This is a genomic window from Streptomyces sp. NPDC058674, assembly GCF_042716505.1.
Classification (GTDB): domain Bacteria; phylum Actinomycetota; class Actinomycetes; order Streptomycetales; family Streptomycetaceae; genus Streptomyces.
Map to the genome: position 1 here is coordinate 1 of NZ_JBHXSC010000057.1, position 46,613 is coordinate 46,613.

At 74.3% G+C, this 46,613-nt stretch carries 40 protein-coding genes, 1 tRNA gene and 1 pseudogene; 15 read left to right on the top strand and 27 right to left on the bottom strand.

What is annotated here, in order from left to right; genetic code table 11:
* Nucleotides 1–24: 24 nt before the first annotated feature.
* The 5 genes from ACFWU6_RS25105 to treZ all read right to left on the bottom strand — a co-directional run bounded on the left by ACFWU6_RS25105 (nt 25) and on the right by treZ (nt 6,166).
* The gene (locus tag ACFWU6_RS25105) at nt 25–696 is read right to left on the bottom strand and encodes a hypothetical protein (protein WP_383983169.1); all 672 of its coding nucleotides are present in this window, start codon (nt 694–696) and stop codon (nt 25–27) included.
* 88 nt (nt 697–784) lie between these two features.
* Nucleotides 785–2,818, bottom strand: a complete 2,034-nt coding sequence (locus tag ACFWU6_RS25110) for an RICIN domain-containing protein (protein WP_383983198.1) — start codon at nt 2,816–2,818, stop codon at nt 785–787.
* A 574-nt stretch (nt 2,819–3,392) separates the two neighbouring features.
* Nucleotides 3,393–3,465 (bottom strand) — tRNA-His (locus tag ACFWU6_RS25115).
* A gap of 215 nt (nt 3,466–3,680) precedes the next feature.
* On the bottom strand, nt 3,681–4,190 hold the full coding sequence (locus ACFWU6_RS25120) for a hypothetical protein (RefSeq protein WP_383983171.1): 510 nt from the start codon (nt 4,188–4,190) through the stop codon (nt 3,681–3,683).
* A gap of 227 nt (nt 4,191–4,417) precedes the next feature.
* A complete protein-coding gene (gene treZ, locus ACFWU6_RS25125; protein ID WP_383800273.1) occupies nt 4,418–6,166 on the bottom strand; it encodes a malto-oligosyltrehalose trehalohydrolase in 1,749 nt (582 codons plus the stop codon).
* Between the two features lie 110 nt (nt 6,167–6,276).
* Here treZ and ACFWU6_RS25130 point away from each other — a divergent pair, with 110 nt between their 5' ends.
* Nucleotides 6,277–6,840, top strand: a complete 564-nt coding sequence (locus tag ACFWU6_RS25130) for an FHA domain-containing protein (RefSeq protein ID WP_383983173.1) — start codon at nt 6,277–6,279, stop codon at nt 6,838–6,840.
* 53 nt (nt 6,841–6,893) lie between these two features.
* Nucleotides 6,894–7,073 carry a hypothetical protein gene (locus tag ACFWU6_RS25135; protein ID WP_383983175.1) on the top strand — a complete coding sequence of 60 codons (180 nt, stop codon included), beginning with the start codon at nt 6,894–6,896 and terminating at the stop codon, nt 7,071–7,073.
* Here ACFWU6_RS25135 and ACFWU6_RS25140 read toward each other — a convergent pair.
* Together ACFWU6_RS25140 and treY are read right to left on the bottom strand one after the other, a co-directional pair.
* The gene (locus tag ACFWU6_RS25140) at nt 7,070–8,359 is read right to left on the bottom strand and encodes a M14 family zinc carboxypeptidase (protein WP_383983177.1); all 1,290 of its coding nucleotides are present in this window, start codon (nt 8,357–8,359) and stop codon (nt 7,070–7,072) included. The genes ACFWU6_RS25135 and ACFWU6_RS25140 overlap by 4 nt on opposite strands.
* 214 nt (nt 8,360–8,573) lie before the next feature.
* A complete protein-coding gene (treY, locus tag ACFWU6_RS25145; RefSeq protein WP_383983179.1) occupies nt 8,574–10,841 on the bottom strand; it encodes a malto-oligosyltrehalose synthase in 2,268 nt (755 codons plus the stop codon).
* A gap of 82 nt (nt 10,842–10,923) precedes the next feature.
* Between treY and ACFWU6_RS25150 the strand changes: the two genes are divergently transcribed.
* Nucleotides 10,924–12,207: an MFS transporter gene (locus ACFWU6_RS25150; protein ID WP_383983181.1), complete on the top strand. Its 1,284-nt coding sequence runs from the start codon at nt 10,924–10,926 to the stop codon at nt 12,205–12,207.
* Here the strand turns inward: ACFWU6_RS25150 and glgX are convergent.
* Nucleotides 12,192–14,306, bottom strand: coding sequence for a glycogen debranching protein GlgX (gene glgX, locus ACFWU6_RS25155; RefSeq protein WP_383800255.1), 2,115 nt, complete (start codon nt 14,304–14,306; stop codon nt 12,192–12,194). The two genes, ACFWU6_RS25150 and glgX, sit on opposite strands and share 16 nt — an antisense overlap.
* A 284-nt stretch (nt 14,307–14,590) precedes the next feature.
* Here glgX and ACFWU6_RS25160 point away from each other — a divergent pair, with 284 nt between their 5' ends.
* Nucleotides 14,591–15,856, top strand: a complete 1,266-nt coding sequence (locus ACFWU6_RS25160; RefSeq protein WP_383800252.1) for an SAV2148 family HEPN domain-containing protein — start codon at nt 14,591–14,593, stop codon at nt 15,854–15,856.
* 185 nt (nt 15,857–16,041) lie between these two features.
* Nucleotides 16,042–16,797, top strand: coding sequence for a 3'-5' exonuclease (locus ACFWU6_RS25165; RefSeq protein WP_383800249.1), 756 nt, complete (start codon nt 16,042–16,044; stop codon nt 16,795–16,797).
* 99 nt (nt 16,798–16,896) lie between these two features.
* On the opposite strand, the gene ACFWU6_RS25170 is transcribed toward ACFWU6_RS25165, so the two are convergent.
* Nucleotides 16,897–17,748, bottom strand: a complete 852-nt coding sequence (locus tag ACFWU6_RS25170) for a phosphotransferase enzyme family protein (protein ID WP_383800393.1) — start codon at nt 17,746–17,748, stop codon at nt 16,897–16,899.
* A gap of 151 nt (nt 17,749–17,899) precedes the next feature.
* Here ACFWU6_RS25170 and ACFWU6_RS25175 point away from each other — a divergent pair, with 151 nt between their 5' ends.
* From ACFWU6_RS25175 to ACFWU6_RS25200, 6 genes and pseudogenes are all read left to right on the top strand, one after another.
* On the top strand, nt 17,900–18,841 hold the full coding sequence (locus ACFWU6_RS25175; RefSeq protein ID WP_383983182.1) for a carbohydrate ABC transporter permease: 942 nt from the start codon (nt 17,900–17,902) through the stop codon (nt 18,839–18,841).
* Nucleotides 18,841–19,863 carry a carbohydrate ABC transporter permease gene (locus ACFWU6_RS25180; RefSeq protein WP_383983184.1) on the top strand — a complete coding sequence of 341 codons (1,023 nt, stop codon included), beginning with the start codon at nt 18,841–18,843 and terminating at the stop codon, nt 19,861–19,863. The genes ACFWU6_RS25175 and ACFWU6_RS25180 overlap by 1 nt, the downstream gene beginning before the upstream one ends.
* Complete coding sequence (locus tag ACFWU6_RS25185) at nt 19,863–21,170, top strand: ABC transporter substrate-binding protein (protein WP_383983186.1); 1,308 nt, start codon at nt 19,863–19,865, stop codon at nt 21,168–21,170. Before ACFWU6_RS25180 ends, ACFWU6_RS25185 begins: the two co-directional genes overlap by 1 nt.
* Nucleotides 21,171–21,226: 56 nt before the next feature.
* Nucleotides 21,227–22,464: pseudogene (gene mgt, locus ACFWU6_RS25190) on the top strand (macrolide-inactivating glycosyltransferase).
* 76 nt (nt 22,465–22,540) lie between these two features.
* The gene (locus ACFWU6_RS25195; RefSeq protein ID WP_383800237.1) at nt 22,541–23,101 is read left to right on the top strand and encodes a DUF1697 domain-containing protein; all 561 of its coding nucleotides are present in this window, start codon (nt 22,541–22,543) and stop codon (nt 23,099–23,101) included.
* Nucleotides 23,102–23,154: 53 nt separating this feature from the next.
* A complete protein-coding gene (locus ACFWU6_RS25200; RefSeq protein WP_383983188.1) occupies nt 23,155–24,156 on the top strand; it encodes a ketopantoate reductase family protein in 1,002 nt (333 codons plus the stop codon).
* 109 nt (nt 24,157–24,265) lie between these two features.
* Here the strand turns inward: ACFWU6_RS25200 and ACFWU6_RS25205 are convergent, their stop codons facing one another.
* The 14 genes from ACFWU6_RS25205 to ACFWU6_RS25270 form a co-directional block, all read right to left on the bottom strand.
* Complete coding sequence (locus tag ACFWU6_RS25205) at nt 24,266–25,030, bottom strand: sirohydrochlorin chelatase (RefSeq protein ID WP_383811219.1); 765 nt, start codon at nt 25,028–25,030, stop codon at nt 24,266–24,268.
* A 7-nt stretch (nt 25,031–25,037) separates the two neighbouring features.
* The gene (locus ACFWU6_RS25210) at nt 25,038–25,940 is read right to left on the bottom strand and encodes an ABC transporter permease (RefSeq protein ID WP_383811216.1); all 903 of its coding nucleotides are present in this window, start codon (nt 25,938–25,940) and stop codon (nt 25,038–25,040) included.
* Nucleotides 25,927–26,748, bottom strand: a complete 822-nt coding sequence (locus tag ACFWU6_RS25215; RefSeq protein ID WP_383811213.1) for an ABC transporter ATP-binding protein — start codon at nt 26,746–26,748, stop codon at nt 25,927–25,929. Before ACFWU6_RS25215 ends, ACFWU6_RS25210 begins: the two co-directional genes overlap by 14 nt.
* Before the next feature lie 35 nt (nt 26,749–26,783).
* On the bottom strand, nt 26,784–27,932 hold the full coding sequence (locus tag ACFWU6_RS25220; protein WP_383811210.1) for an ABC transporter substrate-binding protein: 1,149 nt from the start codon (nt 27,930–27,932) through the stop codon (nt 26,784–26,786).
* A gap of 215 nt (nt 27,933–28,147) precedes the next feature.
* Nucleotides 28,148–29,497 (bottom strand): sulfate adenylyltransferase subunit 1, encoded by a 1,350-nt coding sequence (locus ACFWU6_RS25225; protein ID WP_383983189.1) that lies wholly within the window; start codon nt 29,495–29,497, stop codon nt 28,148–28,150.
* Nucleotides 29,498–29,499: 2 nt separating this feature from the next.
* Nucleotides 29,500–30,441 (bottom strand): sulfate adenylyltransferase subunit CysD, encoded by a 942-nt coding sequence (cysD, locus tag ACFWU6_RS25230; protein ID WP_383811204.1) that lies wholly within the window; start codon nt 30,439–30,441, stop codon nt 29,500–29,502.
* Nucleotides 30,438–30,983 carry an adenylyl-sulfate kinase gene (gene cysC, locus ACFWU6_RS25235; protein ID WP_383811201.1) on the bottom strand — a complete coding sequence of 182 codons (546 nt, stop codon included), beginning with the start codon at nt 30,981–30,983 and terminating at the stop codon, nt 30,438–30,440. Before cysC ends, cysD begins: the two co-directional genes overlap by 4 nt.
* Nucleotides 30,984–31,026: 43 nt before the next feature.
* The gene (locus ACFWU6_RS25240; RefSeq protein ID WP_383983191.1) at nt 31,027–31,728 is read right to left on the bottom strand and encodes a phosphoadenylyl-sulfate reductase; all 702 of its coding nucleotides are present in this window, start codon (nt 31,726–31,728) and stop codon (nt 31,027–31,029) included.
* Nucleotides 31,725–31,904: a hypothetical protein gene (locus ACFWU6_RS25245; RefSeq protein ID WP_383811197.1), complete on the bottom strand. Its 180-nt coding sequence runs from the start codon at nt 31,902–31,904 to the stop codon at nt 31,725–31,727. The genes ACFWU6_RS25240 and ACFWU6_RS25245 overlap by 4 nt, the downstream gene beginning before the upstream one ends.
* Nucleotides 31,901–33,610, bottom strand: coding sequence for a nitrite/sulfite reductase (locus tag ACFWU6_RS25250; RefSeq protein WP_383811194.1), 1,710 nt, complete (start codon nt 33,608–33,610; stop codon nt 31,901–31,903). Before ACFWU6_RS25250 ends, ACFWU6_RS25245 begins: the two co-directional genes overlap by 4 nt.
* Nucleotides 33,611–33,837: 227 nt before the next feature.
* Nucleotides 33,838–33,921, bottom strand: coding sequence for a putative leader peptide (locus ACFWU6_RS25255; RefSeq protein WP_312847410.1), 84 nt, complete (start codon nt 33,919–33,921; stop codon nt 33,838–33,840).
* 164 nt (nt 33,922–34,085) lie between these two features.
* Nucleotides 34,086–34,649 carry a GNAT family N-acetyltransferase gene (locus ACFWU6_RS25260; RefSeq protein ID WP_383804869.1) on the bottom strand — a complete coding sequence of 188 codons (564 nt, stop codon included), beginning with the start codon at nt 34,647–34,649 and terminating at the stop codon, nt 34,086–34,088.
* Between the two features lie 5 nt (nt 34,650–34,654).
* Nucleotides 34,655–35,917, bottom strand: a complete 1,263-nt coding sequence (locus tag ACFWU6_RS25265; protein WP_383983200.1) for a GAF domain-containing protein — start codon at nt 35,915–35,917, stop codon at nt 34,655–34,657.
* Nucleotides 35,918–36,272: 355 nt separating this feature from the next.
* On the bottom strand, nt 36,273–37,916 hold the full coding sequence (locus ACFWU6_RS25270; RefSeq protein WP_383804867.1) for an acyl-CoA dehydrogenase family protein: 1,644 nt from the start codon (nt 37,914–37,916) through the stop codon (nt 36,273–36,275).
* Between the two features lie 17 nt (nt 37,917–37,933).
* On the opposite strand from ACFWU6_RS25270, the gene ACFWU6_RS25275 reads away from it, so the two are divergent.
* Nucleotides 37,934–39,049 carry a YihY/virulence factor BrkB family protein gene (locus ACFWU6_RS25275; RefSeq protein ID WP_383804865.1) on the top strand — a complete coding sequence of 372 codons (1,116 nt, stop codon included), beginning with the start codon at nt 37,934–37,936 and terminating at the stop codon, nt 39,047–39,049.
* A gap of 83 nt (nt 39,050–39,132) precedes the next feature.
* Entirely contained in the window at nt 39,133–39,870 is a 738-nt protein-coding gene (locus ACFWU6_RS25280; protein WP_383983193.1) for a helix-turn-helix domain-containing protein, read from the top strand.
* Here the strand turns inward: ACFWU6_RS25280 and ACFWU6_RS25285 are convergent.
* Entirely contained in the window at nt 39,867–40,289 is a 423-nt protein-coding gene (locus ACFWU6_RS25285; RefSeq protein ID WP_383983195.1) for a VOC family protein, read from the bottom strand. The genes ACFWU6_RS25280 and ACFWU6_RS25285 overlap by 4 nt on opposite strands.
* A 390-nt stretch (nt 40,290–40,679) precedes the next feature.
* On the opposite strand from ACFWU6_RS25285, the gene rsgA reads away from it, so the two are divergent.
* On the top strand, nt 40,680–41,786 hold the full coding sequence (rsgA, locus tag ACFWU6_RS25290) for a ribosome small subunit-dependent GTPase A (RefSeq protein WP_383804859.1): 1,107 nt from the start codon (nt 40,680–40,682) through the stop codon (nt 41,784–41,786).
* A 52-nt stretch (nt 41,787–41,838) separates the two neighbouring features.
* Here the strand turns inward: rsgA and ACFWU6_RS25295 are convergent, their stop codons facing one another.
* From ACFWU6_RS25295 to ACFWU6_RS25305, 3 genes are all read right to left on the bottom strand, one after another.
* Entirely contained in the window at nt 41,839–42,996 is a 1,158-nt protein-coding gene (locus tag ACFWU6_RS25295; RefSeq protein ID WP_383983197.1) for a cation diffusion facilitator family transporter, read from the bottom strand.
* A 309-nt stretch (nt 42,997–43,305) separates the two neighbouring features.
* Entirely contained in the window at nt 43,306–43,791 is a 486-nt protein-coding gene (locus ACFWU6_RS25300) for a DUF456 domain-containing protein (protein ID WP_383804855.1), read from the bottom strand.
* A gap of 24 nt (nt 43,792–43,815) precedes the next feature.
* The gene (locus tag ACFWU6_RS25305) at nt 43,816–44,793 is read right to left on the bottom strand and encodes a helix-turn-helix domain-containing protein (protein ID WP_383804872.1); all 978 of its coding nucleotides are present in this window, start codon (nt 44,791–44,793) and stop codon (nt 43,816–43,818) included.
* A gap of 264 nt (nt 44,794–45,057) precedes the next feature.
* On the opposite strand from ACFWU6_RS25305, the gene ACFWU6_RS25310 reads away from it, so the two are divergent.
* Nucleotides 45,058–45,651 (top strand): hypothetical protein, encoded by a 594-nt coding sequence (locus ACFWU6_RS25310; RefSeq protein ID WP_383804853.1) that lies wholly within the window; start codon nt 45,058–45,060, stop codon nt 45,649–45,651.
* The last annotated feature ends 962 nt before the right edge of the window (nt 45,652–46,613 follow it).

Sequence of the window (46,613 nt, forward strand, 5' to 3'; positions counted from 1 at the left end):
CTAGTGCTGTGACCGGTCACCGCACTAGCGCATGCGGCGGGCGCGGCGGCGGCGCAGCAGGACGCCGGCCGCCGCACCGGTCAGGGCGGTCACCGCGACGCCGGCCGTGGTCCACCACAGGGCGGGGCCGGAGGTGGTGGCCGAATCCTGCTCGGGCTCCGAAGCGGCGGGCGCGGGAGCGGCCGCGGCCGTGGCCGGCGCCGGCGCCGGAGCCGACACGGACGCGGCGGGCGCGGCCACGGGAGGGACGGCGGCCGTGCCGCCGGTGGCCGGCGCAGGATCCACCACGGGGACGCCGAATTCGAGCTCGCCGTGGCCCAGGGCGGGGAAGCCCACGTCCACGCTGACCTTCCAGGCGCCCGGCGGCAGGGCTTCGGCGGTGGTCCACCCGGAGGGCGGCGCGAGGGGGTCGCGGATCAGGCGCCAGGGTCCGAGGGACCGGGGGGCGCCGTCGGCGCTGACCGCGTTCACGGTGGCGGCGACCGCCTCGTCGACGGCGTCGCCGTCGTTCTCCCAGGTGACGTCGGCCGTGACGCGGCCCTCGCGCTGCCCGGTGACGACCACCTTGACGGTGTCGCCGTGGGCCAGGGCGGTGGCGGGCGCCAGCAAGAGGAGGCCCAGGGCGGCCAGGAGGCTCAGTGCGGCCGGGTGGCTCAGTGCGGCCGGGAGGGCCGGGAAAGCGGTTCGTGTGCGCATCGTTGCGGTGCTCCGGGTGGGGAGGAGGGGCCGGCGGACGGCCTTCAGGGGAGGCCGTCCGCCGGGGTGGGAGGGGCGGTTCAGGCCGTCAGCCGGCCTTCTGGACGGTCCACAGCTGCGCCGCACCGCCGTCCGCGCGCTGGAGTTCGAGCAGCCAGCTCCCGTAGTAGGGGCGGCGGCTCACGGTCAGGGCGAAGCCGCCCCCCGCATCCGTGACGACCACCGCGCCACCGCGGGACGTCGTCTTCCAGGCCTGCGCCGCGCCGTTGCCGCATTGCTGCTGGGCGATCCACATGCCCGCCGTCGGGTTCCCGCCCGGCTGGAGGCACTTGCCGGACGCCGCCGAGCGGATGCGGACCAGGCCGTTGCCCGCGTCGTCGAAGTACCACTGCTGCTGCGCGTACCCGTTGGCGCGCGATCCGACGAGCACGGTGCCGTCGGCGGTGCGGCCGCCCCACAGTTCGGCGGCCATGCCGGAGCTGCCGTTGCCGAGCGTGTACCGGCTGCCGGGGGTCGTCGCGCCACCGCCCGCCTTGGGTGTCTTGAACGCCGCCGCCCTGCCGGGCCCGCTGTCACGCCCGGAGCCGTCGCGGACCGACACGGTCACCGAGTACGAGGTGTCCGGCTGGAGGTTGTAGACGCGCAGCACCGGAGCCTGGACCCACGTCAGGTGCTTGCCGTTGATGAGCACCTGGTACCAGGCGGCGCCCTCGACCTTGGGCCAGCTGACGACCGCCGAGGTGGACTGGATCTGGGCGGCCGTCACGGCCGGCCCGCCACCGGGCTTCTTGGTCGGCGTCGGCGAGGGCTTCTTCGTCGGGCTCGGGGTCGGGCTCGGGTTCGGCCCGGGGTCGGTGCCGCCCCCGCCGCCGCCCTTGGCCTTCATCAGGAACTGGTTGTCCGCGATGTTCCAGTGCGTGGACAGGTAGCTGCCGGCCTTGGGACTGGTGTGGAAGTAGTCGTCGTGGTTGCAGTCCAGGATGTTCTCGGCGGCCTGGTTGGTGCAGACGTTGCGCATCTTCGGGTAGTTCGGCGAGTCCGAGTAGCACATGACGTCGAACTCGTCGGTGCAGTGCGCGCCCAGGCTGGTGTTGGGCGCGCTGTTGTTCACCGCGCCCAGGTTGTGCCCGAGTTCGTGCGCGGCGGTGTGCCCGCCCCAGCAGCCGGAGTCCGTACGGCCGTAGGAGGGGCCGAAGTTGCTCAGGTTGGCCTGACCGGGCCGCTCGTCGCCGTTGAAGGTGCCGATGCCGCAGTAGACCTGCGTGTCCGCGAAGATCATGTACTTGCGGTCCCGGCGGTCCAGGCCCTTAGCGGCCAGGGCCGCGTTGGTCGCGCTGAACTCGGACAGCGCCGAGTCCGGGAGCTCGATGTTGAGCACCGTCGGCGTGCAGTCGGCCGCCGTCACGTAGCGGATGTGGCGCACTCCGCCGGTCTCCTGGGCGCTCGCCGAGTAGATCAGGTCGGCGTCGGCGGCCCACTTGCGGAACGAGGCGGCGTACTGGGAGAAGCGGTCCTTGCCGGGGCCGTGCACGTACACGACCTGGACGCGGTTGCCGGTGCTGCCGTCGCCGTCGCACTGGACGGTCTGGCCGGCCGGACCGGCGGCGACCGCCTTCTCGCCGGCCGAGGGTGCTGCGGCGGGAGCGGGGGCGGCCGCGACGGCCTTGGCGGAGCCGGCGTCGGCGGCGGGCGCGTCCTGAGGACGCCCGCCGCCCTCGGTGGTGGCCGGGTCCTCGGCCGCGGGGCGGGCGGGATCTGCAGCCGCCGCCGTGACGGCGACGGCCGGGGGTATCTCCTTCTTGATGTCGACGCCCTTGGGCGGGGCGTCGGGCCCGTGGGTGCACAGGCCTGCGCCGGTGCGGTAGACGCCGACGCACCGGTCGCCCTTCGGGGCCGCCTGGAGGCCGTCGTACACCATGCCGCGGGCGTGCTCGTTGGCGGGCGCGCCCGCGATCGGGGCCGGCTCCTCGTCCCGGGCGGCCGCCGCGGCCGGTACGGCCACCGCCGCGTCGGCCCCCGCGGCCTGCGCGGTGGAGGCCGCCTGGGCGCCGTCCCCGATCCCGGAGTAGGCGATACCGGCGGCGATCACCGCCGCCGTGGCGGTGGCGGCGGTCAGCAGCACCAACCGCCGGGGTCTGCGCCGGTGTTCCGCCCGTCTGCGATTCCCTGTCATGCGCACCTCAAATCCTGATCGGAGTGACTGGGTCCGCGGAAGCCTGCCAGACGGATGCGCCGGAGAATTCGGACAAACGGGAGGGCGCCCCAGGAAATCATTCCGTTACCTATGAGGCGGATTTGACGAACACTCAATTACCGTAAGGGAAAGGTAAGTTGAGGACGAGTGGCGGTAATGGTCCAGGCCTTCAAGGTGACGTCGTTATTGAATCGAAATAATCAGGGAGGGTCTATTGACGGGAATTCAGTCAGGTATTCACCTAATTACTACCTGTCGAATTCCCTTCGTCACGACCCGTGAGGGAGCGGGCCGTGCGGCCCCGGCGGGCGCCGCTCGCGGGACGATCCTCGGTGCGACCGCGCCCCGGCCGGATGATCTCCGTCGCCGGTTCTGCCGTTCGGCCTGCGTGCCGAGTGGGACATCGGGGTCCCCGTCGCGGGGTGGGGGAGGGGAGGGCGGGCGCGCAGAAAACCCGTGAGGGGTACGAGGCGGACCTCGTACCCCTCACGGGTTTCAACAGGGTGAGTGACGGGACTTGAACCCGCGGCCACCTGGACCACAACCAGGTGCTCTACCAACTGAGCTACACCCACCACGAAGGGTGGCGGACCACCCGTTCGATGTGCATGCACAGCATAGCCGATCGGCCGGGTGGTTCCGCGACGCCTTATCCCGCCGCCGGGCCCTCCGCCCCGGCCCGGCCCGCCGCCCCCGCGGGGGCGGCCACCGCCTCGACGGACGGAGCCCTCTCCGGAAGTCGTGGACGTCGTGGAGGGGGCGCCCGCCCGGCGCGCCTCGCGGTGCGGGGTCAGCAGCCGCCGCAGTTGTAGAAGGTCACGTCCCAGTGGTTGCCCTCGTCCGCGTAGACGTTGCCGGCGCCGGACCTCCACTGCGGGGCGCCGTCACCGCGGACACCGATGTAGGTGAACGTGTTCTTCACGTAGGTGGTGACGCAGGTGCTCTTGCCGAAGTCGAGCTTGTAGCCGTTCCAGTGCGAGTAGGTACCGTCGGCGTGGCCGGTCTCCGTGCCGCCGGTGATGTTCAGGGCGCAGCCGCTGGCGCTCCTGAGCGTCTGGGCGCCCTGTGCGGTGGCGAGGTTGAGCTGGTCGAAGGACGTGCAGGTCGGGTTGTTGCGGTTGGAGCAGCCGCCGGACGAGGACCAGGTGATGCCGGAGCTGCGGAACATCGAGGTCGCGGTGGAATGGCTGATCTTGGTGGCCGCGTGCGCGGCGGTGGCGCCGCCGATGACGCCTACTCCGGGGGCGACCAGTGCGCCCAGGACGAGGCCGAGCGAGGTGAGGACCGAGCGGAGTCTCATGGGGTTGCCTCCTGCTGATGGCCGTGACAGGGGGGACGGCAGTGCGGGGTGTGCCCGGCGTATGGACCGGCAAGGAGGATGGTGGCCCAGGTCTACGCGCGTCCGCCAGAGGGCGGAGGCGCCTTTCTGCCCGCCCCGTCCTCGACGGCACCGGCCGCGTCCTCGACGGCACCACGCACGAGCCGCAGACCGCCGCCCGCGCAGACCGCCGCCCGCGCGGTCCGCCGTCACGGCCCGAGGACGACCGCCGACTCGCCCGGTACGTGCACCCGGCCGTCCGCCCCGGGCTCCTCCAGCGGCTCCCACGCGGCCAGCACCCGCACGCCGTTGCGCCCCAGGGCGATCGTCGCCGGATCCGGGGAGAGGTTCACGACGACCCGCACGTCGCCCCGCCGGAAGGTCAGCCAGCGGCGCTCCTCGTCGTGGGCGACCCGGACCGCCGCGAGGTCCGGGTCCCGCAGGTCCGGATGGGTGCGGCGGAGCGCGACCAGGGTCCGGTACCAGGCCAGCAGGCGGGCGTGGCCGCCCTGGCCGGGCTCCGTCCAGTCCAGGCAGGAGCGGTCCCGGGTGGCCGGGTCCTGGGGGTCGGGGATCTCCTCGGCCTTCCAGCCGTGCGCGGCGAACTCCCGGCGCCGGCCCGTCCGTACGGCCTCGGCGAGCTCCGGGTCGGGATGGTCGGTGAAGTACTGCCAGGGGGTGCCCGCGCCCCACTCCTCGCCCATGAACAGCATCGGTACGAACGGCCCGGTCAGCGCCACCGTCGCGGCGCACGCCAGCAGCCCGGGGGAGAGGGTGGCGGCGAGCCGGTCGCCGAGGGCCCGGTTGCCGATCTGGTCGTGGGTCTGGGTGTAGCCGACGAAGCGGTGGGCCGGGGTGCGGCGGCGGTCCACCGGGCGGCCGTGGGCACGGCCCCGGAAGGAGGACCAGGTGCCGTCGTGGAAGAACGCCCGCGTCATCGTCTTGGCGAGGGCGGCCAGCGGCGCCTCGGCGAAGTCGGCGTAGTACGCCTGGGACTCGCCGGTCAGCGCACAGTGCAGGGCGTGGTGGAAGTCGTCGTTCCACTGGGCGTGCAGACCCAGCCCGCCGCCGGCGCGCGGAGCCGTGGTGCGCGGATCGCACCGGTCGGACTCGGCGATCAGGAACAGCGGCCGGCCGGTCTCCGCGGCCAGCTCGTCCACGGCCGCGGCCAGTTCCTCCAGGAAGGTCAGCGCCCGCTCGTCGGCCAGCGCGTGCACGGCGTCCAGGCGCAGCCCGTCGATCCCGTAGTCGCGCAGCCAGGCCAGCGCACTGCCGAGGAGGTACGCGCGCACCTCGTCGGAGCCGGGCGCGTCCAGGTTCACCGCCGCGCCCCAGGGGGTGTGGTGGGTGTCGGTGAAGTACGGGGCGAAGGCGGGGAGGTGGTTCCCGGACGGGCCGAGGTGGTTGTGGACCACGTCCAGCACCACGCCGAGGCCGGCCTCACGGGCGGCCGCCGTGAAGCGGGCCAGCCCGGCCGGACCGCCGTACGGCTCGTGCACCGACCAGGGGGCGACCCCGTCGTACCCCCAGCCGTGCCGGCCGGGGAAGGAGCAGACCGGCATCAGCTCCACGTGCGTGACGCCGAGGGAGGTGAGGTGTCCCAGCCGGGCGGCGGCCGCGTCGAAGGTGCCCTCGGGGGTGAAGGTGCCGATGTGCAGCTCGTACAGGACGGCGTCCTGGAGCGGGATCCGCGGGTGCGGGGCGCCCCGCGGCGCGAGCGCTTCGAAGTCGACCACCGCCGACAGGCCGTCGGGCCCGTCGGGCAGCCGCCGCCCGCGGGGGTCGGGCCGGGGGAGGGGGTCGTCGCCCAGGAGGAACCCGTACCTGCTCCCGTCGGAGGCCGGGGCCTGCGCCACCCACCAGCCGTTTCGGCCCCGATCCGGTGCCATGTCGTACGTCGCGTCGTCGAGTCGCAAGGCGACATGACCTGTCAGTGGTGCCCACACCTCGAACTGCACGGACGGTCCCCTCGTCTCCGGCGGTGTCCAGCATGCGTATCCTGCCCATCATTCCGGGCCCGGCGGGGGAGTTCTGGACACTCCGGCCCCGACGGGCCGACAATCACCCTGTGACGTCCAGTTTCGAGTTCCCCGCCTTTCCCGCGCCGCGGCTCTCCGACGCCGAGCGCGACCGGGCGCTGGGCCAGCTCAGGGAGGGCGCCGCCCTCGGCAAGCTGTCCCATGACACCTTCCTGCGGCGGATGGAACTGGCCCTGGTCGCCAGGCGCTCCGAGGACCTCGCCGTGCTCACCGCCGACCTGGAGGGCCGGAGCGCCGCCGAAGGTGCCTGGACCCGCCGGTTGTTCGGGTGGGTGGGCCGGGTTTCCGCGGTGGGTGTCGGCGTCCGGCGCGCCTGGGCGGCGGAGAGACTGCCCGCGCTGCTGCTGCCGCACCCGAGCACGGGGGTCCTGCTGATAGGCCGCGATCCGCGCAGCGGCCTGCGGCTGACCCACGAGACCGTCTCGCGGGCGCATGCGGAGCTCGCGCTGCGGGACGGGCTGTGGGTGCTCAAGGACCTCGGGTCCACCAACGGGACCACCGTGAACGGGCACCGGGTGACGGGTTCGGCGGTGGTGCGGGAGGGGGACCAGATCGGCTTCGGGAAGATGACCTTCCGGCTGTCGGCGAACTGACGAGAGGCCCCCGGGGGTGCGCGGTGAGGGCCCCGGCGCGCAGGATGGCGGGCGTGGAACACACGCCGTCCGTGCGCCGAGCGCGCCCCGAGGACTTCCCCCGTCTGGTCGAGCTCGTCCACGAGCACGACTACGACCGGCTCGGCGCCACCGGGGCCCCCAGGCGCCGGTACTCCTGGACGCCCTCCGGCCCCGGCGCCCCGACCCCGGAACCGGCGCCGGCGCCGGGCTAGCCGGAGCGTGCCGCGAGCCGTTCGTACGTGGCCAGGACGGTACGGGACTGGTGCTCGACCTGGGTGGCCACCGGAACCCAGCGGGCCTGGAACCGGGCCGCGAACTCCTCGCACCAGCCCGTGACGAGGCGGTCCAGCCCCGGCGCGGCCTCGTCGCCCCGCGCGCGCAGCACCCGCAGCAGCATCGCGGCGGCCCGCAGGGACAGCCGCCGCCCGAAGGCGTCGATGCTGGCGACGTACGCCGCCGAGGCCTCCGCGGGAGCCCCCTCCCCGGTCCAGTCGAGGGCGATCCGGGGGATCAGCGCGAGCGTCCAGTCCACCGCGCGCAGCAGCGCCGCCGCGTCCGGGTCCCCGTACGGCGGCGGCCCCGGCCGTATCCCGTCCCGCACCCGGGACACCAGCGCGGTGTCCCGGGTGAGGCGTCCTGCGAGCACCCGCAGGGCGCCGCGCGGGTCGGGGTGCGGGGCCGGGTCGCCCACCAGGTCCGAGGCCCACATGGGGACCTCGACGATCGCGGTGGTGCCCGCGTACCGGTGGGCGTGGTACCAGGTGCTGAGCCGGGTCTCCTCCGGGTGGAAGGTCCCGGCCGCCTCCGTGCCGGGAGCCGGGATCACGAAGATCCCGGGGCCCGGGGACGGCCAGCCGGACGCGTCCGAGGCTCCGTTCTCCACCGGGATGTGCAGCTCGGCGGCCGATTTGGCGAACGGCTCGGCGAGCCCGGGTATGTCGCGGGTCAGCTGCACCCAGGAGCCGCCGAGGTCCGTGGCGTGCAGGGAGACCTGGAGGACGGGCCGCAGCTCGTCGATCAGGGCGGTCAGGGCCAGCGTCTCGGGCGGCAGCCGGTCCGGGGGCAGTAAGGACGGCGCCCACTCGGGCTGTTCGGGGCCGGGCGGCCGGAAGAAGTTCCGGTGGTAGTCGAGCAGCGAGTACGGGCGGGGCGTGCGGTGCAGCTCCGCGCCGTCCGGGTCGGCGCAGAGCAGGAAGTGCCAGCCGCAACCGGCCCGCGGCGCCGGATCGCGGAGCAGCCGCCGGGCGAGCGACAGCACGGTCGCGCCCCCGACGGGCTCGTTGGCGTGCGCGCCCGCGACGACCAGGACGTTGCGACCGGCGCCGGCCCCGGCGCCGGTGCCGCAGGAGTCGACGGACAGCACCCAGAGGGGCTGCCCGGCCCGGGAGGCGCCGACCTGGCGGAGCCGGACCGGGCCGGGGTTCTCGTCCACCAGCACGCGGGCGGCCAGGGCGAGTTCGTGCGGTGTGGGGTAGTGCATGTCACGGAGGAGGGTCACAAGGGATGCCATGCCCGCCCGGCACGCCCCCTACTGCTCCGGGCGCCTCCCGACTTCACCGAATCTCCCGAGAATCCCCTGGCCACGCCCCCTTCCCCGGCCGAGCCGCCGGTCCTCGCACACCCGTCCGGGGCGCGCGGCCACCCGCCCGGCGCGCGCGGCGCGGGACCGGTCCGGGGGCGCCGCCCCCCGACCGGCGCCCGCCGCCGCCGGGCTACTCCTGGCGGACCAGCAGCGCCACGGGCCAGGCGGACAGCAGCTCCTCCAGGGGCGCCTTCCCGGCGTACGGCCCCCCGTACGAGCCCTCCCGCACGGGCAGCGGCACCCACCGGCCCGGCGGCAGCGGGAGCACGGTGCCCCGCCAGCCCCCCGCCCCGTCCAGCCGGTGCGCGAGCCGGGTGGCCACCGCGACCAGGCCCGGGGAGCGGGCGAAGGCCAGGCAGTGCTCCGCCGCCGGGCCCCGGGCGGTCAGCGGGGCATACCCGGCGAAGAGCCCGGGCCGGGCCCGGCGCAGCCGCAGCACGGCAGCCGTGAGCGCGAGCTTCTCCTGCGCCGGGCCGTCCGGCGCCGCCCCCGCGTCCAGGCGGGCCAGGTCCCCGCGGGGGAAGCGGGCCGGACGCCGGTTGTCGGGGTCGACCAGGGCCCGGTACTCGGTCTCGGCGCCCTGGTAGACCTCCGGGACCCCGGGCATCGCCAGGTGCAGCAGCGCCGTGCCCAGGAGGTTGGCCCGGACCGCCCCCGCGAGCTCCGGCGGGAGCTCGCCGCCGGTACGGGCGTAGTCCGGGACGGTCGCCTCGTACGCCTCCTCCCGCTCCGTCCAGCTGGTGTGCAGGCCGGCCTCGCGGACCGCCTTGAGCAGGGCCTCCTCCAGGCGGGCCGGGGCCTCGGGGGCGTCCCCCAGGCCGAGCGCGGTCTGCCGGGCCACCCAGGCCAGCTGCGGATCGGGACCCGCGGGGCGGCCCATGGCCCGCGGCGCCTGCGACAGGACGGCGATCCGGGCCCGGACGTCCGCGCTGCGCTTGGTGTCGTGCGTGGACAGTACGGTCCCGGACCCGGGCCAGTCCCGGGCCAGCGCGGCGCAGTACGCGTGGAACTCCTCGACGGACACGGCGGGCTCTCCCGGTTCCCCGCCGACCTCGGTGGCCGACAGCAGCGGGGCGTACCGGTAGAAGGCGCGGTCCTCCAGGGACTTGGCGCGCAGCGCCGCCGAGGTCTGGGCGAAGCGGGCGGCGAAGGCGCGATCGTGCAGCAGCAGCTCCCGTACGGCGGACACCGCGCCCGCGCCGGCCGCCGCGGCCGCCCGCTCCACCGCCCCGGGGTCGGGCTCGGGTGCCTCGGGGTAGGGCCGGTAGACCGGGTAGGCGACGAGCAGCTCCCGCACCGCGGCGCCGAGATCCGGACCGGCCATGCGCTCCAGGGCGGCCAGCTCGGCGGCCAGGTCCCCGGTCAGCACCTGCCGTGCGCAGGCCTCGGCTTCCTGCTCCCACGGGGGCGTTCCGGTGAAGTCCCGGTACTGCCGGGCCAGTTCCGCGGTGCCCGCCGGATCGACGAAGACGCCGTCCACCCGGTGCAGCGCGTCGTACCCGGTGGTTCCCGCCACCGGCCACCCGGACGGCAGCCGCTCCCGGCGGGCCAGGATCTTCTCCACCACCACCCAGCAGCGGGGGCCCACGGCCTCGCGCAGCCGCCGCAGGTACCTCCCCGGGTCCGCCAGCCCGTCCACGTGGTCGATCCGGAGCCCCTCCACCACCCCGTCCCGTACCAGCTCCAGCACCTTGGCGTGGGTGGCCGCGAACACCTCGGGATCTTCCACCCGGACCCCGATCAGCTCCGCGATGGTGAAGAAGCGGCGGTAGTTGAGCGAGGTGCGGGCCTCCCGCCACGAGGCCGGCCGGTACCACTGCGCGGCCAGCAGCTCCGGCAGCTCCAGCCCTGCGGTGTCCTTGCGCAGCGGGAACTCCTGCTCCCCGTGGCGCAGCACGTCCCCGTCGACCCTGAGGTCGCACTCCCCGGCCGGTCCGGGGAGCACCGGCAGCAGCACCTGACCGCCGCCCGCCTCCCAGTCGATGTCGAACCAGCGGGCGAAGGGGGAGTCCGGGCCGTCCCGCAGCACCTCCCACAGCGGCCGGTTCAGCCGCAGCGGCGTCGGCACCGCCATGTGGTTCGGCACGATGTCCAGGACCAGGCCGAGTCCGTGCGCCCGCGCGGTCGCGGCAAGGGCGCGCAGACCCGCCTCGCCGCCCAGTTCGGCCCGCACCCGGGAGTGGTCGGTGACGTCGTACCCGTGGGCCGAGCCCGGGACCGCCTCCAGCACGGGGGAGAGGTGCAGGTGCGACACGCCGAGGGAGGCGAGGTACGGCACGGCGGCCGCGGCCGCGTCGAAGGGGAACTCGGGACGGAGCTGGAGGCGGTAGGTCGACGCGGGGGCGGAGGACGGCGGAACGTCAGGTTCCGGTGGGATGCGTGACGGCTGCTGGCTCATGAGAACGTACGTACCCAGCCTGCCGGATTCCGTGCCATCACCCCATGCATCCGGGTGACTGCACCGCGTTAATGTCGCTCGAGTGGTTGGAACCGTCAACACCTATCGACACGTCATCGCCCTGACCGGGCCCCTCCTCCCGTTCGTCTCGTTCCTCGCCCGACTGCCCGTCGCGATGTCCCAGTTCGGCAGCGTCCTGCTGGTCGCCCAGACCAGCGGATCGATCGCCACCGCCGCCGTCGTGGGCGGCAGCCTATCCTGCGGACAGGTGCTCGCCGGGCCCCTCCTGGGCCGGCTCGCCGACCGCCGCGGACAGCGGGTCGTCGTCCTGTCCGCCGCCGCGGTCAACGCCGTCGCGACCGCCGCGCTCGTGGCGGGCGCCCTCGGCCACCTCGCCACCGCCCCGCTCGCGGCCATCGGGGCCGTCGCCGGCGCCTCCGTGCCGCTGATCGGGCCGCTCGCCCGCACCCGCGCCGTGGCCCTGGCGCGCCGCGCGGAGTCCGAGGAGAGCGTCGTGGGCGCCGTTCACTCGCTCGAAGGCACCCTGGACGAGGTCTCCTTCGTCCTCGGCCCGGCCCTCGTCGGACTCGCCTCGATCGTCGCGCACCCCGCCATCGCCCTCGGCGGGGCCGCCGTCCTCGTCGCCGTCTTCGGAACCGCCTACGCGCTGCACCCGACCGCCGCCGTCACGGCCGGGGGCCCCGCGCGGCCGCCCACCGCGAAGGCGGACCGGGTCCGCCAACCGCGGGTGGTCCACGCCGTCCGCGGCTCCCTCGCCCTCCAGGGGGCCATGTTCGGCGCCTGCCAGGCCGGGATCGCCGCCCTCACCCTCCGGCTGGGCGTACCCGAGCAGGCCGCCGTCGTGTACGCCGCCATGGGCGTCGTCAGCGCCGCCGTCGGCATCTCGCTCGGCGCGCTCCCGGACCGCTTCGGGCTGCGGCTGCGGTGGCGGGTGGCCACGGCCGCCGCCCTCGTGCTCTCCGTACCGCTGCTCCTCACCGAGACGCTGTGGCCGCTGTACCTGGTCGTCACCGTCCTCGGGGCCGCCTACGCCCCGCACCTGATCACCGCGTTCGCCCTCACGGAACGGGTCGTGGAACCGGCCCGGCTCACCGAGTCGACGGCCTTCGCCGCCAGCTCCCTCGTCGCCGGGCAGGCGCTCGCCCTCCCGCTCGCCGGACGGCTCGCCGAGTCGTACGGGCCCTCCGCGGCCTTTGCCATGGTCGTCGGGGCGGCCGCGCTGTGCCTGGCCCTCGCCCTCACGACCCGGGTGCCCTCCGGCCGGGTCCACGACGGCGCCCCCGCCCCGGCCCGGCAGTCGGGCTCCCCGGCCGTCGGGGGGCCCACCGCCTACGCGGGCCGCTGAAGGACCACCAGCGACCGCCCCGCCAGCGCCACCCGGTCCCCCGCCGCGAACCGCGGCCCGGTACCGGGTGGCAGCACGTCCGCCCGCGCCGTGTCCACGACCAGGAGCCACTGAGCGCCGTGCCCCACCGGGACGGTGAAGTCCTGCGGCTCGGCACCGGCGTTGAACATCAGCAGGAACGAATCGTCGGTGATCCGCTCGCCGCGGGTCCCCGGCTCGGAGATGGCCTCCCCGTTGAGGAACACGGTCAGCGCCTTCGCGTGCTGGGCCTGCCAGTCCCGGGCCTTCATCTCCTCGCCGTACGGGGTGAACCAGGCGATGTCGGAGAGCTCGTCGTGGGTTCCCTCCACCGGCCGGCCGTGGAAGAAGCGCCGCCGCCGGAAGACGGGGTGGTCGCGCCGCAGCCAGACCATCTGCCGGGTGAACTCCAGCAGCGGCGGCGCCGGTTCGTCCGGATCGGGCCACTTCACCCAGGCCAGCTCGTTGTCCTGGCAGTACGCGTTGTTGTTGCCGCCCTGCGTCCGGGCGAACTCGTCGCCGTGGCTGAGCATCGGCACGCCCTGCGACAGCATCAGCGTCGCGATGAAGTTGCGCATCTGGCGCTCGCGCAGCTCCTGGACCTCGCGGTCCTCCGTCGGCCCCTCCACCCCGCAGTTCCAGGACCGGTTGTGGGTCTCCCCGTCCCGGTTGCCCTCGAGGTTGGCCTCGTTGTGCTTCTCGTTGTAGGAGACCAGGTCGTTCAGGGTGAAGCCGTCGTGGCAGGTGGTGAAGTTGATGGAGGCCAGCGGGCGCCGGCCGTCGTCCTGGTAGAGGTCCGAGGAGCCGGTCAGCCGCCCGGCGAACTCCGCCAGCGTGCGCGGCTGACCGCGCCACAGGTCCCGCACGGTATCGCGGTACTTGCCGTTCCACTCGGTCCACAGCGGCGGGAAGTTGCCCACCTGGTAGCCGCCCTCGCCCAGGTCCCAGGGCTCCGCGATCAGCTTCACCTGGCTGACCACCGGGTCCTGCTGCACCAGGTCGAAGAAGGAGGAGAGCCGGTCCACCTCGTGGAACTGCCGGGCCAGCGTCGCCGCGAGGTCGAAGCGGAAGCCGTCCACGTGCATCTCGGTCACCCAGTACCGCAGCGAGTCCATGATCAGCTGGAGCACGTGGGGGGAGCGCATCAGCAGCGAGTTCCCGGTGCCGGTGGTGTCCGTGTAGTGGCGGGGGTCGTCGCCCAGCCGGTAGTACGAGGCGTTGTCGAGCCCGCGGAAGGAGAGCGTAGGCCCCAGGTGGTTGCCCTCGGCGGTGTGGTTGTAGACCACGTCGAGGATCACCTCGATCCCGGCCTCGTGCAGGGCCCGGACCGCCGACTTGAACTCGAGCACCTGCTGGCCGCGGTCGCCCGAGGCGTAGCCGTTGTGCGGGGCGAAGAAGCCGATGGTGTTGTAGCCCCAGTAGTTCCTCATCTTGTCGTTGGCGAGCCGGTGGTCGTGGACGAACTGGTGGACCGGCATCAGCTCCAGCGCCGTCACCCCGAGCTTGGTGAGGTGCCCGATGACGGCCGGGTGGGCGAGCGCGCCGTAGGTGCCGCGCAGCTCCTCCGGGAGGTCGGGATGGCTCATGGTCAGACCCTTGACGTGGGCCTCGTACAGCACGGTGTGGTGGTACTGGTGCCGCGGCGGCCGGTCGTCGGCCCAGTCGAAGTACGGGTTGACCACCACCGAGCTCATGGTGTGCGGGGCGGAGTCCAGGTCGTTGCGCGAGTCGGGACGGCCGAAATGGTAGCCGTACACCTGTTCGCCCCAGGTGATGTCGCCCGCGATGGCCCGCGCGTACGGGTCCAGCAGCAGCTTCGCCGCGTTGCAGCGCAGCCCCCGCTCGGGCTCGTAGGGGCCGTGCACCCGGAACCCGTAGCGCTGGCCCGGCATGATGCCGGGCAGGTACGCGTGCCGGACGAAGGCGTCCGTCTCGCGCAGCTCCACGGCGGTCTCCGAGCCGTCGTCGTGGAGGAGGCACAGCTCGATGCGCTGGGCGACCTCGGAATAGACCGCGAAGTTGGTGCCGGCGCCGTCGTAAGTGGCGCCCAGGGGATACGCCTGTCCAGGCCAGACCTGCATAGATAACGACTCTTCCCGCGTTGTCGGAGGATGTCCCGGCTGATCCGACTGGACCACGTCACTGCCAGATCTTCCCCGAAAGAGAGATCCCACGCGTGGACTTGGGTTGGTCCTACCGGGTGACCCGTAGAGCTGACAGTCGGTTCGGCGGACGGTGCGGACATCGGACAATGGGTCAACGGGCGGCCCGTGTACGGACCATCGGGCTGCATCGGGCCGCACGCGCGGAGTACCCTTCCGTGATCACTGGAGACGGGCGTCCAGACGCAGAAGGCGGTGCACGGGTGAGCTCGGGAGGTCTGGAGCTGCCCCCTGGTGACAGCGGTCACGAGGGTGGCCCGGCGGACGCCGCGGCAGGCGGCGCGGCCGGCGTTCCGGCCGGGGCGGTCTCCCTGGCGGGCGGACCGGCGGAAGCCGGCGGCGTCCGGGCCGGAGCCGGGCTGGACTGGGGCGCGGACGCCTGGAGCGAGGTCCGTACGCGGGCACAGCGGGCGGGTCGTGCCTACATCTGGCTGAACCTCATCGAGCAGCGGCTGCGCGCGGTGGTGGGCGCGGTGCTGCGGCCGGTCTACGACCCGGTGCACGGCGGGGACGACTGGGTGGTCGCCGCCGCGGGACCCGCGGGGCAGGAGTGGGTGCAGCGGGCCGTCGCCGTGCGCGAGGTCAGCCGGCGCAAGGGCTACCTCCTGGACTCGGCCGACGACAACGTGCTGAGCTTCCTGACCCTGCCCCAGCTCCGCGAGCTGATGGTCCAGCACTGGCCCTGCTTCGAGCCGTACTTCGACGACCGGCGCGAGATCGAGCTGGCCCTGGACGAGCTGGAGGTCACGCGGAACGTGGTCTCCCGCAACCGGGCGCTGTCGCGCGCGGTGCTGGAGCAGGCGGAGCGGGCCTCGGCGCGGCTGCTGGAGGTCCTGGGCGGCGGCGCGGGCAGCCCCTCGGCGGACCGCCTGCCGATCGACGCCGTCGAGCACCTGGTGGGCGACCGGTACGCCGACGTCATCTCGGTCCATCCGGACCGGGTGCGGCTCCAGCGGCAGCTCCCGGCGGAGGACCTCTTCGGCGGCGCGCGGCGCCTCGACGCCATCGGCATAGGCCTCAACCTGCTCGTCCAGAACTTCTCGGGCCGAAGACTCGTCCGGCTCAGCGAGTCGGGCTGCCGGGTGCGGCTGGTGTTCCTCAACCCGGCGAGCAGCGCGGTCAAGCGGCGCGAGCGCGAGCTGGGGCTGCGCAAGGGCGAGCTGAGCCGTTCGGTGGAGATGAACATCCTGCACGTGCGCCGGGTCAGGGCGGGCCTGCGCGACCCCTCGCGCTTCGACATCCACGTCTTCGACGAGACCCCGCGCTTCACCGCCTACCTGGTGGAGGGGGAGTCCTCGGGGATCGCGGTGGTCCAGTCGTACCTGCGGCGGGCCCGGGGGATGGAGGCGCCGGTGCTGGTCCTGCGCGGCGGCGGGCGCGGGGTGCCGAAGGACTCCGAGCACGGGTTGTTCACCACGTACCGCGAGGAGTTCGAGTCGGTGTGGGAGGACTCCCGGCCGGTGTCGTGACACGAGGGGGACCCGTGGCGGAGCCGCGTCCCGCCCGCCCGCGGCCGCCCCGCCCGCCCGCCCACCTGCCCGCTCCGGCGGGCGCCCGAGGGCCTTCCCCGACCGGAGCCGCGGCCCGGCCGACCGCCCCGGCGGCGGGTCTGTCAGTGCCCCGTGTCAGGCTGAAAGCCGATGACCGAAGGCGTATGGGGGAGGGGCACGGGGTGGAGGACTGGCACGGCACGGGGGACTGGCACGGCGGTGTGCTGATCGGATTCGACCTGGAGACGACCGGCACGGAGCCGGGGGAATCGAGGATCGTGACGGCGGCCGTGGTGGAGGTGCGGGCCGGCGAGGTGCGCGAGCGGCGCGGCTGGCTCGCCGACCCGGGGATAGCCATTCCCGCACAGGCCTCGGCGATCCACGGGATCAGCACCGAGCGGGCCGTCGCGGAGGGCCGCCCGGTCCGGGAGGTCGCGGACGAGATCGCGGACGCCCTGGTCGGGCACTGGCGCCGGGGCGCCGTGGTCGTCGCGTACAACGCGGCCTTCGACCTGACGCTGCTGGCGGCGGAGCTGGCCCGGCACGGTCTGCCCTCGCTCGCCGAGCGGCTCGGCGGGGCGGATACCGGCCCGGTGGTCGACCCGCTGACCATCGACCGGGCCGTCGACCGCTACCGGCGCGGCAAGCGGACGCTGGAGGCGGTCTGCGGGGTCTACGGGGTCACCCTCGACGCCGCGCACGACGCGGGAGCGGACGCGCTGGCCGCGGTCCAGGTGGCCCGCGCGATAGCCGCCCGCCACCCGGAGGTGGCCTCGCTCACCCCTGCCGACCTGCACGACCGTCAGGGCACCTGGCACGCGCGCTGGGCCCGGGACTTCCAGTCGTACCTGCGCGGACGGGGCACCCCGGACGCCGTGATCGACACGGCCTGGCCGCTGCGGCAGTTCGCCCCGGCCTGAGGGTCCGTCCCGGGCCGGGGCGGGCCGGGCCGCCCGGTGCTGTGGCCCGGGCCGTCTCCTGCGGACCGCGGCGGCCCGCCGCGATCCGGAAGGGACGGCCTAGAAGGCGTGCCAGCGCAGCTCCCGGTCGCCGTCCCGCAGGGAGGCCACCCGGCGGCGGAACTCCGCGAGGGCGGCCGGATTGGCCGGGGCGTGCTGGGAGACCCAGGCGCAGCTGGCCGTCTCGCGGGCGCCGCGCAGGACCGCGCAGCCCGCCCAGTCCCGGACGTCCCACCCGTACGCCGTCACGAACTCCTCGTACGCCGACGCCGGCAGCCCGTACCGGTCGCGGGAGAGGGCCATCACCACCAGGTCGTGCTCGCGCAGGTCCGCCGACACGGTCTCCAGGTCGACCAGGACGGGGCCGTCCGGGCCCACGTGGACGTTGCGCGGCAGCGCGTCGCCGTGGACCGTGCCCGGGGCCAGGTGCGGGGTCAGGGCGGCCAGCTCGCCGGCGTAGGCGTCGCGCCGGGCCCGCAGGTACGCCGCGTCCTGCGGGTCGACGGCGTCACCGGCCAGCCGCAGCCAGCGCTCGACCCCGCCCAGCAGGTCCCGCGCCGGAAGGGCGAACGGCGGCCCGGGCAGGGCGTGGACGGCGCGCAGCAGCGCCGCGAGGTCCCCGGGGGCCGCCGGCCGGACCGCGTCCGGGAGCCGGTGCCACAGCGTCAGCGGACGCCCGTCCACCAGTCGCGGCTGCGGTTCGGCCGCGCGGACCGCGGGGATGCCGGACGCGGCGAACCACGCCGCCACCGCGAGCTCGCGTTCGGCGCGCTCCAGCAGCGCCGCCTCCCGACCCACCTTGACCACCAGGTCCCCGACGGCGAAGACGGCGTTCTCGCCGAACGCCAGGAGGGTCGGCGGCCCCGTGAGGCCCGCCGCCTTCAGTACGTCCCTGGCCTGCGCCTCGTCCATGCCGCTCGTCTCGTCCCTCGCCGGATCGCCGGACACCGTCGTGAATCCGCCAAGTCTCGCATCCCGGTGTGCGGCGCCTTGACGTGCCATCAGGGCCTGCGGACGATGGCCGAGGCAGATCCGGATGGTCCACCCGGAAGGCGGGTGCAGGGTGACCTCAGCCGTCAGGGCCCCGCAGACACGCGGGGCGCCGAGCACGCGGGAGCCGGACCGGCCGGCGGGCCCGCGCGCCGACCACGGGGCCTGGTTCCTGGTCCTGCCCGCACTGATTCCGATCCTGCTGCTCAGCGTCGGCCCGCTCCTCTACGGCATCGCCCTCGCCTTCACCGACGCCCAGTCCGGCCGGACCGCGACCACCCGGTGGGTGGGGCTGCTGAACTTCCAGGACCTGCTCCACGACCGGCTCTTCTGGGAGTCCTTCCGCATCGGCCTGCTGTGGGCGGTGGGCGTCACCGTTCCGCAGTTCCTGCTGGGTCTGGGCCTCGCCGTGCTGCTCAACCAGAACCTCCGCTTCCGCTGGCTGGCCCGGTCGCTGGCGATCATCCCGTGGGCGATGCCCGAGGTGGTCGTCGCCGTCATGTGGCGGCTCGTCTACCACCCCGACGCGGGGGTGCTGAACGAAGCGCTGTCCGGCCTCGGCCTCGGCGGGGACACCGACTGGCTCAGCGGTCCGGGCACCGCCCTGCCCGCCGTCGTCGTGGTCGGGGTCTGGGCGGGCATGCCGCAGACCACGGTCGCCCTGCTGGCCGGCCTCCAGAACACCCCGCACGAGCTGCACGAGGCCGCCGCCCTCGACGGCGCCGGCGCCTGGCGCCGCTTCCTGGCCGTGACCTGGCCGGCGATCAGGCCCGTGGCCCTGGCCGTCTGCGCGCTCAATCTCATCTGGAACTTCAACTCCTTCGCCCTGGTCTACGTCCTGACCAGCGGTGGTCCCGGCGGCCGGACCCGGCTGCCGATGCTGTTCGCGTACGAGGAGGCCTTCCGCTACGGCCAGTTCGGGTACGCCGCCGCCATGGGCTGCGTGATGGTCGCGGCGGTCTCCGTGCTGCTCGCCGTGTTCCTGGCGGGCCGGCTGAGGAAGGGCGGGGACTGATGGAGGGGACGGCGGCGGGGCGGGACCGGGCGGGGCGGAACGGCGCGGGGCGGGACCGTGCGGAGCAGAACCGCTCGGGGCCGGACCGCCCGGGGCGGGTACCGCCGGCCCGGGGTCCCGCGTACCGGGAGGAGCCGCCGGCCCGGAGTCCCGCGTACCCGGGCGGGACGGGTCCGCCGCGCCGCCGCGCCCGCGGCCGGTCCGCCGCGCGGGCCGGGCAGTACGCGGCGCTCAGCGCCTACCTCGTCTTCCTGGTGTTCCCGTTCCTGTGGCTGCTCTCCACCGCCCTCAAACCGGCGCGCGAGCTCGGCAGCCCGCACCCCGGCTGGATCCCGCGGGACCCCACCCTCGGCAACTTCCGCCAGGCCTTCGCCGAACAGCCGCTGCTGCACGCGGCCCTGAACAGCCTGACCGCCGCGGTGTGCGCCGCCGTGATCGCGGTGCTCCTCGCCACCCCGACGGCCTTCGTCCTCGCCCGCCGCCGCGGCCGGCTGTCCGCCGCCGCCACCGGCTGGGTCGTCGTCAGCCAGGCCTTCCCCTTCGTCCTGGTGATCATCCCGCTGTTCCTGGTGCTGAAGAGCCTCCACCTCGTCAACTCGGTACCCGGCCTGATCCTGGTCTACGTCGTCTGGTCGCTGCCGTTCGCGCTGTGGATGCTGACCGGCTACGTCCGGGCCGTGCCGCCGGAGCTGGAGGAGGCGGCCGCCATGGACGGCGCCGGACGGCTGCGCACCCTGGTCTCGGTGGTCGCGCCCCTGCTGGCGCCGGGGATCACCGCCACCGCGCTGTTCGCCTTCGTCACCGCCTGGAACGAGTTCTTCTTCGCCCTGGTCCTCCTCAAAACCCCGCGGCAGCAGACGCTGCCGGTCGTCCTGACCCACTTCCTGGGCGCCGAGGGAGCCGCCGACCTGGGCCCGCTCGCCGCCGCCGCCTTCCTCGCGACCCTGCCCTCCCTCGTGGTCTTCTCGGTCATCCAGAAGCGGATCACCGGCGGCATGCTGGCCGGGGCGGTGAAGAGCTGATGCCGGCGCGCCGGCGCCTGGGCCCCGCGTGCGCGGCGCTTGCCCTGCTGGCCGGACTGCTCGGCTGCTCCGCGGGGGAGGGCGGCGGCCGCGGCGGCGCCGCAGTGGTCCGGCTGCGCTTCCAGTCGCTCGCCTGGCAGAAGGAGTCCGTCGACGCCACCCGGGCCCTGGTCTCCGAGTGGAACGCCGCCCACCCCGCCGTCCGGGTCGAGTACGTCCAGGGCAGCTGGAGCAGCGTCCACGACCAGCTGCTGACGTCCTTCGAGGGCGGGGAGGCCCCCGACGTCATCCACGACGCCTCCGACGACCTCGCCGACTTCGCCCACGGCGGCTACCTCGCCGACCTGCGGCCGCTGCTCTCCGACCGGCTGCGGGCCGACATCCCGGCCGCGAGCTGGCAGACCACCACCTTCGGCGCGGACGGCGGGGTGTACGGGGTCCCCTTCCTCCAGGAGCCCCGGGTCCTGATCGCCAACAGCGCCCTGCTGCGCGCCTCCGGGGTCCGCGTGCCCACCCCCGAAGCCCCCTGGAGCTGGGAGGAGTTCCGTGCGGCCGCCCGGCGGCTCACCGGGGAGGGCCGGTACGGGGTGGCCTGGCCGCTGAAGGACCCCGTCTCGGCGACCCTCAACCTCGGGCTGTCCGCCGGCGGCCGGCTCTTCCACCGCGGACCGGACGGGAAGGCCGTCATCCGCTGGACCGAGGGCGACGCCGTCGTCCCCGCCACGATCCGGGCCACGCTCGACACCGACCGCAGCGCCTCCCGCGCGACCCTCGGGATGGGCGGCTCCGACACGCTGCCCGGCTTCTTCGGCGGGAAGTACGCGATGGTGCCGCTCGGGTTCGCCTACCGCCAGCAGATCGTCCGCCAGGCCCCTGCGGGCTTCGCCTGGGAGGTGCTGCCGCCCCCGGCCGGGCCCGGCGGCCCGGCGCAGGGGGTGAGCCCGCAGACCCTCTCCATCGCCCGGGACAGCCCGTACAAGAAGGAGGCGGCGGCCTTCGTCGACTTCCTGCTGAGTCCCGCCAACACGGTCCGCCTGGCCCGCGGCGACTGGATGCTGCCGACCGGTACGCAGGCCCTGGCCGACCCGGCGCTGCACACCCCCGACCTCGGATGGGCCACCGGGGCGGCGCTCGCCGCGGGGCTGCGGCCGGCTCCCGCCCCGTCGGTGCGCGGCTATCCCGAGTGGAAGGACAAGGTCGCGACGCCGGCGCTCCAGGAGTACTACAGCGGGGCGATCGGCCTCGCGGAACTGGAGGAACGGCTGGTGGAGGACGGCAACCGGGTGCTGGCCCGGTACCAGCGCTGAGGCTGTCGCCGGTACCGGCGGCGGGGCTCGTCGTCCGGGCTGCCCGCCGAAAGCGATTGCACGAGACGTCTCGTCTCGTTACAGTCGGGTCATGACCGCAGCCAAGCCCGCCCACATCGCCATGTTCTCCATCGCCGCCCACGGGCACGTGAACCCGAGCATCGAGGTGATCCGGGAGCTCGTCGCACGGGGCCACCGCGTCAGCTACGCCGTCCCCGCCTCCTTCGCCGAACGGATCGCGGAAACCGGGGCCACCCCGGTGGTCTGGAGATCCACCCTTCCCACCGACGACGACCCCGAGGCCTGGGGCACCGAGCTCATCGACGCCGTCGAGCCGTTCCTCGACGACGCCGTGCAGGCCCTCCCGCAGCTCGCGGCCGCCTTCGAGGGTGACGAGCCGGACCTCGTCATCCACGACATCGCCGCCTATCCGGCACCCGTCCTCGCGCACCGCTGGGGCGTCCCCGCCGTCTCGCTCTCCCCGACCCTGGTCGCCTGGGAGGGGTACGAGGAGGAGATCGCCGGACCGGCGTTCGCCGAACTTAAGGCCTCCGAGCGCGGACGGGCGTACTACGCCAGGTTCGCCGCCTGGCTGGCGGAGAACGGCCTCGACGACCGGGTCGACCGGTTCCAGGGCCGCCCGCGCCGCAGCATCGTCCTGATCCCCCGGGCGCTCCAGCCGCACGCCGACCGCGTCGACCCCCGGGTCCACAGCTTCGTCGGCGCCTGCCAGGGCGACCGCACGGAGGCCCAGGGACACTGGCGGCGCCCGGAGTCGGCCGAGGGGAAGAAGGTGCTGCTGGTCTCGCTCGGCTCCACCTTCACCAAGCAGCCCGCCTTCTACCGCACCTGCGTCGAGGCCTTCGGGAACCAGCCCGACTGGCACGTCGTCCTGCAGATCGGCAGGTTCACCGACGAGGCCGAGCTCGGAGCGGTCCCCGCCAACGTCGAGGTCCACCGCTGGGTCCCCCAACTGGACGTCCTGCGCCAAGCCGACGCCTTCATCACCCACGCGGGAGCCGGCGGCAGCCAGGAGGGCCTCGCCACCGCCACCCCGATGGTGGCCGTCCCGCAGGCCGTCGACCAGTTCGGCAACGCCGACACGCTCGTCTCGCTCGGCGTGGCCCGGCACGTGCCGATGGCCGAGGCCGACGCCGCGACCCTCCGGGAGGCGGTCCTCTCCCTGGTCGCCGACCCCGAGGTGGCGGCCCGCTGCGCGGCCGTACGCGAGCAGATGGCCGCGGAGGGCGGCACGGCGCGGGCCGCCGACCTCATCGAGGCCGAACTGCCGTAGCCGAAGCGCCGAAGCCGGGCCGTCACGGCCGAACCGCCGCGGCCGGACTGTCACAGCCGCCCTCTAGGGTGCCCCCATGACGAAGGCCAGGACACACAGGTACGCGGCGCTGCTGCGCGGCGTCAACGTCGGCGGGAACAAGAGGGTCCCGATGGCGGAGCTGCGCTCCGTGATGGAGGGGCTCGGCCACGAGGAGGTGCGGACGTACCTGCAGAGCGGCAACGCCGTCTTCGGCAGCGCGCGGCAGGACCCGGCGGCGCTCGCCCGGGAGCTGGAGACGGCCATCGAGGCCCACTTCGGCTTCCGGGTGCCCTGCCTCGTCGTCGACGGGGCCCACCTCCGGGCCGTGGCCGAGGCCTGCCCGTTCCCGGCCGCCGAGCTGGAGGGCCGCCAGCTCCACGCGACCTTCTTCTCCGAGCAGCCCGGCGAGGAGCGGTTCGCCGCGATCGACGCCGCGGCGTACCTCCCGGAGGAGTACCGGATCGGCGACCGCGTCCTGTACCTCTACGCCCCCGACGGCCTGGGCCGCTCCCGACTGGCCGAGGCCCTCGCCAAGCCGGCCGTCGTCAAGGGCGTCGACGCGACCACCCGGAACTGGAACACGGTCGTCAAGCTCGTGGAGCTGACCGGCACCTGACGGGCGTCCGCCCCGCCGCCACCACCGGGCGCCGGATGTGCCAGGCTCGTGGCATGCGGTACATCATCATCGGCGCGGGCGCCGTGGGCGCCACCATCGGCGGACGGCTCGCGGAGGCGGGCGGCGAGGTCGTCCTCGTCGCGCGCGGCGCGCACGCCCAGGCCCTCCGGGCGGACGGGCTGCGGCTCACGACGGCCGGGGGGACCCGGGTGCACCGGCTGCCCGTCGTCGGCGCCCCGGCCGAACTCGGCGAGCTGCGCCCGGACGACGTCCTGCTGTTGACGGTGAAGACCCAGGACGCGATCGCCGCGCTCGACGCGTGGGGCGACGCGGAGGTCGCGGGCGGCGGCACGGCGGCCCAGCGGCTGCCGGTGCTCTGCGCGCAGAACGGCGTGGAGAGCGAGCGGCTCGCCCTGCGGCGCTTCGCGCGGGTGTACGGGGTGTGCGTGTGGCTGCCCTCCACCTTCCTGGAACCGGGAGTGGTCTCGGCGCTGTGCGCGCCGCTGACGGGCATCCTGCACCTGGGCCGGGCGGCCGGCGGCGCGGACGCGGTGGCCCGGGCGGTCGCCGCGGACCTCACGAAGGCAGGGTTCGAGGCGCCGGTCGTCGAGGACGTGATGCGCTGGAAGTACGCGAAGCTGCTGGGCAACCTGGGCAACGCCGTCCAGGCGACCACCGGCCCCGAGCCCGCACCGGCGAAGGGCGCCCTGCTGCTGCGCGCCGTCCGCGAGGCGAAGGCCGCCTTCCAGGCCGCGGGCGTCCCGTACGCCTCCGAGGCCGAGCAGTCGACGGCCCGCGACGGCAAGGTGGAGCAGCCCGCCGGAGTCCGCGGCGGCTCGTCGTGGCAGAGCCTGGCGCGGGGGACGGGCACGGTGGAGGCGGACTACCTCAACGGGGAGATCTCCCTGCTGGGCCGCATGCACGGGGTGGCGACCCCGGTGAACGACGTGCTGCGCCACGCGGCCAACATCTTCGCGCGGGAGGGCCTGCCGCCGGGGGCGATGTCCATCGAGGACCTGACCGCCCTGGCGGACGAGGCCGCGGCCCGCACCTGACCCGCGGGCCGGTGCCGTGCGGGCACGCCCGATCGGGACCGCCGCTCGGGCCTTACGGGCTCCGCGCGGACCCGGCCCCGGACGCCGACCGGGGCCGGGCCGTGCCGGCCTAGGCCGCGAGGGTGGCGGCGCGCGCCGGAGCGGCGACGGCGCCGTCATAGCGGCGCAGCAGCAGGCGGGCCAGTTCCGGGGCCGGGCCCAGGACGTCCGACACCAGGTCCGCGCCGGCCGCCCCGGCACCCGCCAGGATGCGGTCCGGGAGCCGGCCGGGCGCGATGACGTACGGGGCAACCACCACGCGGCGGTGGCCCTCGGCCCGCAGTTCCCGTACGGCGTCCTCCGTACGGGGAAGGGCAGCGGAGGCGAACGCAGGCCGCACGGCGCACCAACCGGTGTGCCGCCACTCCCGCGCGGTTTCAGCGATCACTGCGATCGCCTCCGGGTCCGAGGAGCCGGCGGACGCGAGCACCACGGCGGTGCCGGCGCGGTCCGCCGGGGTGAGGCCGGCTTCGGCGAGCCGGCGCTCCAGGGCGGAGATCAGGAGCGGGGACGGGCCGAGGACCTCGGCCACCCGCACGGCGAGCCCCGGCAGCCGGGCCGCCGACTCCGACAGCGCCGCCGGGACGTCCGCCTTCGCGTGGAAGGCCCGCGTCAGCAGCAGCGGCAGGGCCACGACCTCCCGTACGCCCGAGGCGTGCAGCGCGGACAGGACCTGCTCGACGCGCGGGGCGTTGAAGTCGAGGAAGGCCGTCTCCACCCGCAGCCCGGGCCGCAGCGCCCGCGCGCGCCGGGTGAGGGCGTGCACGGTCGCTGCGTGCCGAGGGTCGCGGCTGCCGTGGGCGATGACCAGCAGGACGGGTCGTGCGCGGTACACGGCCCGCTCAGCTCTTGACCAGCAGGCCGCGGCTGCGCAGGACCCACCGCTCGACCGGGCTGAAGATCAACAGGTCGATGGCGATGCCGACCACCAGGATCAGCAGGATCGCGAGGAACACGCCCGGCAGGTCGATGTTGTTGCGGCCGTTCTCCAGCAGCTGGCCCAGGCCCAGACCCAGGTCGGGGGAGCTGGCGATGATCTCGGCGGCCATCAGCGAGCGCCAGGAGAAGGCCCAGCCCTGCTTCAGGCCGGCCAGGTAGCCCGGCAGCGCGGCCGGCATGACGATGTGCCGGGCCCCGCGCAGGCCGGTCGCACCCAGCGTCCGGCCGGCCCGCAGGAACAGCGGCGGGACCTGGTCGATGCCGGAGACGAGGCCGTTGGCGATGGACGGGACCGCGCCCAGCAGGATCACCGTGTACATCATGGCGTCGTTGAGGCCGAACCAGAGCACGGCCGGGGGCACCCAGGCCACCGACGGCAGGGACTGCAGCCCCTGGAGGATCGGACCGATCGCGGCGCGGACGAACTTCACCCGGGCGACGACCAGGCCGAGCGGGGTGCCGATGGCCAAGGCCATCAGGAAGCCGAGCAGACCGCGCGAGACGCTGGTCCAGATGACCTCCAGCAGCGTGCCCTTGGCCCACATGTCGGCCAGGCTGTCCCACACGGCGGAGAGGGCGGGGAGCTTGGTCTCGTCGGTGACCTCCGCCGCGACGAGGATCTGCCAGACGAGGAGGACGAGTCCGACGGCCAGCAGCGGGGGCAGGATCTTCTTGACGAGGACCTCGCGGACCGGGGTGCGGTGGGTCTCGATCGCGTCGAGGGCGTCGAGGCCCGCCTCCAGGCCGGCCAGGTCGTCGGCCTTGCCCCTGGCCGCGGCCTTCGGAGTGGTGTCAGTGCTGGCCATGACGGCGGATCTCCCCACGCAGGTGTTCAGTGATCTCCAGGGACAGCTCCGCGACGTCCGCGTCCTCGATGCGGCGCGGCTGCGGGATGTCCACGGTCCATTCCTTCGCGATCCGGCCGGGCCGGGAGGAGAGGAGGACCACGCGCTGGGCGAGCCGCACGGCCTCGCGCACGTTGTGCGTGACGAAAAGGACCGAAAGGTTGCCCGCGGCGGAGCCGCTCGTGTTCGCGGCGTCCCAGATGCGGGTGAGCTCACCGTGCAGCACATCGCGGGTGATCGCGTCGAGGGCCGCGAACGGCTCGTCCATCAGCAGCAGTTGACTGTCCTGCGCGAGGGCCCGCGCGAGGGCCACGCGCTGGCGCATGCCGCCCGACAGCTCGTGGACGCGCTTGCCGTACGAACCGCCGAGGCGGACCAGCTCCAGCAGCCGCTCGGCCTCCGGACGGCGCTCGGCCTTGGCCACCCCGCGCAGCCGCAGGGCCAGTTCGATGTTCTTGCCCGCGGTCAGCCACGGGAAGAGGGCGTGCTCCTGGAACATGAGGGCCGGACGGCCGCCGGGGGTCTCGATGGACCCCGCGGACGGCTTGTCCAGTCCCGCGACCAGGTTCAGCAGGGTGGACTTGCCGCACCCCGAGGCCCCCAGGATGGTGACGAACTCTCCGGGAGCGACATCGAGGCTGATGTCGTCCAGGACGAGCTGCGATCCGGCCGGGCCGGAGAAGGACTTCGAGACGTGCTCGATGCGGGCGGCGTGCGCGTACTGCTCCGCTACGGTGCCCTCGGCAGCCTTGGCAAGCGTGGTGGCCATGGTCGTCACCTCCTGGGGTTGCTGGATCTACGGGGTTACTTGGCGCCGAGACCGGCGTCGGAGACCTCGGGCTTGCCGGCGGCCTTCAGGACCTTGTTCAGCAGCGTCAGGTCGTAGATGCCGGCCAGTTCGGGCTGCTCGATGAGCTTGGCCTTGACCGCGTCGTCGGCCTGCGCCTTCAGCGTCCCGGCCAGCGGGTCGTCGGTGACCAGGATGCTCTTCCACGCCGGGTCGATGACCTTGGCGTCCAGCGGCTTGCCGCCCTCGGCCGCCAGCTTGGCGTTGGCGGAGGCCTTGGCCTGGTCCGGGTTGGCGTTGATCCACTCGTTGGTCTTCACCGTGCCCTTGAGCACGGCCTCGACCACGTCCGGGTGCTCCTTGAGGAACTTCTGGGACACGATGACGTTCGTGATCACGAACTTCTTGTCGGGCCACAGGTCGGTCTCGTCGAGGAGGACGGCGGCGCCGTCGGAGACGAGCTTGGAGGCCGTGGGCTCCGGCACCCAGGCACCGTCGATGGAGCCCTGCTTGAAGGCGTCCGGGGTGACCTTGTTGTCCGTGCGGACGACGGAGACGTCACCCTTGCCGGACTCCGGGTCGACCTTCCAGCCCTTCTCCGAGATCCAGTTGAGGAACGCGACGTCCTGCGTGTTCCCCTTCTGGGGAGTGGCGATCTTCTTGCCCTTGAGGTCGTCCAGGGTCTTGATCTTCTCCGGGTTCACGACGAGCTTGACGCCGCCGGAGGCGGAGCCGGAGATGATCCGCAGGTTGGAGCCCTTGGACTTCACGTAACCGTTGATCGACGGCGAGGGGCCGATGAAGCCGATGTCGAGGGAGCCGCCGTTGAGGGCCTCGATCTCGGACGGGCCGGCGTTGAAGGACTGCGGCTTGACCGTGGTGCCGTTCAGCTCCTTCTCGATCAGGCCTTCCTGGAGGCCGACCAAGGCGGTGGCGTGGGTCAGGTTCGGGAAGTACCCGATGCGGACCTCGGCGGCGGAGAGCTTCTTGCCGGCGTCGGAGACCTCGGCGGCCTTGCCCTTCGGCTCGTCCTTCGCGGCCTCGGAGCCGTAGCCGCAGGAGGCGAGCGCACCGATCAGGAGCGGCAGGGCGGCGGCTGCGGCGACGCCGCGGCGCAGACCGGTCTTACGGGAGGGGGCAGTACGGGTGGTACCGGTGGCAGGCACGGGAGGACTTCCTCTCGGAGCGCCGTGGGATCACGACGCAGGTCTTCGTCTGTGGAGCGGGGACAGGTACGGCTCGTGGAGGGTGAGGGCGCGCATGCGGTGCGCGTACGTCATCGCGCACATCGCGCCACCCCTCCCTGTCCGCTGCCGAGGGAGCCGCTGCCCACGCGGCCGCCCTCCTTGGCGAAGGTGGAGTAGATGTCGGAGAACATGGGCTAGAAGTCCCACCCTTCCTCGTCCGCCTGCACGGTGGTCTCGGCCTTGGAGGCGAAGGACTCGCCCGCCATGCCGGCCGCCAGGGTCGTGCCGTCGGCCGGGTCGATCAGCAGGAAGGACCCGGTGCGGCGCGAGTCGGCGTACGCGTCGAGCGCGAGCGGCTCGGCGGTGCGGACGACGACGCGGCCGATGTCGTTGGCCACCAGCTGCCCGGGGTCCGGGTGCTGGGACAGGTCGTCCAGGGTCAGCCGCGAGGGGATCTCCCTGACGATCGCCTTGACCGTCCGCGTCGTGTGCTTGATCAGCACTCGGGCGCCGACGGCCAGCGGCTGGTCCGCCACGTGGCAGACCGTCGCCTCGACGTCCTGCGTGGTGGCCGGGGCACTGGCGGACGGCGCGATCAGGTCGCCGCGCGAGATGTCGATGTCGTCCTTCAGCCGCAGCGTCACCGACTGCGGCGCCCAGGCGATGTCCACGGACTCGCCCAGCGCGTCGATCCCCTCGATGACCGAGGTCCGGCCCGAGGGCAGCACCGTCACGGCCTCGCCGACGCGCAGGACGCCGGAGGCGATCTGGCCGGCGTAGCCGCGGTAGTCGGGGTGTGCCGCGGACTGCGGGCGGATCACGTACTGCACCGGGAAGCGCGCGGGGCAGGCCGTGAGGTCGTGGCTGACCGGGACGGTCTCCAGGTGCTCTAGCACCGTCGGGCCGCCGTACCAGTCCATGTTCGCGGACGGCTCGACCACGTTGTCCCCGGCCAGCGCCGAGATCGGGATCGCGGTGATCTCCGGGACGCCCAGGTCCGAGGCGTACGCGGTGAACTCCTCGGCGATCGCCGCGAAGACCGGCTCCGCGTAGTCCACGAGGTCCATCTTGTTGACGGCCAGCACCACGTGCGGGACGCGCAGCAGGGCGGCGACGGCGGCGTGCCGGCGGGTCTGCTCGATCACGCCGTTGCGGGCGTCGACCAGGACCACGGCCAGGTCAGCCGTGGAGGCGCCGGTGACCATGTTGCGGGTGTACTGCACGTGCCCCGGGGTGTCCGCGAGGATGAACCGGCGGCGCGTGGTGGCGAAGTAGCGGTAGGCCACGTCGATGGTGATGCCCTGCTCCCGCTCGGCCCGCAGGCCGTCGGTGAGCAGCGCGAGGTCGGGGGTCTCCTGGCCGCGCTGGGCGGAGACGGCCTCGACGGCCTCCATCTGGTCGGTGAGGACCGACTTCGAGTCGTGCAGCAGGCGGCCCACCAGGGTGGACTTGCCGTCGTCGACGGAGCCGGCGGTCGCGAAGCGCAGCAGTGTGGTCACGGAGGGGTCGGCCAGGCCGGCGAGCTGATCGGTGGTGCTGGTCATGTCTAGAAGTACCCTTCGCGCTTGCGGTCTTCCATCGCGGCCTCGGACACCTTGTCGTCGGCGCGGGTCGCACCGCGCTCGGTGAGGCGGGAGACGGCGATCTCGGCGATCACGGCGTCCAGCGTGGCGGCGTCGGAGTCGACGGCGCCGGTGCAGGACATGTCGCCGACGGTGCGGTAGCGGACGAGGCGCTTCTCGGGCGTCTCGCCCTCCTTGGCCCCGCCCCACTCGCCGGCCGTCAGCCACATGCCGCCCCGCCGGAACACCTCGCGCTCGTGGGCGAAGTAGATCTCCGGCAGCTCGATGGCCTCGCGGGCGATGTACTGCCACACGTCCAGCTCGGTCCAGTTGGACAGCGGGAAGACGCGCACGTGCTCGCCGGGGGCGTGGCGGCCGTTGTAGAGCTGCCACAGCTCGGGGCGCTGGCGCCGCGGGTCCCACTGGGAGAACTCGTCGCGCAGGGAGAAGACGCGCTCCTTGGCGCGGGCCTTCTCCTCGTCGCGGCGGCCGCCGCCGAAGACGGCGTCGAACCGGAGCCGCTGGATCGCCTCGGTCAGCGGGAGGGTCTGCAGCGGGTTGCGGGTGCCGTCCGGGCGCTCGCGCAGCTTGCCCGCGTCGATGTACTCCTGGACGGAGGCCACGTGCAGGCGCAGGCCGTGCTCGGCGACCGTGCGGTCGCGGTACTCCAGCACCTCGGGGAAGTTGTGGCCCGTGTCGACGTGCAGCAGCGTGAAGGGCACCGGCGCCGGCGCGAACGCCTTCAGCGCCAGGTGCAGCATGACGATGGAGTCCTTGCCGCCGGAGAACAGGACGACCGGCCTCTCGAACTCGCCCGCCACCTCGCGGAAGATGTGCACCGCCTCCGACTCCAGCGCGTCCAGGTGCGAGAGCGCGTACGGGGCGTCGGAGCCGGAATCGGTGTGCAGGTGTGCGGCCGTGGTCATGCCAGACCCCTCTCGGTGAGCAGCGCGTGCAGGGCCGAGGCCGACTCCTGCACGGACTGCGTGTGCGACTCGATACGGAGGTCCGGGGACTCCGGGGCCTCGTACGGGTCGTCGACCCCGGTCAGACCGGAGATCTCGCCCGCCGCCTGCTTGGCGTACAGGCCCTTGACGTCACGCTCGGAGCAGACCTCGACCGGGGTGGCCACGTGGACCTCCAGGTAGGAGGTGCCCTCGGCGGCGTGCCGCTTGCGGACGGCCTCGCGGCTGTCCGCGAAGGGCGCGATCACCGGCACCAGTGCCTTGACGCCGTTGCTCGCGAGGAGTTCGGCGACGAAGCCGATCCGCTGCACGTTGGTGTGCCGGTCCTCGCGGCCGAAGCCGAGGCCGGCGGAGAGGAACGCGCGGATCTCGTCCCCGTCGAGGACCTCCACGCGGTGGCCCTCGGCGCGCAGCCGCTCGGCCAGCGCGTGGGCGATGGTCGTCTTGCCCGCGCTCGGCAGCCCGGTCAGCCACACGGTGGCGCCCTGGTCGCTCACGCTCATCTGGTTCTTCTCCGTCGGTTCCGTACGAGTGGGGGGATTCTCATCAGCCGTGCAGGCCGCACTCGGTCTTGCCCAGCCCGGCCCAGCGGCCGGACCGCGCGTCCTCGCCCTGTGCCACGCGGCGGGTGCAGGGGGCGCATCCGACGGAGGCGTAGCCGTCGGCCAGCAGCGGGTTGGTCAGCACGCCGTGCTCGGCGACGTAGGCGTCCACGTCGTCCTGGGTCCAGCGGGCGATCGGCGAGACCTTGACCTTGCGGCGCTTCTCGTCCCAGCCGACGACCGGGGTGTTCGCCCGGGTCGGGGACTCGTCGCGGCGCAGGCCCGTCGCCCATGCGTCGTACGCGGCCAGGCCCTCTTCCAGCGGCTTGACCTTGCGCAGCGCGCAGCACAGGTCGGGGTCCCGGTCGTGCAGCCTCGGGCCGTGCTCGGCGTCCTGCTCGGCGACGCTCTGCCGCGGGGTGAGCGTGATGACGTTGACGTCCATCACGGCCTCGACCGCGTCGCGGGTGCCGATGGTCTCCTCGAAGTGGTAGCCGGTGTCGAGGAAGACCACGTCCACGCCGGGGAAGGCGCGGGAGGCCAGGTGGGCGACGACCGCGTCCTCCATGGAGGAGGTCACGGCGAACTTCTCGCCGAAGGTCCGGGCCGCCCAGGCGAGGATCTCCAGGGCGGAGGCGTCCTCCAGCTCCCGGCCCGCCCGCTCGGCCAGCTCCTTCAGACTCCGCGTCTCCTGAGCCGTCGTCATATCGCGTCCCCTCCGGTGCCGTTGGCCTGAACGCCCCGGGACAGCAGCCCGAGGTACTTCAGCTGGAAGGCCCGGTTGCAGGCCCGGCATTCCCAGGCGCCGTGCCCCGTCTCGTTCGGGAAGAGGTCCTCGTCGCCGCAGTACGGGCAGTAGAAGGGGGCGGCGCGCTCGCTCATGACAGGGCCTCGTCGCTCGCGCGGGTGACCCAGGAGGCGAAGCGCTCGCCGTCCTCGCGCTGCTCCTGGAAGCGCGTGACGACCCGCTCGACGTAGTCGGGCAGTCCGGCCGAGGTGACCTTGAGGCCGCGGACCTTGCGGCCGAAGCCGGCCTCCAGGCCGAGGGCGCCGCCCAGGTGGACCTGGTAGCCCTCCACCTGGTCGCCGTTCTCGTCCAGGACCAGCTGCCCCTTGAGACCGATGTCCGCCACCTGGATGCGGGCGCAGGCGTTCGGGCAGCCGTTGATGTTGATGGTGAGCGGCTCGGCGAAGTCCGGCAGGCGCCGCTCCAGCTCGTCGATCAGCGAGGCGCCGCGCGCCTTCGTCTCGACGATGGCCAGCTTGCAGAACTCGATGCCGGTGCAGGCCATCGTGCCGCGGCGGAACGGGGACGGATTGACCCGCAGGTCCAGCGCCTCCAGTGCCGCGACGACGGAGTCGACCCGGTCGGCCTCGATGTCGAGGACGATCATCTTCTGCTCGGCGGTGGTGCGCAGCCGGCCGGAGCCGTGCCGGGCGGCCACGTCCGCGATCTTGGTGAGGGTGGCGCCGTCCACGCGGCCCACGCGGGGGGCGAAGCCCACGTAGAAGCGGCCGTCCTGCTGCCGGTGGACGCCGACGTGGTCGCGCCACTGGCCGGAGGGCTGCGCGGGCGCCGGGCCGTCCGTGAGCCTGCGCTTCAGGTACTCGTCCTCCAGGACCTGGCGGAACTTGGCCGCGCCCCAGTCGGCGACGAGGAACTTCAGGCGGGCGCGGGTGCGCAGCCGGCGGTAGCCGTAGTCGCGGAAGATCGAGATGACGCCCTCGTAGACGTCGGGGACCTCCTCCAGCGAGACCCAGGTGCCCAGGCGCACGCCCAGCTTGGGGTTGGTGGAGAGGCCGCCGCCGACCCAGACGTCGAAGCCGGGGCCGTGCTCGGGGTGGTCCACGCCGACGAAGGCGATGTCGTTGATCTCGTGCGCCACGTCGAGCAGCGGCGAGCCGGAGACCGCGGACTTGAACTTGCGGGGCAGGTTCGAGAAGGCGGGGTTGCCCACGATCCGGCGCTGGATCTCGTCGATGGCGGGGGTGCCGTCGATGATCTCGTCCAGGGCGATGCCCGCGACGGGCGAGCCGAGGATCACGCGGGGCGTGTCGCCGCAGGCCTCGGTGGTCGAGAGGCCGACGGCCTCCAGACGGCGCCAGATCTCCGGGACGTCCTCGATGCGGATCCAGTGGTACTGCACGTTCTGGCGGTCGGTGAGGTCCGCGGTGCCGCGGGCGAACTCCTCGGAGATCTCGCCGATCACGCGGAGCTGCTCGGTGGTCAGCCGGCCCCCGTCGATGCGGACGCGCAGCATGAAGTACTTGTCGTCCAGCTCCTCCGGCTCCAGGATCGCGGTCTTGCCGCCGTCGATCCCGGGCTTGCGCTGGGTGTAGAGGCCCCACCAGCGCATGCGGCCGCGGAGGTCGTTCGGGTCGATCGAGTCGAAGCCCGCCTTGGAGTAGATCGTCTCGATGCGTGTCCGCACGTTGAGACCGTCGTCGTCCTTTTTGAACTGCTCGTTGCCGTTGAGGGGCGTGTGGTGTCCGACGGCCCACTGACCCTCACCGCGGTGGCGGCCGGTCTTGCGGCGCGCGGCGGCTGCGGGAGCTGCTGCTGCGGGCGTTTCGGGGGTGGCGGCCATGGCGGTACGTCCTTCTTCGGCGGCTCAAGGCAAAGGCAGGGGGGCAGGGGCAGGGAGGCGCGCCCCTGTCACGTCGGCGTGGCTGAGCGGGGTGCGGCCGATCTCCGCTCCTCTGCCGGGGTGGCCGGCGGGCAGGGCGGTATGCGGCCTTCAGGGGACTTCGGTGACCGGCGCTTCCGCGGCGGCGAGGCCGGGATTGCGGCGGTGTGCGGCGGTGGCTGGTTCCGTCAGCGCGCCGGACAGATGGCGCTGGACATGCGGCCGAGATCGACGTGCCGTCGACTCACCAAGGCAATTCCAGCTCCATTCATGGCGGAAGCGTGTCATGTGCCGATTGGAGGAGTCCACTACTGTCCATGATGCGGACGAAGTCGTCTCGCATCGCGGGATGGCGTGACGGGGGTCACGCCCCGGGCCGCTTCCGGGCCGCTTCCGGGCCGTGCGCGGCGGCCAGGCGGGACTTTGACGACAGGGCCTAGGCGCCGGGCCAGGGGCCGGGGGTGGGGGACTCCTCCCTCGGTTCCGTTTCCGTCTTGAACAGCTTGAAGCCGCGCCGCTCGTAATTGGCCATCGCCGTCGGCCCGTCCAGGCTGCACGTGTGCAGCCAGACCCGCCGCGTCGGCTCCCGGTCCGGCCAGCGGGACGCCAGGTCCCAGGCCCGCGCGACGCCCACCGAGAGCAGGTGCCCGCCGATGCGCCGGCCGCGGAAGTCGGGGAGCAGGCCGAAGTACACGATCTCCACCACGCCGTCGTCCTGCGGATCGAACTCGACGTACCCCGCCGGCGTGCCGCGGTCGTACGCCACCCACGTCTCCACCCCCGGCCGGGCCAGCTGCCGCGCCCACTCGGCGCGGGTCAGGGCCAGCCGGTCCGTCCAGTGGATGTCGCCGCCCACCGAGGCGTACAGGAAGCGGCTGAACTCGGGGGAGGGGACCTCCGACCGGACGACGGTGATCTCCGGACCGGGGACCGCCGCGGGGACCAGGTCGCCGGGCGCGGTCATGTCCAGGGACCAGGTGGTGAGGGTGATGGTGCTCATGCGGGTCAGGGAATCACGCCGGACCCCGCGCCGACCAGGCGGGCCCTGATCACGGCCGGAGCGGTGGAGTGGGGCAGCAGCGCCGCCGGCTCCTCCGGGCGGATCAGCTTCACCTCCACGTCCTGCGCGAAGCGGTACGGCCGGTGGGTCAGCACGCCCCCGAGGCGGCGCCGCACCCGCGACAGCTCCGCGCGGACCGTCACCGTGCGCGAGGGGTCCCCGAAGAGCTCCGCCGCCAGCTCCGCCGCCGTACGCCCCCGGGGGCTCTCCGCCAGCAGGAACAGCAGCTCCGCGTGGCGCGGGCTCAGCTCCTGCGACCAGCTCCCGGCGGCCCCGTACACCGTCGCGGACCACGCGCCCGGCCGGCTGAGGTCCAGTACGACCCGGGTCGCCGCCGGGTGCGCACGGGTCCGCGCGACCCGCAGCAGCCAGCCGCCGGGCAGCGGCTCCGCCACGCACTCGCCGAGCTGCGGCACGAACACCCGACCCGGGCCGAAGTGCTTCGGCAGCGGGACCCGGTCCGCCGGGACCAGGCCCGTCACGGCCGCCGTCCAGCCGTGCGGGTCCACGGCCACCGCCGGGCCCGGCAGCCGGGCCAGCAGCGGGGCCGCGACCGCCCGCAGCCGCTCCAGCGACTCCAGGTGCCGCAGGCGCAGCTCCCGCTCGGCGAGCCGGGCCACCGAGCTCACCCACGCCAGCGTCGCCGGGTGCATGGTGGCCAGCGGCCCGCTGACGTCGACCACCCCCAGCAGCCGCCCGTCGCGCGGGTCCCGTACGGGCGCCCCCGCGCACGTCCAGTCGTGGTGGCTGGAGACGAAGTGCTCCGCCGAGAACACCTGGACCGGCCTGCGGGCCACCAGCGCCGTCCCCACGCCGTTGGTGCCGACCACCGCCTCGTCCCAGTCGGCCCCGACCGCGAAGCCCAGCCGGTCCGCCTTGCGCAGGATGGAACGGTGCCCCTCCCGCCACAGCAGCCGCCCGTCCGCGTCGGCGACGACCATGATGTGCAGGCTGTCGTCCAGGGAGGGCAGCAGGCCCTCCCGGAGCACCGGCAGGACCTCCCGCAGCGGCGACAGCCGCCGCCGCTCCTCGGTCTCGGCGGCCGACAGCACCCGCGAGCGCGCGTCCCGGTCCGGGTGCACCCCGCCGGCCAGCATCCGGCGCCAGGACTCGGCGATCTCCGGACGGGGCGCGGCCGGCGGCGGGTCGCCGGCCAGCGCCGCCGCCCGCACCCCCTTGAGGAGGCGGACGGCCTGCCGCGCGTCCATGGCCGAGATGCGTGCCGCATCGACCGTGCTGCCTGTGGTGTCGGCCACCGGAACCTCCCCGTGCGAACAGATGTACGACGCAAGCCGGGCCGGGCGGTCCGCGGACACCGCATCCCTCCCGGCGCCCACGGCGGGGCGGCTGCCGAATCAAAGGGTGCAACGTCATGCAACTCTCGCCAAGCCCCGGTCACCCGACCGAGACTGGCCCCACGCCGCCGAGCGGCGTGACAGCTCCTCCTCGGGGCTTCCCGGGCCAGGGGTGGCGCCGAGTCGGCGCGGCGCCACCCCTGCCTCCGGCCGACGGGCCCGGATCCGGGCTCGAAGCGGTGCGGGGACCTTGGGGGGTGCCCGGCTTCTAGCCCGTGATCCGCGCCCGTTCCACCACCGCGCCGAGGTCCAGGCTGTGCGGCAGCGTGCCGAAGGCCGCGCCCCGGTCACCGCCCAGCCGCGAGGCGCAGAACGCGTCCGCCACCTGCGGGGGAGCCCACCGCACCAGCAGGGAACCCTGCAGCACCAGCGCCATGCGCTCCACCACGCGACGGGCGCGGGCCTCGATGCCCTCCAGGTCGGCGAGCTCCGTCAGCAGGTCCTTGACGGCCGCGTCCAGCCGGTGGTCGGCGCCCCGGGCCAGGCCCACCTCCACCAGGAAGGCGTTCAGCGCCTGCGGCTCGCGCTGCAGGGCCCGCAGCACGTCCAGCGCCTGCACGTTGCCCGAACCCTCCCAGATCGAGTTCAGCGGGGACTCGCGCAGCAGTCTCGGCATCCCGGACTCCTCGACGTAGCCGTTGCCGCCCAGGCACTCCAGCGCCTCCGCCACCATCGGCGTGCAGCGCTTGGTCACCCAGTACTTTGCCGCGGGCACGGCCAGGCGCAGGAAGGCCCTCTCCTGGTCGGTGCCGGCGTCGTAGGCCGCCGCGAGGCGCAGGGTGAGGGTGGTGGCCGCCTCCGACTCCAGGGCGAGGTCCGCGAGCACGTTGCGCATCAGCGGCTGGTCGATGAGCGGCGCTCCGAATGCGGAGCGGTGCTCCGCGTGGTGCACGGCCTGCGTCAGCGCCTGCCGCATCAGCGAAGCCGAGCCGATCACGCAGTCCAGCCGGGTCGCCGCGACCATCTCGATGATGGTCCGCACCCCCCGGCCCTCCTCGCCGACGCGCCGCGCCCAGGTCCCGTCGAACTCCACCTCGCCCGACGCGTTCGACCGGTTCCCCAGCTTGTCCTTCAACCGCTGGATCGCGAAGACGTTGCGCGTGCCGTCCGGCAGCACCCGCGGCACCAGGAAGCAGGTCAGCCCGCCCGGCGCCTGCGCCAGCACGAGGAACCCGTCGCACATCGGCGCGGAGCAGAACCACTTGTGCCCCGTCAGCAGGTACTCCCCGGAGGCGTCCAGCGGCACCGCCGCCGTCGTGTTCGCCCGTACGTCGCTGCCCCCCTGCTTCTCCGTCATCCCCATCCCGAAGAGCACGCCCGTCTTCTGCCCGGGCGGCCGCAGACCCTCCTCGTACACGTGCGAGGTCAGCCGCGGCTCCCACTCCGCCGCCAGCTCCGGGTCGGCCCGCAGGGCCGGTACGGCGGCGTGCGTCATCGAGACCGGGCAGCCGTGCCCCGACTCGGCCTGCGACCACACGAAGAAGCCCGCCGCGCGGCGCAGGTGCCCGGCCGGGCGTCCCCAGGCGTCGGTCAGCCCCGAGGTCACGGCGTGCCCGAGCAGCCGGTGCCACGCCGGGTGGAAGTCGACCTCGTCGATGCGGTTCCCGTACCGGTCGTGGGTCCGCAGTTTCGGCGGGTTCTCGTTCGCCAGGGCGCCCCACCCCTGGGCCTGCGCGGAGCCGGCGGCCCGCCCGAGGGTGGTCAGCTCCTTGCGCACCCCGTCGAGGAGTTCGGCATCCGCCGAGGCGAGGTGGCGCTCCACCCCCTCGGTGAGGGCGCGGTCGCCCCCGTAGACGTCGTGGCCCACCAGGGGCGGGGCCTGGTTGCTGACTGTGTGGGTGGTGGCTGCCATGCGGATACCGTAAGGACGTGCAGCCAGTAAAAGAAACACCCGAGCGGATCCCAGGGCGGCTCCACCGGGCCCGCGCCCTCTACCGCAACGTCTCCAAGCGGAAGATGGCCTGGCTGCTGCTGAAGGACACCGTCAACTCGTGCATCGAGTACCGCATCCTCGGACTCGCGGCCGAGGCGGCGTTCTTCACCCTCCTGTCGCTGCCCCCGCTCTTCCTCGGCCTGCTCGGCCTCCTCGGCTACGTGGACGGCTGGACGGACACCCGGTCCGTCGAGAGCATCGAGGAGAACATCCTGCGGGCCGTCGGCACCGTGCTCTCCGACCGCGGCGTCAACGACATCGCCAGGCCCATGCTGGACGACGTGACCAGCCGGGGCCGGCCCGACCTGATCTCGCTCGGCTTCGCCTTCGCGCTGTGGTCGGGCTCCCGCGCCGTCAACGTCTTCATCGACACCATCACCGTCATGTACGGACTCGACGGCCACCGCGGGATCGTCAAGACCCGCCTGCTCGCCTTCCTCCTGTACATCATCGCCCTGCTGATCGGCGCGATCGTGCTGCCGCTGATGGTCGTCGGTCCCGACGCGGTGGTCCGGCTGCTCCCCTGGAGCACCGAGGTGATCGCGGTGCTCTACTGGCCGACGGTCACCCTGCTGTCCATCGCCTTCCTGACCACGCTCTACCACGTCTCCGTCCCGGTGCGCTCGCCGTGGATCGAGGACGTGCCGGGGGCGCTGGTGGCCCTGGCGATGTGGGTGCTCGGCTCGTTCCTGCTGCGGATCTACCTCACCAACACCGTGGAGGGCCCGACGATCTACGGATCGCTGGCCGCGCCGGTGGCCATCCTGCTGTGGATCGGCATCTCCGCCTTCGCGGTGCTCGTCGGCGCCGCCGTCAACGCCGCCATCGACCGCGTCTGGCCGTCCGTGGCCACGGCCGCGGCGCGCGAGGCGAACGAGCGGGCCCGCGAGGCGGAGGCGGCGCAGCTGATCGCGCGGGCCGCCGCCTGGCGGGCGATGGCCGAGGGCGAGTCGGAGGACGACGAGGACGACGGGATGCCCTCGGAGTTCCCGGAGCGGTGGTCGAAGTTCCTCCCGCCGGAGGACTACTCCTCCAGGCTCCGCAAGCACTGACCCGGCGGGCCGGGCCCGCGCCGCCGGGCCGCGCCGCCCGGCGGGGCGCCGGGGGCGGCGGGGGCGGCCCGTAGCCTGGTGGCGTGTACGAGGAAGCGCGCTCGGCGGCCGTGCCCGGGGCCGTGCTCTGGCGGTCCGGGGGCGGCGGCGGGACGGTGCTGCCCGACGGCTGCATGGACCTGCTGTGGGTGGACGGGCGGCTGCTGGTCGCCGGGGCCGACACCCGGCCGCACCCGGCCGGGGAGGTCCCCGGCGGGGTCTTCGCCGGAATCCGGCTCGCGCCCGGGACGGCGCCGACGCTGCTGGGCGTACCGGCGCACGTCCTGCGGGACCGCCGCGTGGAGCTGGCCGACCTGTGGCCGGCGAGGGAGGTGCGCCGCCTCGCCGGGCTCGTCGAGGGGTACGGCGACCCGCGCGCCGGACTGGAGGCGCTGGCCGCGCGCCGCGCCGCCGCGGCCGGGCCGCCCGACCCGCTCGCCGCCGAGGTCGCCGCCCGGCTCCGGGCGGGCCAGCCGGTGGCCGGGATCGCCGCCGCGGTCGGGCTCGGGGAGCGGCAGCTGCACCGCCGCTCGCTGGACGCCTTCGGGTACGGACCCCGCACGCTCGGCCGCGTCCTGCGGCTGCGCCGGGCCCTGGCGCTCGCCCGGTCCGGGATGCGCTACGCCGAGGTCGCGGCCGTCGCCGGCTACGCCGACCAGGCGCACCTCTCCCGGGAGGTCCGCACGCTGGCCGGCACCACCCTGAGCGCCTACGCCGCGGGCGCGGGCGCGGGCTCGGTCCCAGGTCCGGTCTCCGGCGCGGGTGCGGAAGGCGTTTCCTAGGGCGTGTGCGGCGCGGCGGCGCCCGCGCCCTCCGACGGGGCGAAGAGCGAGACGCCGCAGCCGTCCGGGTCGAGGACCACCGCGTAGCGCTGGCCCCAGAAGGCGTCCCAGGGCTTCAGGTGGCCCGTGTGCCCTGCGTCGGTCAGTTCGGCGTACAGGGCGTCCACCGCGGCGGGGGAGTCGCACAGGAACGCGAGGTCCCGGCGGCCGTCACCGGCCGGGCGGGTCCAGGAGGGGTCGAAGGAGCGGACGACCTCCTCCGTGTCCCACGCGATCCGCAGGCCGCCGGGAAGCACGGCCTCCACGTGCTGCTGCTCCTCGGCGCCCGGCGGGACGTCGAGGCCCAGGCGGCGGTAGAAGGCGAGCGAGGCGGCCATGTCGGAGACGACCATGCCGATCATGTCGAGTCGAGGAGTCATGACGGCAGCCTAGGCATCCGCCGCGGCCGCGGTCTTGAACGAATCGGACACCGGCGCGGGACGCGTTCGCCGTCGGCCGGGCGGCGGACTGGCTCTGAGGGCGCCGGCTCTGAGGGCGCCGGCGCCGCACCGCTCCGTCGGCGGGGTCTTCCGGAAAAAGAACTGGCTCCCGCGCGCGGGGGCTTGTTACGGTGGGACCGTTCCCGCCGACCGGTGCGGAACGGCCAGTTCGTGCATGACCCGGAGGTGAGTTCGTTGATGACTGTCGTCGCGCAGGGCGCTGCCCGCACTCAGAAGACCATCAATGTCACCTCCGTGGCCTCCGGCTGACCTCGTATACCTCCACGCGCCGCGCGCGTGCCGCCGGGGCCGCCCTGTGAAGGGTTCCCCTTGTCTTTCTCCTCTTTCCCGCAGGCACCGCTCCCGCACGCCCTCGCCCCCTTCGGCTGGGACGACGCGTGGGAGGCCGAATTCACCCCGTACGCCGAGCAGGGCCTGCTGCCCGGCCGGGTCGTCCGGGTCGACCGCGGCCAGTGCGACGTCATGACCGAGGCCGGCCTGGTCCGGGCCGACACCGCCTTCGTCACCCCGCACGACCCGCTCCGCGTCATCTGCACCGGTGACTGGGCCGCCGTCGAGGCGGCGGGCAGCCCGCGCTACGTGAAGGCCTACCTGCCGCGCCGCACCGCCTTCGTACGGTCCACCTCCTCGCAGCGGTCCGAGGGGCAGATCCTCGCCGCCAACGTCGACCACGCGGTCATCGCCGTCTCCCTCGCCGCCGAGCTGGACCTGGGGCGCATCGAGCGCTTCCTGGCTCTGGGGTGGGAGTCCGGCGCGCAGCCGCTGGTCGTCCTCACCAAGGCCGACCTGGTCCCGGACCCGGGGACGCTCGCGCACCTGGTCCAGGACGTGGAGACCGCGGCGCCGGGTGTCCCGGTCCTCACCGTCTCCTCCCACTCCGGGGAGGGCACGGACGTCCTCGCCGCCGTCGTCGCGGGCGGCACGAGCGTGCTGCTCGGCATCTCCGGCGCCGGGAAGTCGACCCTCGCCAACGCCCTGCTCGGCACCGACGTGATGGAGGTCCGGCAGATCCGCGACGTCGACGGGAAGGGCCGCCACACGACGACGACGCGCAACCTGCTCGCCCTGCCGGGCGGCGGCGTCCTCATCGACACCCCCGGACTGCGGGGAGTGGGCCTCTGGGACGCCGGGGCCGGAGTCGGCCAGGTGTTCTCCGAGATCGAGGAGTACGCCGCGCACTGCCGCTTCCACGACTGCGCCCACGAGGCGGAGCCGGGGTGCGCGGTGCTGGCGGCCGTGGAATCGGGGGAGCTGGCCGACCGCCGTCTGGAGAGCTACCGCAAGCTGCTGCGGGAGAACCAGCGGATCGTCGCGAAGACGGACGCCCGCCTGCGGTCGGAGATCCGCCGCGACTGGCGCCTGAAGTCGGCGGAGGGCCGCGCCAACTACGCGGCGAAGCGCACCGGTCGGGCCTGACCCCGCCCCCCGGCCCCCCGGCCCCGGCCCCTGCCCTCGGGCGGGGCCGGGGTCAGGCCGGCGTCGGGCGGGATGCGTGGTGGGACAGCGGAGTGTGCGGGTCGCCGTCGGCGGTGGGGGCGTGGTCGGTGTGGACCGTCGCCGCCGTCAGGCGGGGCACAGCGTGGATCAGGGCGTGCTCGGCGGCCACCGCCAGCTCGTGCGCCCGTACCACCGTCAGACCGGGGTCGACCACGATGTCCGCCTCGGCCCGCAGGACGTGGCCGATCCACCGCATCCGGACCTGTCCCACGCCCAGCACCCCGTCCACCCCGCGCAGCGCGTCCTCCGCCGCGTCGACGAGGGCCGGGTCCACCGAGTCCATCAGCCGGCGGCAGACCTCGCGGGCGGCGTCCTTCAGGACCAGCAGGATGGCCAGGGTGATCAGCAGCCCGACCACCGGGTCGGCCGCCCGCCACCCCAGAGCGGCGCCGCCGGCCCCCAGGAGGACGGCCAGCGAGGTGAAACCGTCCGCACGGGCGTGCAGGCCGTCGGCGACGAGTGCGGCCGAGCCGATCCTGCGGCCGGTGCGGATACGGAGCCGGGCCACCCATTCGTTGCCCGCGAACCCGACGAGCGCCGCCCCGGAGACCGCCCACAGGTGGGTGACGTCCCGCGGGTCGAGCAGCCGGTCCACGGCCACCCAGGCGGCCAGCGCCGCGGACGCCGCGATGGCGGCCACGATCACGACGCCGGCCAGGTCCTCGGCGCGCCCGTACCCGTAGGTGTAGCGCCGGTTCGCCGCCCGCCTGCCGAGGACGAACGCGATGCCCAGCGGGACGGCCGTCAGGGCGTCCGCGGCGTTGTGGACCGTGTCGCCCAGCAGCGCCACCGACCCCGACAGCACCACGATCGCCGACTGCACGGCCGTGGTCAGCCCCAGGACTCCCAGGGAGGTCCACAGCGTGCGCATCCCCGCGCGGGAGGCCTCCATCGCCGTGTCGACCCTGTCGCCCGCGTGGTGGCCGTGCGGGGCGAGGGCGTGGGCGACGCCGTGCCGCAGCCGGGCCGCCGGCCCCCGGCGGCGGTGCGCGGATTCGTGTGCGCCCGGGTGCCCTGCCGGGTGTGGGTGCGCGTGCGCGTGCCCGTGGTCGGGTGTCCGCTTGTGGTCGTGAGCGTGATCGTCAGTGGGATGGTGCTCGTGGCCGGGGATGTGCCGGTGACCCTCCATGCGGCCTACGGTGGCACATCGAACCGTTTGCGGCCATCACCGTCATACGCCCCGTGACCAGCTGCGATGACCTCGCACCTACGACTCGGACGCCGGCGGGGCCCCGCCCCCGGACCCGCTCCGGGCGGACCAGGACCTAGGCGCCGAGCGGCCCCGCCGCCACCGCCCCCACCCGCCCCGGCCTCCGGTCGCAGCGCCTTCGCCCCCGCCCCGTCCCCCGCGCCGCCCTCCGCACGCAGGCCGCACCGCGCCCCTTCCGCCCGCCGTCCCGTGCGCCGCCGGCCCGGCCGCCCCGGCCGCCCGCCGTGCCTACACCCCCGCCACCACGGCGCCCAGCCACGCCCCCGCCACCAGCAGGCACGCGAAGAGCTCCACCAGCACGCTCGTCCCCGCCGCCCGCATCACCGCCCGCGCCGAAGTCCACGCCTCGCCGTGCGTCCCGAGCCGCAGCCGCTCGCACAGGTAGATGCCACCGATGAAGCCCGGGACCGCCCCCACCACCGGGACCAGGACGAAGCCGAGCACCGCGCCCGCGCCCGCGTACGCCGCCATCCGCGGGGTCGCTCCCACGTCGCGGAGCCGGCGCGGCGGCAGCATCCACTCCACCACCTGGACCACCAGCAGCAGGGCCGTCGCCGCGACCAGCAGGGTCCACGCCGGATTGGACCGCTCGTGCACCGCCCACCACATCAGCCCCGCCCACACCAGCCACGTCCCCGACACCCCCGGGACCAGCACCCCCACCACGCCGAACAGCAGCACCAGCCCCACCAGGAGCAGCTGCGGCAGATCCATCTGCCCAGCCTGACCGACCCGGGGCTATCGGGCCACCCAGCCCCGCTCGTACGCGTGCCAGCCGAGCTGGAGCCGGGTCGTGACCCCCGCCAGCTCCATCAGCCCCTTCACCCGCCGCTGCACCGTCCGTAGCCCCAGGTCCAGGTGCTTCGCCACGCTCGCGTCCGTCATGCCCGCCAGCAGCAGGGAGAGGATCTCCAGGTCGGTGGTGTCGGGGCCGCCCCCGGACTCCTCGGCCGAGCCGGCCGCGCCCAGCCGCAGCGGCAGCGACTCCCGCCACACGGCCTCGAACAGGCCCGTCAGGGACTCCAACAGCCCCGACGCGTGCACCACCAGCGCCGCCGGCTCCGCCCCGCGCGACGTCAGCGGGACCATGGCGAGCGTCCGGTCCGCGATCACCAGCTTCGTCGGCACCTGACCCGTCACCCGTACCCGCTCGCCCCGCGCCAGCGCCGTCGACGCCTCCCGGATGCCCCTCGGCAGGGTCAGCACCTCCCGCTCGATCACCACCCGGTAGTCGACCCCCCGCACCGACGCGCGCTCCTCCGACTCGTTGTCGGTACCCGTCACCACCTGCGGCCGGCCGCTGACCAGGGCGCACACCTCCTCCACCGCCCCGAGCTGGAGCTGGTGGAAGCGGTGCGCCACCGCGCTCGCCCCCTGCACCACCTCCACGAGGTCGTGCACGGCCGGCTCGGCGGCCTCCGCCCGGTACTCCTCCGCCAGCAGCACCGCCGCCAGTTCCGCCTGCTCCAACTCGTGCCGCTGCTGCGTCAGCAGGGCCCCCAGCGCCACCCCGGGCGGCGCGGCCACCCAGCGCCCCGGCCGGGCCGAGGACTGGGCCGCCAGCCCGTGCCGCTCCAGGTGCCGCAGCGCCCGTTCGGTCTGCGGCACCGGCAGGGTCAGCCGGTGCGCGAGGTCGGGGACCTCGGCCGCCCCCAGCGCCACCAGTACGCGGTACGCCGACTCCTGGCCCTCGTCCAGGCCTATCGCACCCAGCAACCCGTCCACCCCACCTCTCCACGCGACCCCTGGCGGGAAGCGGCCACGGCGCGAACCCGCCGCGGACATCATCGCCGCACCCCCCGCCACTCTGCCAAGGTCCTGCCACCGCAGCACCAACATCCGCTGGCCAGACGCCATGTGCGCGGCGGCTTTGCCGCGCGATGCAGCGGTTGGCCGGAATTCACCTGGCGAGAGCGATAGCGCCCGATATCGCGTACGGCAGTCGGAGCGGCCACCGCGGCCGTCCTGGCCGCCACCGCCGTGGGCCCGTCCACGGCGCAGCCGAGCGGCGGAGCGCCGCCCGGCTCCTTCGGTGACGTCGGCGGCCTCCGGCTCGAGCGCGACGGCGAGGTCATCGGCGAGAGCGGATACCCGTTCCGGGTGTTCGAGGTCCCGGCCGAGGCGGGGAAGTACGAACTGACGCAGTCCGTCGAGAAGATCGGCCAGCCGTCCCGCACCTGGCAGCGCTCGACCGCGGTGCGCACGACGTGGGGCTTCACCTCGAAGCTCGACCCCGCGGCCTCCTCGCAAGCCCTGCCCGTCCTCTTCCCCCGGTACGCCGCCCCGATGGACGGGGGGAAGACGGTCACCGCGGCAAACGGGCTGAGCATCGGGCTGAGCGCCACGGGGCACGCGGGCTACGAGCCGGGCGCGCTGACGTCGGCCGAGCTGTCGTACTCGTACGACGGTGAGCCCTGGACCGAGGCCGAGGTGAGCGAGCGCGGCGGCAGGTGGGCCGCGGTCGTCGACCACGCGGGAGCTTCCGGCAAGCCGGTTTCGCTGAAGGTCGAACTGACCGACGCGAACGGTGCGTCGGTGACCCAGACGGTCGTGCGGGCGTACGGCATCCGCTAGTCCGTACGGGTGAAGCGGGAGGGGTCCACCGGACGGCGGTCCGGTGGACCCTTTTCGCGCATTCGGCGTTTTCCCCGGGGGCGGGGGGCCGACAATGGGGGAATGAGTCAGCAGGGCGCGGACGACTGGTGGCAGAAGCTCTACGAGGACCCGGACGCGGGAGCGGACCCCGATCCGGGGGACACGCTCGACCACCGCTTCCGCTCGGCGGCGGTCCTGACGACGCCTCCGACGGTCCCGTCCCAGCCGACCCCGGAGGCCGGGGCGGCGAGGCCGGAGGCCGGGGCCGTGGCCCCGGACCGGGAGGCGGGCCCGCCTCCGCCGCCTCCTCTGCCGCCGCCTCCGCCGCCGTTGGCGGACACGGCGCTGCCACGCGCCCGAACGGAGGCCGCGGCGACCGGCCCGCGGGTCGCACCCCCCGGGCCCGACCGGCCCGCGCCCCAGCTCCCGCCCGCCCCGCCCGTGGAGCCGGGCCGACCGTGGGGACGGGCGGGGTCCGGCGGGGCGGGGCCGATGCCCGGCGCACCCGCACCGCACGGCCCGACCGCACCGCCCGTACCGCCCGCACGGCCCAGCGCGTCCGTGCCGCCCGTGGAGCCGGGTCGGCCGTGGGGACGGGCGGAGTCCGCAGCCGCCGCCGGGCCCCCGCCGGGGGCGGCCCCCGCGCCGCCCGAGGCGCCGCCGCGGGCCGGCCGCCCGGGCGAGGCGTTCCTACCCGGCCCGCGGCAGGATGCGGGTCCGGTACCGCCGATGCCTCCGGGGGCGGGGCAAGGCCCGGGTTCCGTACCGGCGCCTTCCGGGCAGAGGCCGGGGCCGAGTCCGGGTTCCGTACCGCCTGTGCCGTCCGGGCCGGTTCCGGGTGCCGTAGCGCCGGTGCCTCCGGGGCCGGGTCCCGTACCGCCGGAGCCCTCCGGGCCCGGGTCAGGGCAGGGGTCGGGCGCGGGAGGGGCTTCCGCCGGGGC

What these genes read in the sequence shown, in the direction of transcription:
- ACFWU6_RS25165 (WP_383800249.1), top strand. Translation starts at nt 16,042, where the DNA reads ATGGGGGAGGGGCACGGGGTGGAGGACTGGCACGGCACGGGGGACTGG.
- ACFWU6_RS25265 (WP_383983200.1), bottom strand. Translation starts at nt 35,917, where the DNA reads ATGGACGCGCGGCAGGCCGTCCGCCTCCTCAAGGGGGTGCGGGCGGCG.
- ACFWU6_RS25195 (WP_383800237.1), top strand. Translation starts at nt 22,541, where the DNA reads ATGACGAAGGCCAGGACACACAGGTACGCGGCGCTGCTGCGCGGCGTC.
- ACFWU6_RS25260 (WP_383804869.1), bottom strand. Translation starts at nt 34,649, where the DNA reads ATGAGCACCATCACCCTCACCACCTGGTCCCTGGACATGACCGCGCCC.
- cysD (WP_383811204.1), bottom strand. Translation starts at nt 30,441, where the DNA reads ATGACCACGGCCGCACACCTGCACACCGATTCCGGCTCCGACGCCCCG.
- treY (WP_383983179.1), bottom strand. Translation starts at nt 10,841, where the DNA reads ATGAGCCAGCAGCCGTCACGCATCCCACCGGAACCTGACGTTCCGCCG.
- ACFWU6_RS25255 (WP_312847410.1), bottom strand. Translation starts at nt 33,921, where the DNA reads ATGAATGGAGCTGGAATTGCCTTGGTGAGTCGACGGCACGTCGATCTC.
- ACFWU6_RS25295 (WP_383983197.1), bottom strand. Translation starts at nt 42,996, where the DNA reads ATGGAGGGTCACCGGCACATCCCCGGCCACGAGCACCATCCCACTGAC.
- ACFWU6_RS25170 (WP_383800393.1), bottom strand. Translation starts at nt 17,748, where the DNA reads ATGGACGAGGCGCAGGCCAGGGACGTACTGAAGGCGGCGGGCCTCACG.
- ACFWU6_RS25285 (WP_383983195.1), bottom strand. Translation starts at nt 40,289, where the DNA reads ATGACTCCTCGACTCGACATGATCGGCATGGTCGTCTCCGACATGGCC.
- ACFWU6_RS25210 (WP_383811216.1), bottom strand. Translation starts at nt 25,940, where the DNA reads ATGGCCAGCACTGACACCACTCCGAAGGCCGCGGCCAGGGGCAAGGCC.
- ACFWU6_RS25105 (WP_383983169.1), bottom strand. Translation starts at nt 696, where the DNA reads ATGCGCACACGAACCGCTTTCCCGGCCCTCCCGGCCGCACTGAGCCAC.
- ACFWU6_RS25185 (WP_383983186.1), top strand. Translation starts at nt 19,863, where the DNA reads ATGCCGGCGCGCCGGCGCCTGGGCCCCGCGTGCGCGGCGCTTGCCCTG.
- ACFWU6_RS25300 (WP_383804855.1), bottom strand. Translation starts at nt 43,791, where the DNA reads ATGGATCTGCCGCAGCTGCTCCTGGTGGGGCTGGTGCTGCTGTTCGGC.
- ACFWU6_RS25225 (WP_383983189.1), bottom strand. Translation starts at nt 29,497, where the DNA reads ATGACCAGCACCACCGATCAGCTCGCCGGCCTGGCCGACCCCTCCGTG.
- ACFWU6_RS25200 (WP_383983188.1), top strand. Translation starts at nt 23,155, where the DNA reads ATGCGGTACATCATCATCGGCGCGGGCGCCGTGGGCGCCACCATCGGC.
- ACFWU6_RS25120 (WP_383983171.1), bottom strand. Translation starts at nt 4,190, where the DNA reads ATGAGACTCCGCTCGGTCCTCACCTCGCTCGGCCTCGTCCTGGGCGCA.
- ACFWU6_RS25180 (WP_383983184.1), top strand. Translation starts at nt 18,841, where the DNA reads ATGGAGGGGACGGCGGCGGGGCGGGACCGGGCGGGGCGGAACGGCGCG.
- ACFWU6_RS25240 (WP_383983191.1), bottom strand. Translation starts at nt 31,728, where the DNA reads ATGACGACGGCTCAGGAGACGCGGAGTCTGAAGGAGCTGGCCGAGCGG.
- cysC (WP_383811201.1), bottom strand. Translation starts at nt 30,983, where the DNA reads ATGAGCGTGAGCGACCAGGGCGCCACCGTGTGGCTGACCGGGCTGCCG.
- ACFWU6_RS25215 (WP_383811213.1), bottom strand. Translation starts at nt 26,748, where the DNA reads ATGGCCACCACGCTTGCCAAGGCTGCCGAGGGCACCGTAGCGGAGCAG.
- ACFWU6_RS25245 (WP_383811197.1), bottom strand. Translation starts at nt 31,904, where the DNA reads ATGAGCGAGCGCGCCGCCCCCTTCTACTGCCCGTACTGCGGCGACGAG.
- ACFWU6_RS25270 (WP_383804867.1), bottom strand. Translation starts at nt 37,916, where the DNA reads ATGGCAGCCACCACCCACACAGTCAGCAACCAGGCCCCGCCCCTGGTG.
- glgX (WP_383800255.1), bottom strand. Translation starts at nt 14,306, where the DNA reads ATGCAGGTCTGGCCTGGACAGGCGTATCCCCTGGGCGCCACTTACGAC.
- ACFWU6_RS25250 (WP_383811194.1), bottom strand. Translation starts at nt 33,610, where the DNA reads ATGGCCGCCACCCCCGAAACGCCCGCAGCAGCAGCTCCCGCAGCCGCC.